Annotated in this window: 45 protein-coding genes and 1 tRNA gene (1 of these 46 running past the window's edge); 19 read left to right on the top strand and 27 right to left on the bottom strand. The window is 41.0% G+C overall.

All coding sequences use genetic code 11. The features are described 5' to 3' along the window. Positions 1–207: 207 nt before the first annotated feature. From NLF99_RS16825 to rplM, 6 genes are all read right to left on the bottom strand, one after another. Complete coding sequence (locus tag NLF99_RS16825) at positions 208–951, bottom strand: SDR family NAD(P)-dependent oxidoreductase (protein WP_185210696.1); 744 nt, start codon at positions 949–951, stop codon at positions 208–210. 170 nt (positions 952–1,121) lie between these two features. Further along, positions 1,122–2,186 (bottom strand): AI-2E family transporter, encoded by a 1,065-nt coding sequence (locus tag NLF99_RS16830; RefSeq protein ID WP_185210694.1) that lies wholly within the window; start codon positions 2,184–2,186, stop codon positions 1,122–1,124. Positions 2,187–2,502: 316 nt separating this feature from the next. Beyond that, positions 2,503–3,339, bottom strand: a complete 837-nt coding sequence (gene tsf, locus NLF99_RS16835) for a translation elongation factor Ts (protein WP_093098737.1) — start codon at positions 3,337–3,339, stop codon at positions 2,503–2,505. Between the two features lie 191 nt (positions 3,340–3,530). Continuing rightward, on the bottom strand, positions 3,531–4,337 hold the full coding sequence (gene rpsB, locus NLF99_RS16840; protein ID WP_254529673.1) for a 30S ribosomal protein S2: 807 nt from the start codon (positions 4,335–4,337) through the stop codon (positions 3,531–3,533). A gap of 18 nt (positions 4,338–4,355) precedes the next feature. Further along, positions 4,356–4,742 (bottom strand): 30S ribosomal protein S9, encoded by a 387-nt coding sequence (gene rpsI, locus NLF99_RS16845; RefSeq protein WP_094255221.1) that lies wholly within the window; start codon positions 4,740–4,742, stop codon positions 4,356–4,358. Between the two features lie 11 nt (positions 4,743–4,753). Beyond that, the gene (gene rplM, locus NLF99_RS16850) at positions 4,754–5,197 is read right to left on the bottom strand and encodes a 50S ribosomal protein L13 (protein WP_094255220.1); all 444 of its coding nucleotides are present in this window, start codon (positions 5,195–5,197) and stop codon (positions 4,754–4,756) included. Between the two features lie 859 nt (positions 5,198–6,056). On the opposite strand from rplM, the gene NLF99_RS16855 reads away from it, so the two are divergent. From NLF99_RS16855 to NLF99_RS16875, 5 genes are all read left to right on the top strand, one after another. Next, positions 6,057–7,763, top strand: coding sequence for a tetratricopeptide repeat protein (locus tag NLF99_RS16855; protein ID WP_254529675.1), 1,707 nt, complete (start codon positions 6,057–6,059; stop codon positions 7,761–7,763). Next, positions 7,741–8,523 (top strand): DUF4292 domain-containing protein, encoded by a 783-nt coding sequence (locus tag NLF99_RS16860; protein ID WP_254529677.1) that lies wholly within the window; start codon positions 7,741–7,743, stop codon positions 8,521–8,523. The genes NLF99_RS16855 and NLF99_RS16860 overlap by 23 nt, the downstream gene beginning before the upstream one ends. Before the next feature lie 109 nt (positions 8,524–8,632). Then, positions 8,633–9,910 (top strand): murein hydrolase activator EnvC, encoded by a 1,278-nt coding sequence (locus NLF99_RS16865; RefSeq protein ID WP_185216081.1) that lies wholly within the window; start codon positions 8,633–8,635, stop codon positions 9,908–9,910. Positions 9,911–9,985: 75 nt separating this feature from the next. Further along, the gene (locus NLF99_RS16870; protein ID WP_093098747.1) at positions 9,986–10,201 is read left to right on the top strand and encodes a twin-arginine translocase TatA/TatE family subunit; all 216 of its coding nucleotides are present in this window, start codon (positions 9,986–9,988) and stop codon (positions 10,199–10,201) included. Between the two features lie 150 nt (positions 10,202–10,351). Next, positions 10,352–11,803: a lytic transglycosylase domain-containing protein gene (locus tag NLF99_RS16875; protein ID WP_254529679.1), complete on the top strand. Its 1,452-nt coding sequence runs from the start codon at positions 10,352–10,354 to the stop codon at positions 11,801–11,803. A 45-nt stretch (positions 11,804–11,848) separates the two neighbouring features. Here the strand turns inward: NLF99_RS16875 and NLF99_RS16880 are convergent, their stop codons facing one another. Further along, a complete protein-coding gene (locus tag NLF99_RS16880) occupies positions 11,849–12,364 on the bottom strand; it encodes a phosphoribosyltransferase family protein (protein ID WP_185210686.1) in 516 nt (171 codons plus the stop codon). 103 nt (positions 12,365–12,467) lie between these two features. Beyond that, complete coding sequence (locus tag NLF99_RS16885) at positions 12,468–13,043, bottom strand: C40 family peptidase (protein ID WP_185210684.1); 576 nt, start codon at positions 13,041–13,043, stop codon at positions 12,468–12,470. A 481-nt stretch (positions 13,044–13,524) separates the two neighbouring features. Between NLF99_RS16885 and thrA the strand changes: the two genes are divergently transcribed. From thrA to thrC, 3 genes are read left to right on the top strand one after another with little or no spacing between them, the layout of a single operon-like run. Continuing rightward, positions 13,525–15,972, top strand: coding sequence for a bifunctional aspartate kinase/homoserine dehydrogenase I (gene thrA / locus NLF99_RS16890; RefSeq protein ID WP_185210682.1), 2,448 nt, complete (start codon positions 13,525–13,527; stop codon positions 15,970–15,972). Positions 15,973–15,991: 19 nt separating this feature from the next. Continuing rightward, positions 15,992–16,984, top strand: a complete 993-nt coding sequence (locus tag NLF99_RS16895) for a homoserine kinase (protein ID WP_254529681.1) — start codon at positions 15,992–15,994, stop codon at positions 16,982–16,984. A gap of 16 nt (positions 16,985–17,000) precedes the next feature. Continuing rightward, positions 17,001–18,308: a threonine synthase gene (gene thrC / locus NLF99_RS16900; RefSeq protein ID WP_254529683.1), complete on the top strand. Its 1,308-nt coding sequence runs from the start codon at positions 17,001–17,003 to the stop codon at positions 18,306–18,308. A gap of 73 nt (positions 18,309–18,381) precedes the next feature. Here the strand turns inward: thrC and NLF99_RS16905 are convergent, their stop codons facing one another. After that, entirely contained in the window at positions 18,382–19,527 is a 1,146-nt protein-coding gene (locus tag NLF99_RS16905) for a thioredoxin family protein (protein WP_254529685.1), read from the bottom strand. A gap of 172 nt (positions 19,528–19,699) precedes the next feature. Here NLF99_RS16905 and NLF99_RS16910 point away from each other — a divergent pair, with 172 nt between their 5' ends. Next, positions 19,700–20,884, top strand: coding sequence for a class I SAM-dependent rRNA methyltransferase (locus tag NLF99_RS16910; RefSeq protein WP_254529687.1), 1,185 nt, complete (start codon positions 19,700–19,702; stop codon positions 20,882–20,884). Positions 20,885–21,011: 127 nt separating this feature from the next. Here NLF99_RS16910 and NLF99_RS16915 read toward each other — a convergent pair whose 3' ends face one another. The 10 genes from NLF99_RS16915 to NLF99_RS16960 form a co-directional block, all read right to left on the bottom strand. Next, on the bottom strand, positions 21,012–21,767 hold the full coding sequence (locus NLF99_RS16915) for an SGNH/GDSL hydrolase family protein (RefSeq protein WP_254529689.1): 756 nt from the start codon (positions 21,765–21,767) through the stop codon (positions 21,012–21,014). Between the two features lie 45 nt (positions 21,768–21,812). After that, on the bottom strand, positions 21,813–23,000 hold the full coding sequence (locus NLF99_RS16920; RefSeq protein WP_254529909.1) for an aspartate aminotransferase family protein: 1,188 nt from the start codon (positions 22,998–23,000) through the stop codon (positions 21,813–21,815). Between the two features lie 121 nt (positions 23,001–23,121). Then, positions 23,122–23,553, bottom strand: a complete 432-nt coding sequence (locus tag NLF99_RS16925) for a hypothetical protein (protein ID WP_254529691.1) — start codon at positions 23,551–23,553, stop codon at positions 23,122–23,124. Next, positions 23,553–24,488 (bottom strand): hypothetical protein, encoded by a 936-nt coding sequence (locus NLF99_RS16930; RefSeq protein WP_185216091.1) that lies wholly within the window; start codon positions 24,486–24,488, stop codon positions 23,553–23,555. The genes NLF99_RS16925 and NLF99_RS16930 overlap by 1 nt, the downstream gene beginning before the upstream one ends. A gap of 34 nt (positions 24,489–24,522) precedes the next feature. Then, the gene (locus tag NLF99_RS16935; RefSeq protein ID WP_185210669.1) at positions 24,523–25,068 is read right to left on the bottom strand and encodes an RNA polymerase sigma factor; all 546 of its coding nucleotides are present in this window, start codon (positions 25,066–25,068) and stop codon (positions 24,523–24,525) included. A gap of 6 nt (positions 25,069–25,074) precedes the next feature. Beyond that, positions 25,075–26,028 carry a transketolase family protein gene (locus tag NLF99_RS16940; protein ID WP_185210668.1) on the bottom strand — a complete coding sequence of 318 codons (954 nt, stop codon included), beginning with the start codon at positions 26,026–26,028 and terminating at the stop codon, positions 25,075–25,077. Positions 26,029–26,052: 24 nt separating this feature from the next. Continuing rightward, positions 26,053–26,901, bottom strand: coding sequence for a transketolase (locus tag NLF99_RS16945; RefSeq protein WP_185210666.1), 849 nt, complete (start codon positions 26,899–26,901; stop codon positions 26,053–26,055). A 491-nt stretch (positions 26,902–27,392) separates the two neighbouring features. After that, the gene (locus NLF99_RS16950; protein ID WP_093098771.1) at positions 27,393–27,947 is read right to left on the bottom strand and encodes a NifU family protein; all 555 of its coding nucleotides are present in this window, start codon (positions 27,945–27,947) and stop codon (positions 27,393–27,395) included. Positions 27,948–28,021: 74 nt separating this feature from the next. Next, positions 28,022–29,371, bottom strand: a complete 1,350-nt coding sequence (gene purB / locus NLF99_RS16955; protein ID WP_254529693.1) for an adenylosuccinate lyase — start codon at positions 29,369–29,371, stop codon at positions 28,022–28,024. 436 nt (positions 29,372–29,807) lie between these two features. Further along, on the bottom strand, positions 29,808–30,026 hold the full coding sequence (locus NLF99_RS16960) for a hypothetical protein (RefSeq protein WP_185210662.1): 219 nt from the start codon (positions 30,024–30,026) through the stop codon (positions 29,808–29,810). Positions 30,027–30,262: 236 nt separating this feature from the next. Here NLF99_RS16960 and NLF99_RS16965 point away from each other — a divergent pair, with 236 nt between their 5' ends. After that, complete coding sequence (locus NLF99_RS16965) at positions 30,263–31,612, top strand: acyl-CoA dehydrogenase family protein (RefSeq protein WP_185210660.1); 1,350 nt, start codon at positions 30,263–30,265, stop codon at positions 31,610–31,612. A gap of 390 nt (positions 31,613–32,002) precedes the next feature. Here the strand turns inward: NLF99_RS16965 and yidC are convergent, their stop codons facing one another. Both yidC and NLF99_RS16975 read right to left on the bottom strand, forming a co-directional pair. Continuing rightward, positions 32,003–33,838, bottom strand: coding sequence for a membrane protein insertase YidC (gene yidC / locus NLF99_RS16970; protein ID WP_254529695.1), 1,836 nt, complete (start codon positions 33,836–33,838; stop codon positions 32,003–32,005). A gap of 38 nt (positions 33,839–33,876) precedes the next feature. Continuing rightward, the gene (locus tag NLF99_RS16975; RefSeq protein ID WP_185210656.1) at positions 33,877–35,487 is read right to left on the bottom strand and encodes a CTP synthase; all 1,611 of its coding nucleotides are present in this window, start codon (positions 35,485–35,487) and stop codon (positions 33,877–33,879) included. A gap of 240 nt (positions 35,488–35,727) precedes the next feature. Here NLF99_RS16975 and NLF99_RS16980 point away from each other — a divergent pair, with 240 nt between their 5' ends. Beyond that, positions 35,728–36,717, top strand: a complete 990-nt coding sequence (locus NLF99_RS16980; RefSeq protein WP_185210654.1) for an aldo/keto reductase — start codon at positions 35,728–35,730, stop codon at positions 36,715–36,717. Positions 36,718–36,795: 78 nt separating this feature from the next. Here the strand turns inward: NLF99_RS16980 and rplS are convergent, their stop codons facing one another. Then, on the bottom strand, positions 36,796–37,140 hold the full coding sequence (gene rplS, locus NLF99_RS16985) for a 50S ribosomal protein L19 (protein ID WP_093098782.1): 345 nt from the start codon (positions 37,138–37,140) through the stop codon (positions 36,796–36,798). Between the two features lie 387 nt (positions 37,141–37,527). On the opposite strand from rplS, the gene NLF99_RS16990 reads away from it, so the two are divergent. From NLF99_RS16990 to NLF99_RS17015, 6 genes are all read left to right on the top strand, one after another. After that, a complete protein-coding gene (locus tag NLF99_RS16990) occupies positions 37,528–40,767 on the top strand; it encodes a SusC/RagA family TonB-linked outer membrane protein (RefSeq protein WP_185210652.1) in 3,240 nt (1,079 codons plus the stop codon). Between the two features lie 13 nt (positions 40,768–40,780). Continuing rightward, positions 40,781–42,265, top strand: coding sequence for a SusD/RagB family nutrient-binding outer membrane lipoprotein (locus NLF99_RS16995; protein ID WP_237219441.1), 1,485 nt, complete (start codon positions 40,781–40,783; stop codon positions 42,263–42,265). A gap of 208 nt (positions 42,266–42,473) precedes the next feature. Then, a complete protein-coding gene (locus NLF99_RS17000) occupies positions 42,474–45,512 on the top strand; it encodes a beta-L-arabinofuranosidase domain-containing protein (RefSeq protein ID WP_254529697.1) in 3,039 nt (1,012 codons plus the stop codon). A 142-nt stretch (positions 45,513–45,654) separates the two neighbouring features. Continuing rightward, positions 45,655–45,728: transfer RNA gene (locus NLF99_RS17005), tRNA-Pro, on the top strand. 318 nt (positions 45,729–46,046) lie between these two features. Beyond that, the gene (locus NLF99_RS17010; protein WP_254529699.1) at positions 46,047–46,664 is read left to right on the top strand and encodes a hypothetical protein; all 618 of its coding nucleotides are present in this window, start codon (positions 46,047–46,049) and stop codon (positions 46,662–46,664) included. A 59-nt stretch (positions 46,665–46,723) separates the two neighbouring features. Then, entirely contained in the window at positions 46,724–47,839 is a 1,116-nt protein-coding gene (locus NLF99_RS17015; protein WP_254529701.1) for a DUF4861 family protein, read from the top strand. A gap of 44 nt (positions 47,840–47,883) precedes the next feature. On the opposite strand, the gene NLF99_RS17020 is transcribed toward NLF99_RS17015, so the two are convergent. Then, complete coding sequence (locus NLF99_RS17020; protein WP_254529703.1) at positions 47,884–48,678, bottom strand: hypothetical protein; 795 nt, start codon at positions 48,676–48,678, stop codon at positions 47,884–47,886. Positions 48,679–48,873: 195 nt separating this feature from the next. Here NLF99_RS17020 and NLF99_RS17025 point away from each other — a divergent pair, with 195 nt between their 5' ends. Next, complete coding sequence (locus NLF99_RS17025; RefSeq protein WP_254529705.1) at positions 48,874–50,793, top strand: 7TM-DISM domain-containing protein; 1,920 nt, start codon at positions 48,874–48,876, stop codon at positions 50,791–50,793. Here the strand turns inward: NLF99_RS17025 and NLF99_RS17030 are convergent. Further along, on the bottom strand, positions 50,790–51,467 hold the full coding sequence (locus NLF99_RS17030) for a response regulator transcription factor (protein WP_254529707.1): 678 nt from the start codon (positions 51,465–51,467) through the stop codon (positions 50,790–50,792). The two genes, NLF99_RS17025 and NLF99_RS17030, sit on opposite strands and share 4 nt — an antisense overlap. Before the next feature lie 171 nt (positions 51,468–51,638). Here NLF99_RS17030 and NLF99_RS17035 point away from each other — a divergent pair, with 171 nt between their 5' ends. Further along, on the top strand, positions 51,639–52,922 hold the full coding sequence (locus NLF99_RS17035; RefSeq protein WP_185218267.1) for a Gfo/Idh/MocA family protein: 1,284 nt from the start codon (positions 51,639–51,641) through the stop codon (positions 52,920–52,922). Positions 52,923–52,970: 48 nt separating this feature from the next. Here the strand turns inward: NLF99_RS17035 and NLF99_RS17040 are convergent, their stop codons facing one another. The 3 genes from NLF99_RS17040 to NLF99_RS17050 form a co-directional block, all read right to left on the bottom strand. Then, complete coding sequence (locus NLF99_RS17040; protein WP_254529709.1) at positions 52,971–55,376, bottom strand: ABC transporter permease; 2,406 nt, start codon at positions 55,374–55,376, stop codon at positions 52,971–52,973. 218 nt (positions 55,377–55,594) lie between these two features. After that, positions 55,595–57,217, bottom strand: a complete 1,623-nt coding sequence (locus NLF99_RS17045) for a SusD/RagB family nutrient-binding outer membrane lipoprotein (RefSeq protein ID WP_185210606.1) — start codon at positions 57,215–57,217, stop codon at positions 55,595–55,597. Between the two features lie 17 nt (positions 57,218–57,234). Further along, a protein-coding gene (locus NLF99_RS17050; protein ID WP_185218264.1) for a SusC/RagA family TonB-linked outer membrane protein crosses the window boundary here: on the bottom strand, positions 57,235–57,671 show its final stretch. Its footprint extends 2,617 nt past the window's final position; 437 of the gene's 3,054 nt are visible here — the last part of the coding sequence; its start codon lies beyond the right edge, outside the window; the stop codon is at positions 57,235–57,237.

Here is a 57,671-nt window from a genome sequence, read left to right on the forward strand (position 1 = left end):
CATATCGCAGCTGTTGGAAAAACCATCAGCTGGGCAACCTTTGGCCCAAAGCAAGGGAAAGGGAAAGGAAAAACAACCATAGAGGCAAATAATCAAGAAAAAATTTGGAATACAACATAGAAGGGGCGAATTGAATTCGCCTGCTTTCTTCATTCCCCATTCATTAAAAAAACGGAAGGCAATTTTTTTCAATTGCCTTCCGTTTTTTTATTTCGCTAAATAACCGCCATCCACTGGGTAATAGGATGCCGTAACGAATGAAGCTTTATCCGAAGCTAGCCATAAAGCCAGCTCTGCTACTTCTTCTGGCTTACCCAATCTTTGGAAAGCATGTTGTGTTTCTAGATATTTCAGGGAGTCTGCATCCAGGTTGGCTTCAACCAATGGAGTTGCAATAAATCCAGGACCGATTGCATTGATGCGAACGCCTTTGGTCGCATATTCCCATCCTGCAGCCTGGGTCAGTCCGACAACGCCATGTTTTGCTGCAACGTATGCCGATGATTTCGCAAATCCTACTGCCCCAAGGATAGATGCCATATTAATGATGCTTCCGCCCACTTTCTCAATCTCTGGTAACTGATAGTGCATTCCATAGAATACTCCATTGAGGTTGATGTCAATGACTTTCTTCCAGCCTTCGATAGATAGGTCCCCAACGTTGTTGGATTCGCCACCTATTCCTGCATTGTTCACTGCAATATGTAGTGCGCCGAAATTCTCAATGGCAGCCTCCACAATTTTTTTATTGTCTTCGGCAGAAGAGGCATCTGCTTTAATAAAGATAACATTCCCCTCACCAAGATTGTTGATCAATTCTTCTCCTAACTTTTCGTTCAGATCCGCTATAACAACTTTAGCACCTTCTTTTACAAAAAGTTCAACGATTGCCTTACCGATACCGGAAACTCCTCCGGTCACAATAGCCACTTTGTCATTTAGTTGTTTCATATTGTTCGCTTATTATTTTGACAATAAGATACAAAGAATACAAGAGCAGTTATGTGACTTTTGTCATCCAAAAAGCTGATTATGACTTTAATAGGAAAGTGCAAGTCAAAGCTTACAATCTTTTGATAATCGCCATTTTTGGTATTACCTAATTTGAATATTGTTTTACCTTATTCGGTTTTCTCAGGGTTATCTGTACTCAGGATAATTGAATCTCCCTTGCCATATTCATTGGAATAGACCTTGATCAAAACTCCTACAGAAGATAGGATCAAAGGACCGAAGATCAATCCCAACATGCCGAATAATTTTAGACCCAGCAATACCCCGAACACCGTGATCAGAGGTGGGACATTTCCCAATGTTTTTAAAATGGTAAAGCGTAAGATATTATCGATACTACCGATCAATAGAAATCCATAGAGGAGGATACCGATTCCATTGGCAGTTTCACCTCCGGCTAAGGTAATGATACCCAGTGGAACATAGATGGTCATGGTCCCTAATACCGGAACTATGGAAGCAATACCGGTCAGCATGCCCATCAGAATAAAATTATCTACCCCAAAGATCCAATAGCCCAACATGGCTACTAAACCTTGGAAGAATCCCAAGATAGGGATACCGATGGCATTGGAACGGACCATGGAATCAAACTCTTTCCATAGTTCTTGTTTGCTTTTTGGTGAGAAGGGTACACCACTGGAGATATAACTTTCCATTTGCCTACCATACACCAACATAAAATAAAGCACAAACAAAGCCACTATAATATTGATCATGACCTCGGCCACGGAGTTCAATATGCTTGGTACATATTTGGTAAATCGCTGCAGCATATTGAGCAAAGCTTCATCCGACATGTCAATATCCTTCAGGAATGGCTTGTCGGCCATATATTCCTTCAAGAGATTGAACTGGGAGACGATCTTATCCGTATTGTTCAAGAAACTGGTGATCTGTGGAACCAGATAATCCACCAAGGCCCAAATGGGCAATACAATAAAGACAATGGATATGAGAATAAATAGGAGACTGGTCAGGATCTTGTTCCATCTTTTTCGTTCCGTCAACTTAAAGTAGCTGTTGCGGAATAGCACATATAAAGTAATGGCACCTAGGAAGCCCGGCAAATAATAGTAAAGGTTCTTGAAAATTAGGATACATACCAAGATAATGATGATAATCAACATGATCTGGTTGATGGAATTGTTGTTAATCTGCTTCGTTCTCATATTCAGTAGCAATTTAGGTAAATATAGTGTTTTAGACAACAGACAATAGACATAAGACATAAGACCACTGTATAACCCTACATAGAGCTTACTGCTTTAATATTAACTTAATTTTTCCAACAATGTTTTTGACGTTTTCACAGAGCCTATCGCATAAAAACCAAACAGCTTTGCTTGAAAAACAATTCAGCCATCTGTGCTTGTCAAAACTTGCTTGGCAAGGATAGGTCTAATGTCTGATGTCTAATGTCTCTTAGTCTATAAAATAAGAAAAGCCCATCCTTTTTGGGGATGGGCTTTTCTTATTTTATAATGCTTACGCGCCTAATTGTACACGTTTGAAAGCAGTAACAGTCAATCCTTTAGCAACTGAATCCAAGAACTGAGCGATAGATTTAGAAGAATCTTTAACGAACTCTTGGTTCAATAAAGTGTTTTCTTTGTAGAATTTGTTCAATTTACCTTGAGCGATTTTTTCTACCATTTCTTCTGGTTTACCTTCAGCGCGGATTTGTTCTTTAGCGATTTCAAGTTCGCGTTCGATAGTTTTCGTATCAACACCATCTTTATCGATAGCCACTGGGTTCATCGCAGCGATTTGCATAGCTACGTCTTTACCAGCTTCTTCAACACCAGCAGCATCAGCAGAAAGACCTACCAATACACCTAGACGGTAGTTACCGTGGATATAAGCAACAACTTTATCAGCAGCAACAGTTTCGAATTTAGAAACGTCGATTTTCTCACCGATCTTACCCGTTTGTTCGATCAATAAGTCAGCGATTTTAGTTCCACCGATTTCCAATGCTTTTAGGTCCTCTAGAGTAGCAGGGCTGTTCGCTAATGCAGCGTCAGCTACTGATTCAGCAAATGCAACGAAATCAGCGTTCTTCGCTACGAAGTCAGTCTCACAGTTTACCTCAACTACGATACCTGATTTGCCATCAGCCGCAGCTTTAGCAATAATTACTCCTTCGTTTGAGTCGCGGTCTTGACGGCTAGCAGCAACTTTAGCACCTTTTTTACGAAGGTAGTCAACAGCAGCTTCGAAATCACCATTAGCTTCCACTAATGCTTTTTTACAGTCCATCATACCAGCGCCAGTTTGTTGACGCAATTTGTTTACATCTGATGCAGAAATTTGTACTGACATAGTATATTTTTTGTTAAAATTACAATTGATGTGTTAAGCATTCCTTGAATTAAAATCAACAGAATGTTAACTTTTAATGTTCAATAGGTTCTTGCCTTTCAGCAAAAAAACCGGAAAGACAGGGGCGGTAAAAGGAAGCAGATCTTCCAGAAACCAACACTTGTCTATCCGGCTTATATTATAGAATAAGATTATTCTACGTCTTTCGCTTTACGAGTGCGTTTTCCTGGAGTCGCTTCAGCAGCTTCACCATTGTCAACTGCAGCTTTAGCAGCAGCAGCTTCTTTTTCCGCGTCCTCTTCTTTATCGCGCTTGCGCTCTTCCAATCCTTCGATGATAGCTTTACCAATTACGCTTGCAATTAAGCTGATTGATTTAGTCGCGTCATCGTTCGCTGGAATAGGGAAGTCGATGTTTGTAGGGTCAGAGTTTGTATCAACCATTGCAAAAGTAGGGATGTTTAATTTCATCGCTTCTGCAACCGCAATATGCTCTTTCTTAACGTCGATAATGAATAATGCAGCAGGTAAACGGTTCAAGTCTGCGATACCTCCTAAAAGGTTCTCTAACTTGATACGCTCACGTTGGATCATCAATTTTTCTTTCTTAGACAATACATCGTAAGTGCCATCTTTCTGCATTTTATCGATGTTTGACATTTTCTTGATTGATTTGCGAACTGTTGCAAAGTTAGTAAGCATACCACCTAACCAACGTTCTGTCACGAAAGGCATGTTTACTGCTTTCGCTTGTTCTGCCACGATTTCTTTCGCTTGTTTCTTTGTAGCTACGAATAAAACTTTACGACCTGATTTTACGATCTGTTTGATCGCTGATGCTGCCTCTTCTAATTTTGTAAGAGTCTTGTTCAAGTCGATGATGTGGATACCATTGCGTTCCATGAAAATGTACTTAGCCATTTTCGGATCCCACTTACGAGTAAGGTGACCAAAGTGAACACCTGCATCCAATAATTCTTGATATGTTGTTCTTGCCATTTTTTGATCCTCCTTATATTAACGTTTACTGAATTGGAATCTTCTACGTGCCTTACGACGTCCTGGTTTCTTACGCTCAACCATACGGTCATCACGTGTCATCAAACCTTTAGAACGTAAAGCAGGTTTTACTTCTGGGTTAAGCTCTACCAAAGCTTTTGCAATCGCTAAACGAACTGCTTCTGCTTGGCCTTTTACCCCACCACCTTGAACGTTAACATTGATGTCAAAATTTGCAAGAGAATCTGCTACCAATAACGATTGAGTAACGATGTATTGCAAAGGTAATGTAGGAAAATATTCCTTGTAATCTTTACCGTTTACGGTAATGTTTCCATTGCCAGCTGTTAAGTAGATGCGGGCAACAGCAGTTTTTCTTCTTCCTGAAGTGTTAGTTGTTGACATAATCGTTCTCCTTAAAATTTAACTGGTTTTGGATTCTGAGCCTCATGCTTGTGCTCTGTTCCAGCATAAACATATAGGTTCTTAAATAACTGACGTCCTAAACGGTTCTTAGGCAACATCCCGCGAACAGCTTTCTCAATGATGCGCTCTGGGTGCTTTGCCATTAACTCTTTTGGAGAAACGAAACGCTGACCACCTGGGTAGCCTGTGTAGCGAACATATACCTTGTCGCCCAACTTGTTTCCAGTCAATCTAATCTTGTCTGCATTGATAACAATCACGTTATCTCCACAGTCTACGTGTGGGGTGAATGAAGGCTTGTGCTTTCCACGGATCACTTTCGCAATCTCGCTTGCCAAGCGCCCCAAAATCTCGCCTTCAGCGTCAACAACGATCCATTCTTTGTTAACGGTGTTCTTGTTAGCAGAGACAGTTTTGTAACTTAACGTATTCACTTGCTTTTATTTAATTAATTAATAATGTTTTAATTCCTATTGTAATCACTACAATTAGGTCTGCAAAGGTACAATAATTATATTTAATTCTCAAAGCCAATTTTACTTTTTGTTTCCAGCTGTTTTTCATGGCTTTAGCTACATGGCAGAAAAGCCACAACATGCCCTATTTTGTTTGAAACCATTCATCTAAAATAATGCAGCCCCCCATGTGGCTAGGTATCGCAAAATAAGTTTTTTTTGTGTCACGCTGAAGGTTCTCCGAAGTGTCTCGGAACAATTCAATCATAATTGTATTGGTGAACAGGTCCTACACCGCAGGTGTAGGAAGACAGCAGGTTATGAGATATTTACGTAGGGCACAGCGAAGAATCTATTTTTGTTTTTTTGAATTTGGGGTCTTTCAGAAATTGTCAGATGAAGAAACTATTTTTTATTAAGTTCACCCAATTAAAGAAGATCTTCAGAAAACATTTCTCCCACACAGTGGGTTCTTCATGAGGAATTCCTTGTGTCTACAAAAATGTCACCCCCTTCCAGTGTTTCCCAATTTATAAAAACATTTATCCCTCCGAAGGAAGCCCTAGCAGGAAATGCGGCAGAATCCTTCAGGAAATTAGGTCAGGTTGTTTAATCCAAATTATCTAACCAATGACCTTTTAGAAATAAACGGCTTTCAAGGAATAATCCCTCTTGTTAAGGCATATTTATAGGTGATTTTATCGTGATTTAACATTTCTTAAAGATATTCATTTAAACTTTTCTGCATTTTTGTACTCTTTAAAATTAATTTATTACCTTGAATAGCCTTAGACTGTGCGCTAAGCAAGATAAAAGGTGAATAATTAAAGAGATTTAGATGAGAAGATTACATTGGTGCAAACCCCTGGTTCTGGGAGTAATGTTGATGGCGGGACAAGTGTTGTTTGCGCAAGAATTGAAGGATGATAAGGGTTATAAGGAGCAATTGGCATCTATTGAGTCCAAGCTGAAAAGTGGGGATTTAGCAAATGCTCTGCAAAGTATTGAAGAGACCCTGGAGAAATACCCGAATGGAGCAGAGGTCTACTATGCGAAATCCTTGTTATATGCTCAAGCTAGAAACTTTGATGTTGCCTTGCCTGCTGCTGAGGAGGCCGTGAAGATTGCTCCTGAGAATATCATATACAACAACCATCTTCTGGAACTGTACAAGAGCAAAGGTGATTTCACCTCTGCGGTCGAGTTATTAGATGAGTTCATCAAGAAGCAACCCAACAATCCGCAGGTATATCGTGAAAAGATCATGATGCAGCATGCCGGTAAAAAATCGGAAGATGCATTGAAGACATATGAAGAAACGAAAGCTAAGTTCGGTGAAACGGATACCCTAGATGTCCTGAAGGCTGAAATTCTGATGGATATGGATCGCCCACGAGAAGCCAATGAGGTTCTTCAACAGTGGAGAAAGAAAAAATCTCCGATTCGCCAGGTGTACAGTAGCCTGAGCTATATCTTGCTGGACGAAAAGAAACCGAAGGAAGCCCTGACCGTTTTGGATGAAGGGCTGGCCACGACAAAAGATGATCTGCTTTACCTGGATATGGCAGATGCCAATATGGCGCTGAAAAAAGGCTCGCAGGCTTTTGAGAATATCAAAAAGGCCTTTCAATCAGACGCGGTAACCTTTATCGACAAGCATCGGGTCATGATGAACCTGGTGAACAACAATAAGGATTTTACGAAAGACCAATTGCAGGACTTGGCGAACACCTTGGTGTTAAAGCACCCAAGGATGCCCGATAGTCATATGTTTAAAGGAGATATCCTTTGGATGCGTGGTGACCTTGACCAGGCCAAGTCACTTTACTTGACAACGGTGAGCATGAACCCGCAGCATGTGGATGCATGGCGTAAGTTGATCAATGTGGAATTGGCGCAGAACAAATTAGATGGAGCCATCGTGGATGGAAAAGAGGCATTGAGCCATAATCCCAATAATGTGATCATCACTTATTTTGTTGGGGTTGCCTATATGATGAAAAAAGATACCGACAACGCCAGGTTGTTCCTTGAGCGTGCCCTGGATCAGAGCGGCAATGAGAATGACTTCGTGAAGTCCATGATTTACGGTGGTTTGGGTGACCTTTACCATGAGATCAAGATGGAGTCGGCATCTGAAGTGGCGTACGAGGAAGCAATCAAATTGGATAGCAACAATGTAACGGTGATGAACAATGCCGCCTATTATCTTTCGCTACAAAAGAAAGATCTGGATAAAGCTGCTGCATACGCCAAGAAGGCAAATGAGTTGGAGCCAAATTCTGGAACCTTCCAAGATACCTATGCCTGGGTGCTATTCCAACAAGGGAAATATCAGGAAGCCTTGGTATGGATCGAGAAAGCGATCAAAAATTCGGAACCATCGGGCGTATTATATGATCATTATGGTGATATCCTGATCAAATTAGGAAAGACCAAGGAAGCATTGAAGCAATGGGAGAAGGCGATGACCTATTCGGAAGGAAGTGCCTTGGATAAGGAAAAGTTAAAACAGAAAATCAGTGAGAAGAAATATATTGAGTAAAATCAGTTTGGTCTTGGCGGTATTGATGCTTGCATCAGCCTGTGCCAGTAAAAAGGCAACCGTTAAGAAGGGGGATGCCGCTGCTACAGCAAAGGGTAAGGACCTTTTGAGCACCTATGAATTGAACAATTTGAACTTTATCACCTTCTCAGGTCGGGCAAAGGCAAGGGTGCAGTTTGGTGAAGAGACCCAGAACGTAACCTTGAATGTGCGTATGGAACGGGATAAGGCCATTTGGATTTCGGTTACTGCACTCTTGGGGATTGAAGCTGCCCGGGTCTTGATTACTCCAGACAGTGTAAAGATCATCAATAGATTGCAGAGCGAGTATATCGCTAAACCATTTTCCTATATATATAGGTATACCAATCCTGGTATTTCCTTTAGGATGTTGCAGGATATCTTGGTAGGCAATATATCAACAGAGATGTTGCGTACCGATCAATTGCAGATCGCGACCAGTGAAGACGATGTGCAGGTTATCGGGGTGAAGGATGGATTGACCTTTCATTACGGTGTGAACAAAAGTAACAGACCGACCCTGTTCAACTTGATGGAGCTGGGCAAATCCAATAAATTGGAAGCTCAGTACAGTGAGTTTGCTGTAATTGACGGACATAATTTTCCACAGAGATTCACGTTAAACATTGAAGGTAGTGGTGCGAAAGTGTCTTCAGACTTGCTTTACAACAAGTCGGAATTCAATAAAGGCGTGGAACTTTACTTCAGTATTCCGTCCAGATATAAGGCAATCAATTAATTGCTAGGCTGATTGAATGTAAAGAAATTGTGTTTTTATTATTTTCGTATTAAGTATATCCTTATTTTTGGAAGTTCTGTAAAATAGAGACGAAAGAATTTAACATTTCATGGATTTTAAAAAGATTGTACTCAGTATATTTTCCTTATTGCTATTTGTTGGCTTGAGCTATGGACAAAGTAGTTTGGAATTAAAGAAACAAAGGGAAAGAATAGATAGAGAAATTGCTGAGCTCCAAAAAATATTAAGTGCCAAGACCCAGGAGAAGATCCTATCCCAACAGGAAGTTGCTGCGCTGAGCAAGCAGTTGGACCTGAGGGAGAATAAAATCAGTACCATCAATTCGGAGTTGCGCATTATCAACAAAAACATTTCATCAAATAATGCCATCGTAGATAAGCTTAAGGCGGAGTTGGAAAAAATGAGACAGGATTATGAAAAGATGATCCTATTTGCATTTAGGAACAAGAACTCCTACAATAAGATGATGTTTATCTTCGCTTCAAAGGACTTTAACCAAGCCTTTAAAAGGGTAAAATACCTGCAGCAATTTACTGATGCCCGAAAGGTCAAGGTTGCCGAGATCGAGGGAACCAAGAAACAGATCGAGCTGAAGATTGCGCAATTGGAAAGAGATAAAAAGACGCAACAGTCCCTGTTGAAAGAACAGGAAGCTGAGCGTAATACCATAGCCAAGGATAAAGCGGCCCACTCTCAGGAGTTGAACCAATTGGCTCGTGAGGAGCGTACGTTCCGCGGTCAGTTGACGAAAAAACAACAAGAAAAGAAACGCCTGGATGCAGCGATCAAGACTGCCATTGCCCGTGAGGTAGAAGCAGCACGTAGAGCTGAGGAAGAACGCAGAAGAAGATTGGCGGAAGCTGAGGCTAAGAAAACAGGTACCACTGTTACAGAAGCCGAGAAGAAAATTGAAAAGAAAACAGGTTCAGCTGTATTGAACAACTCACCGGAAGCAACCAAGTTGTCGGCTGGTTTCTCATCCAACAGAGGACGTTTGCCATGGCCGGTAGGACAGGGTAATATTGTACGTAACTACGGTAGTGTTACGGTAGAGCGTGGAGTTCGTGACTTCTATGATTATATCCGTATCCGTACATCGGATGGGGCACCTGTAAAAACGGTATTTGAAGGTACGGTATTGCAGGTTATCAATATCGGATCGTATGCCGTGGTGGTTCAACATGGTGAGTATCTGACGGCTTATTCAAACCTGAAATCGGTAAATGTAAGCAAGGGTCAGAAGATCTCTACAGGGACCGTAATCGGGGCTGCAGACTCCGATCCAGAGGTAGGTTATTCCTATATAGACTTGAGCGTTTATCGCGGTACAACTTCGATGAATCCTTCAATATGGATAGCAAGATAGTTACAGGGATTTAAATTATTTATCTATATATTTGTTAGATACACTAAAAGAAAAGAATCAGTAAATTAGTAGAATATGTATACATCAGGATTATTATTTATCGGTACCAATGAGATTATCATTATCGTGGTATTGGCGTTATTGTTATTTGGGGGAAAGAAAATTCCTGAATTGATGCGTGGGTTAGGACGTGGCGTGAAAGAATTCAAAGAAGGCCAAAAAGATGATCCAAATGCTGAAGGCAACACAAATACAACAGCTAATAATGATACAGTTAACAAACAAGGTTAATTATTTTCATTAAAAGATTTTATAAAGTTTCACTGGATACGTCATGTGTCTGGTGAAACTTTTTTTTATAGCTAACCAAAAAGAATTGGCACAAATTGCCAACGATAAGCGAAGAACTAACACAGATAGTTTTTACAGTAGCGATTACTTATGAACAAAAAAATTAGTTTCCTAGTTACAATAGGCTTGTGTGTCCTGAAGTTTGGGTACGCACAGGAACAGCAGGTGGATCCAACTGTCTTTGGGGAAACCTTTCAGGCCAATATTATTGACCAATTAGAGAAAGATAAGGAAAAGACTTTCCTGATGTTGGATTCTGTCAAGCAACTGGCAGGTGGCAGCGTTGTCTTCAGTGAAGAGGACGTCAATATCGCCCAGCGGATCCAAAGGATCCAGAAAACGGTCCCTTTGGAATATAATGTCCGCGTCAAGGCTTATCTGGATAAATATATTTCCAGGAATTACAAGCCTTATATGGAAAAGCTGCTAGGCTTGAGCGAATATTATTTCCCGATCTATGACCAGATCTTTGCCGAACAAGGCGTGCCCGATGAGGTAAAGTATCTGTCCGTTATTGAATCTTCCCTAAACCCGCATACCGTTTCCACTTCTGGAGCCGTTGGCCCATGGCAGTTTATCTATGGCACCGCTAAGGTCTATAACCTGACCATGGATTCTAATTTTGACGAGCGAAAGGATGTATACTCGACAACCTATGCGGTCTCCAGTTATTTAAAGGAGGCTTATGATGAATTCAATGATTGGTTGTTGGCCCTGGCTTCGTATAACTGCGGTAGAGGCTGTGTGCGTCGCGCCATTATCCGTTCTGGATTGAACAGCCCGAACTACTGGGAACTGTCGCCATTCCTTCCTAAAGAAACCCAAAACTATATACCGAAATTCATTGCGATGACCTATGTGCTGAACCATGCAGAGCTGTATGGCTTGGATTCGGAGGTGAATGATCTGCAGACAGACCATAAGGTCCTGATGCTGGATAAATCGGTCAATATTAAGCAACTTGCATCTGCCTTGACCTGTTCTCCTGAATTGTTGAAGCAATTGAACCCAGGTTATAAGCGCGAAGTGGTGGTTGCAAGTCCTGAGAAACAAAGACGTTTGGTGATCCCCATTAATGAATCGATGAGCGATTCGTTGATCTATGCTGCCCTGCATAATCCGCAGGACGAGGCTATTCAAAAAGCCATCGCAGCAGTGGATGTAAAAGAGGACAAGGACCATAAGGTAACAAAAGGGGAGACCTTGCAGACTATTTCTAGAAAATATGGCGTCAGCGTCCAAAACTTAATGGCTTGGAACAACCTGACTTCAAGAAGTTCGATTGCAGGAAGGACCTTGGTGGTTTCAAGAGCCATTGATGAGGAACTGTCCAAGAATGTGCTGGCAGCAACACGTGCAAAGACCGCCGTGAAAAGTAACCCTACTTATGTAACCTATGTGGTGCGTAAAGGGGATACCTTGTCAGAGATCGCTGGAAAGCACCGTGGGGCTACCGTAAATAAGATAAAATCAGATAATAACCTTCGTGGGTCTAACCTACGCATTGGTCAGAAGCTGAAGATTTATAAGGGTAAGAGTTAATAGAGGGATTACCTAAACAAATAGAATTTTAAAAGGAAGATGCGGCTATGATAAATATGCCGCATCTTCTTTTTTATCGAATTCCTCCAGGACCACCTCAACGTGTTCTTTGAGGATGGTTGAAAGCTTTAATCCATAATAATCACTGAACACCGGGAACTGATGGTGGCTACGGTCGATTAGAACGGCTGTACGCATGCGTTTTAATGGAACGTTAAGAAACACACCCAGGCCATAAGCCAAGGTCCTACCGCTGTTTAAAACGTCGTCTATCAAGATGATTACTTTATCCTTTGCTGTTTCAATCGGAACATCTGTTGTCGCTTCCAGTTTACGCTTGGTTTTTTGCACAGTTACTTTGATCAATTCAAAGGTTTTGTCAGGTGCTATTTCCATAAGTATCTTCTGTAAGCGTTCGGCAAATACATAACCGCGGTCAGCTAGACCAACAAGAACAATTGTAGACTCGTCAAAGTTATCTTCTACGATTTGATAGGCAATACGTTTGGACTTTTGAAGGATCTGCTCTTTATTGAGGATAAGTGTTTTCTTAGATGACATTGTTGCTTTTTTGATAGGGGTAAATTTAGCAAAAATTTAAAAAATAAAGTCCGAAAGCATGACTTTCGGACTTTATTTTAATATTTTATAACTCTAGTTTGTTCTAGTGAAGATTGCTTTTCTGATTTGGGTTGGCATCAGCAGTCATGATACGCTCGCCATCTTCCAATTTAGGACGGCCACCGTTATAGTAGTATCGCTTCCAGTAAGCTTCATTTAGGTTACTTACCATGACACCTTTACTAGATGACGCATGTGCAAATTTATCATCTCCTAAATAAACACCTACGTGGGTAATGCTTCTGCTTCTGATCTTAAAGAACACCAAGTCTCCAGGTTGTAAATCATTCTTACGAATAGGGGTTACATTGGAATATTGATTGCGGCTATTATAACCGATCGTGGTGTTGAACACATTCTCATAAACTGCCAACGAGAATTTAGAACAGTCGATCCCTCTTTTAGAATCACCTCCAAGGCGATAAGGAGTTCCTAACCATTCGTAAACAAACTGATAAAGTTTTGTGTTGGTAGTAGCGTTTGATGCAACGCCCATGATTTGAGAGAAGTATTCTTTTGCTAGGTTATCAGGGTCTGAGGATTTTTGGCTGGTTTGAGCCTGCGAGAATAGACATAAGCCTATGAATAGCATCACTGCCACTAGTTTCTTTGTTTTCATTAAATCGCTAATTTATACAACCATAAGCTCCCTGAAAGCCTTCATTTTTTTGTAATTTTTCAAACGAGCTGAAGCAAATCTAATACATACTGTATAGAATTCAAAACATTCTTAAAGAAATTTAACAAAGTTTTAACACTTTTAACATTTGGATTTTTTACCTGTTTAACCTTTCATTTGTCGATTTACATTTAAATATTGGCTTAATCTGATATAGGGCTACTTTTTATAATTTTTTTTAATTTTTTTAATAAAACTACATTGTTATATAAAATTTAATAATATATTTGGACATTCAAAAACAAAATTAATGTTAAACGCATCTATTATTATTACAATTATCATTACCACCGGGGGCAATACCAGGAGGAAGTGATTCTATTGTATAGTAATTAGTACAGATATTAGAAGCCTTCCTCTTTTGAGGAAGGCTTTTTTTATTTCCGATAAAACAAACAGTAAATAAACAGAGCAAGAAAGCATGAAAATTCTAAAATTTGGCGGGACATCCGTAGGTTCCGTAGAAAGTATCAAAGCAGTATTAGCCATCGTAAAGGAATCTTACGAAGCTGGAGAAAAGCCATTGGTCGTGTTGTCAGCGATGTCAGGAATCACCAACCTGTTGACAAAAATGGCTGAAGATGCAGCGGAAGGTAAGCCTTTTGCCGAGGATCTGAAACTCTTGGAAGAGAAACACTTTGAAGTGGTCAAAAAATTAATTGCCGTGAAGTTTCAAAATCCCGTGTTAACAAGATTGAAACTCTTGGTCAATGAATTGGAAGACCTGCTGCAAGGGGTTACCGCTTTAAAGGAACTTAGTAATCAGAGCAAAGATCTGATCATCTCTTATGGCGAACGCTGCAGTAATTATTTGGTCGCCAAGATCATGGAACAGGAAGTCCCCGAAGCAGAATACATCAACGCATCCCACTATATTAAAACAGATTCCAATTTTGGAAATGCCCACCTCAACGAACCGCTTACTGCACAATTAATCCAAGCACTTTCTCAAACACATGCCGATAAACTCCTATTTGTAACTGGATTCATCGGTTCTAATGATAAAGGCAGGATTACAACTTTAGGGCGTGGTGGTTCAGATTATACCGCTGCCATCTTCGGTTCGGTGCTGAATGCTTCTGCAATTGAGATCTGGACAGATGTGAACGGGATGTTGACCGCAGACCCTAGAATTGTTAAGAAAGCTTTTTCGTTGCCTGTCCTTTCCTATACTGAAGCTATGGAGCTTTCTTATTTTGGAGCGAAAGTCATCTATCCTCCAACGATGGTTCCGGCTTTTATGAAAAAGATTCCGATTGTAATCCGCAACACCTTTCAACCGAAATTCCCTGGAACGGTAATCCAGTTTGAGACTGGAAAGTCAGGTTTTCCGATCAAAGGTATCTCTTCGATTTCCGATGTGTCGGTAATTAACCTTACGGGTAGTGGAATGGTTGGTAAGTCCGGATTCAGTGGTCGTCTGTTTACCTTATTGGCTAGGGAGCAGATTAACGTCATCTTGATTACGCAATCTTCTTCCGAGCACAGTATCACTTTTGCTGTAAATCCAAGTGATTCGCAAAAGGCCGTTGAGCTTATCCAGAATGAATTCGAACTAGAGCTTTTGGCCAATAAGTTATCCCTGCCAGTTGTGGAAAGTGACCTATCCATCTTGGCAATCGTAGGGGAGAACATGAAACGTACGCCTGGCATGTCGGGTAAGTTATTCCATGCGCTTGGACGTAATGGTATCAATGTGCGTGCAATTGCTCAAGGCTCTTCAGAATTCAATATTTCAGTCATCATCAATAAGGAAGACCTTTCTAAGGCGCTGAACGCAGTACATGATGCCTTTTTCGCCGAGTTAAAGAAAACGCTTCATGTGTTCAATATTGGAACAGGCAATATTGGTTCTACTTTGTTCAGCCAATTACATAAACAGCACGCTTTCTTGGAAGAGCAAAATGATATAGAAGTCAAAGTAGTTGGTATTTCTAATTCCAGAAGGATGTATTTCAATGCCGATGGAATAGATCTTGGCAATTGGAAAGAAGAAATGGATGCTAACGGTGAAGTGGCGGATTTAGCAACCTTTATCGCAAAGATGCAGGAGATGAACCTACCAAACTGTGTGTTTATCGACAATACGGCGAGTAAATTGCCCGCAACCTATTATGAAAATATCTTTAAGGCGAATATCTCAATTGTAACCTGTAATAAGATCGCAAACTCTGGAGATTATGCTCAATATAAACTATTGCATGAGACGGCTAGAAAGCATGGTGTAGATTTCTTCTATGAAACCAATGTTGGTGCTGGCCTGCCGATTGTTAGGGTTCTTAAGGACTTGATGATGAGTGGCGACCGCTTGTTGAAGATAGAGGCTATCCTATCTGGAACCATCTCCTATATCTTTAATAATTTCAAGGGAGATGCTTCATTCTACGATGTAGTTAAGAAAGCGCAGGAGTTAGGATTTACAGAGCCTGATCCCCGTGATGATTTAGGAGGGATCGATTTTATGCGTAAGATGTTGATCTTGGGTAGGGATGCTGGATATCCGATTGAGTCTACAGATGTTCAATTGGGTAATATTCTTCCAGAAAGCTGTTTGAAGGCCGATTCGGTGGATGAATTCTATGCAGAGCTGTTAAAAGCTGATGATTACTTCAATAATTTGAAAGAAGAAGCAGAAAAGCAAGGTAAGGTAATTCGATACATCGGTACATTAGAGAATGGTAAAGTTGCAATCAGTTTGCAAATGGTCGATGAGAGCCATCCATTCTATGCCTTATCAGGAAGCGATAATATTATTTCATTTACGACGGAAAGATATAAAGAACGTCCATTGGTGGTAAAAGGTCCTGGTGCTGGGGCGGAAGTTACCGCTGGAGGGGTGTTCGCAGATTTAGTAAACGTCGGAGCTTAATTCTAAAACAATAGAAATCATGTCAAATCCTGAACAATTAGTAAATAAGGGAAATATATTGAATCCAGATAAATGGTTAAAAGAAGTACGGGTGTTTGCTCCAGCAACGGTAGCAAATATGATCTGTGGCTTTGATATATTGGGTTTTGCCGTAGATAAACCTGGAGATGAGGTTTATATGCAACGGGTGAAAGAGTCTGGAGTTCGGATTCGCTCCATCCAAGGAGACGATGGCCGTTTGCCATTAGACCCTGATAAGAATACCGTGAGCGCCTGTGTCAAGATGTTGTTGAGCCATTTAGGGCTTGAAGATGAAGTCGGCGTAGAAATCGACCTGATCAAGCACATGCCTATTGGAAGTGGATTAGGTTCTAGTTCGGCGAGTACGGTGGCAGGTTTGTTTGCCATAAACGCCCTTTTGGGGAATCCTTTGACCAAGAATGAGCTGATGCCTTTCTGTGTAGAGGGTGAACGATTGGCCTGTGGTCATGGCCATGCCGATAATGTTGCTCCTGCACTGATGGGTGGTATTACCTTGATCAGAGGTTATGAACCCCTAGATATCATCAATCTGCCTGTACCAGAAGATTTAGTAGCTGGTATTGTGTTTCCACAAGTGGATGTTCCGACAAGGGACGCAAGGCAATTGATCAAGGAAAAAGTATCCTTAAAAGATGCGGTTAATCAATGGGGCAATATAGCAGGTCTTGTGGCAGGATTATACCGTAGTGATTATGACTTGATCGGCAGAAGTATGCACGATGTACTGATCGAACCTACGCGGGCGATCTTGATACCTGAATTCTATGAAATGAAACGCATAGCGATGGAAGCTGGCGTGCTAAGCTTTGGGATCTCGGGTTCCGGACCTTCCGTGGTTGCTATCAGCAAGGGTGCTGAGGCTGCTCAATTGGCAGTAGATCGTATTCAAGAGCATTTAACCGCCAATGGTATCGATAGCTTACAGTTTGTCTCTGCAGTCAATGCGGAAGGACCCAAAATTCTTTCTTAAACCTAAACTTATTACAATGCAATTCTATAGTACTAACAATAAAGATCTACGCGTATCCTTTCAAGAGGCAGTTTTTAATTCCCTTCCTCAAGATAAGGGACTTTATATGCCGGAGAATATCCCAAGCCTAGATCCTTATTTCATTAAAAATATCCAGCAATACTCCTTTCAGGAGATTGCCTTTCAGATAGCCAATGCGATTATCGGGAATGACATCCCTGAAAAGGACCTCAAGGCCATCATCAATGATGCCATCAATTTTGATGCACCATTGCGTTTCCTTAGCGCTGAAACAGCGGTGTTGGAGCTTTTCCATGGACCATCTTATGCTTTTAAGGACTTTGGAGCCCGATTTATGAGCCGTGTTATGGGATACTTCTCAAAACAAGGCGAACAACTGTTAGACGTATTGGTAGCCACCTCTGGTGACACCGGTGGGGCTGTGGCCTTAGGCTTCCTTGACGTTGAAGGTACTCGAGTGACCATCCTTTACCCAAAGGGCAAGGTCTCTAAGGTTCAGGAAGAACAATTAACGACCAATGGACAAAACATCCGGGCATTGGAAGTGGAAGGCACCTTTGATGATTGCCAAGCCTTGGTTAAGCAGGCTTTCAATGATCCTGAGCTGAACCAAAAACTAAGGCTTACTTCCGCGAATTCTATCAATATTGCCAGATTGATTCCGCAGACCTTCTATTATTTCTGGGCCTATGCGCAGTTGAAAGCTCAGGGTATGCAAGAAGTGGTCTTCACCGTACCTAGTGGAAACTTTGGGAATATTGGAGCGGGCTTATTGGCCTATAAGATGGGATTACCGGTTTCGCATTTCGTGGCAGGTACGAATGTCAATGATACGGTGCCGCGTTTCTTGCAATCTGGAAAGTACGAACCAAAAGCCTCCGTTCAGACCTTGGCAAATGCGATGGACGTTGGAAACCCAAGTAACTGGGTCCGTATCCAAGACCTATTCCATAATAATCTTTCGGAACTGCAGGGAATAATCAGTTCATACACCTACAATGACGAAGAAACCAAAAAAGGAATGGATGAGCTGTATGAGAAGTTCAAATATGTGGCCTGTCCGCATACAGCGATTGCTTACCTAGCGTCCGAAGCCTACAGGAAAGATCATCCTGGCGAATATGCTTCGGTGTTCCTATCCACGGCACATCCTTGTAAGTTCCCCGAAGCGATTTCAGAGGAGGTTTATAAAGAAGTTAAACTACCAGAGGGTGCTGAGAAGCTGCAAGGCAAACCAAAGCTGGCAGAAGAGTTGAAAGTAGATTACGACGCCTTCAAGGCTTACTTGATAGAGAACAATTAATATCTTCTATACATGCAAAAAGGATCAATCCAAGAATATCGGATTGATCCTTTTTTTATTCTAATAAAGCAAGTTATTCCAGGGTTGCCAATAGTTCTTCCAGCCTATCTAAAGGGAACCTGATTTTCGCCAATTTCCCAGTCTTTGTATTGATGATCATATAGGTAGGGTAGCTTTGTACGGACAAAGAATCTTCCAAAACCTTTACTTCTGACTTATCCAACCAAAAATTATCATATTTCTTTGGTTCTTTGGCTAGGTGGCTTTTCCAAACATCTTCTTTTTGATCAATGGATAACCCAATAAATTTGATGTTCTTTTTACTTATACCTGCAATCCTTTCATATTCAGGATGCTGTTGAAGGCAAGGAACGCACCATGTTGCCCAAACATCAATGACGATATAGTCTGCTTCCTTGTATAAATCTTTGATATTGAGTTTTTCATTCTTGAGGTTACTTAATTTTAGTGAAGGAAAATCTATATTAGTCATCAATTTATTCTTATGGTCTACCATATCATATTGATTCTGCAGCTCATTGATTTTGTTCAGAGAGAGGTCTTGCTCCTTAACTTTGGCTATTAGTTCCTCGATTTGCTCCAAATGCTTCGGCGATAATTCTGGAAAGCCTGTAGACATAAACGGATTCGTTAAGAAATTTCCCAAGTATTCAACCGTCAATAAGGAATTTGGGTATTTATTTAGTGCATTGATCTTTTCATTAAATCCCCATTCTGTAATCTCTTCTAATGAGGCCTCCTTCTCCTTATATTTCACCCTTTGTTGTTCTCGGAGAGCATTCATTTCAGCTAGTTGCTTATTCAATTCACTATCCTCTACAGATGCTTTTTTCTCTTTTGCATCTAAGGTTATTATCATGTTATTATTATCCACGATTATAGGCAATGCATCTCTTTCATAGGTAATTTCCTTTCTATTTAACAATTCATCATGTAACTCATCGAATGTTGGATATTCATTTTTGCTCAGTACAAAGAAAGAATGGTTTACCTGTTCCTTAGGCAATTCACCAGGGATCTTAAATTCAAAAGTATTGTTACTCAATTTATGCACTTGAAAACCATTAAAACTGGATAGGTGAACATACTTTATGCTGTCGCCAAAGTTGCTGATGGTGCCTTTGATGGTTACCTCTTGTGCAGAAAGGGATTGAAAGAAAATCGAAATAAATAGGAAGATAGTGATGAAAAGTCTCATAAGATGTTTATTAGTGGTTGTTATGAATATAATGAAAATAAATGTTGAAAGAGAATAAAGGTTCCAACGGTAAGAAAAGAAGAGGATAAAAATCATGAAAGGGAGTCTGTTATTCAAAGTTTTTTATTCCATGATGAATTAATTTCTTTCAATTCTATTTATTTTTGCATTCATGAATAAAATAATCCTGAACAAAGGAAAGGATAAAGCCGCTTGGCAATTACATCCATGGGTCTTTTCCGGTGCAATCTCAGCTGCCCTGGGCAAACCGCAAAATGGAGATATCGTTTCTGTCTACAACATAGAAGATGAATTTATTGCCTACGGTATATACAATGGTAACTCGAGGGTTGCGGTCCGCTTATTGGAATGGGACCCTAGTCAGGAGATCACTGAACAATGGTGGCGCAATCGGGTAAGCAAAGCGGTCAATAACCGTTTGAGCTTATTGCACGATAGCAACAATACCGTTCGATTGATCTTCGCAGAGGCCGACTTCCTACCAGGATTGATAGCCGATAAATATGCCGACTTTATTTCCGTACAGGTTCATTCCGCAGGAATTGAAAAAGTAAAGGATATTATCGTCGATCAGCTCGTTCAGTTATTACAACCCAAAGGGATCTATGAGCGCAGTGACCTGAAATCTAGAGAATATGAAGGGCTCCCTGATACCAATGGTCTTCTTTTTGGAACCGTACCTCCTGAATTCGTTGATGTCATTGAAAATGGTATACATTATCAAGTCAATATCGTAGAAGGGCAGAAGTCTGGCTTTTATTGCGATCAACGCGAAAATAGAGCCATTACGGCGAGTTATGCAAAGGATAAGAAGATGTTAGATTGCTTTAGTTACTCTGGCGGGTTTACCCTGAATGCCTTTCGCGAAGGTGCGAGCTCCATTACTTCTGTTGACAGCTCAGGACTGGCTATCGAAACCTTAAAGAACAATATCAAGCTCAATGGATTTGATAGCAACAAACATACCGCTGTACAGTCTGATGTCAATAAATACCTGAGGGAATTGGGGGAGCAGGGGGAGAAGTTTGATGTCATCGTTTTAGATCCACCAAAATATGCACCAACAAGGTCTGCATTAGAAAAAGCTTCCCGAGCGTACAAAGACCTGAATAGACGCGGGCTTATGCTTCTTAATAGCGGAGGCCTTCTGGCTACGTTTTCCTGCTCAGGAGCCATGGACATCGATACCTTCAAACAGGTCATCGCTTGGGCCGCTCTAGACGCCGGTAAAGAAATCCAATTTATCTATCAATATTGCCAACCCGAAGACCATCCTGTCCGTGCTTCCTTCCCAGAAAGTGAGTATCTGAAAGGTTTGTTGGTTAGGGTCCTTTAGATGTGAGATATGAGATGTTAGATGTGAGATAGAAAGGCTAACAAATTTAATATCTCAATACTCATATCTCAATACTCATATCTAAAATAAAAAAATCTCGCCTCAGTTTATCTGAGGCGAGATTTTTTTATTTTATCAATTTAAGCCAAGATTCGGCCATCAGGTTGGCACCGGCCATCGTGGTATGTACACCGTCGGTGGTCCAGTAGCCGCCGTTGCTGTTTCTTTTCAGGCCTTGGTCAAAGATGCTTTGGTAGGGCAAAAAGATAGCGCCATATTCTTGAGCGATTTCTTTGGCTGCGTTCAGGTATTTTGGAAACTCAGGAAACCAAGCATCCGTAACATGCTTTACGTTCTTGACACCAAAAGGTTCGATGATAATCAATTTTACATCAGGAAGGGCTGCTTTGGTTTTGTCCAGCAACTCTTTATACTGCGCTTTATATTGCTCAGGCGAATTTTTTGCGCCACTATCCATGGTTCTCCAGAAGTCGTTTACACCGATCATAATGCTCAGGATATTGGGTTTTAGGTCCAATGCATCCTTTTGCCAGCGATTGATTAGGTCAGGAACACGGTTTCCACTGATTCCGCGATTATAGACCTTGATATCTTTGTCTGCATATTTATTAAGAAGGGTACTTGCTGCCATAAAAGCATAGCCGTTTCCAAAAGCATTGCCATCGTTAGGGTTCAGGTTTTCCTTATTTCTGCCTGCATCGGTAATCGAGTCACCTTGAAAGAGGATGACATCCCCTTGGTTGATGCTCAGTTTAGCCTTAGCACCCGTAGAAAAATCTATGGCGTTTGCGAATGATGTTCCTAAGCCGGCTGCTCCCAATGTCAACAAGCTTTTCTTTAAAAAGTCTCTTCTGTTCTCCATTTTTATGATTAAATAGGTTGATAGTGTTACAGCAATTTAGCTATTCTAACAGAATTTTTCAATCCCTTCCTTAATTATTTTGCAGGATTGGATGATTTCTTCCTCACTGATCGTCAATGGAGGGGCAATGCGCAATGCCGTTTCACAATGTAGGTACCAGTCAATGATCAAGCCTTTGGATGCACAATAGTTGCTCACTTGGTAGACTTGGTCAAAGTTGTCCAATTGCAGGCACATCATCAGTCCCAAGCCACGGATTTCCTTGATTTGCGGAATTTTGAGCTCCGCCCTAAACAGATTGGCCTTACGCTCTACCGATTCAACAAGCTTTTCATCTTGTATCACCTTCAGGGATGCCCTTGCTGCAGCACAGCTCACCGGATGGCCGCCAAAGGTGGTGATATGACCCAGCATTGGGTTTGATTTGATCACGTCCATCATTTCCTTTGGGGCTACAAAAGCACCCAAAGGCATTCCGCCACCAATACCTTTAGCCAACATCAGGATATCCGGTACGATACCAAAATTTTCAAAGGCAAATAATTTCCCTGTCCTACCGAATCCAGTCTGTATTTCATCGAATATCAGGAGCGCTCCAGATTCCGTGCATTTCTTGCGCAGGGCTTGCATATATTCTTTGCTAGGCACCCGAACACCGGCTTCCCCTTGAATGGCTTCCACGATGACCGCTGCTGTCTTATCGCTGATCTTATCCAGGTCAGGCAGGTTATTGTATTCAATAAAGGAAATCTCAGGAAGGAGTGGGGCATAGGCTACGCGATATTCATCATTGCCGATAAGGCTCAAGGCGCCTTGCGTACTGCCATGGTAGGCCTGTTTGGCAGCGATGATTTCCCTGCGACCGGTGAATTTCTTGGCCACTTTCATCGAACCTTCTACAGCCTCCGCTCCCGAATTGGTAAAGTAAACCGATTGGAAGGAGTCAGGCAAGACTTCTAATAGTTCCGTAGCTAACAGCACCTGTGGGGCTTGAACGAATTCGCCATACACGGTTACATGCATGAAACGGTCCAGCTGTTCCTGGATTGCTTTTAAGACTTGAGGATGTCTATGGCCAATGTTGCTGACATTGAAGCCAGAGACCAAATCCATATATTTCTCTCCGTTTGGCCCATATAGATATATACCTTCAGCACGGTCGATTTCTAATAATCTTGGTGAATCTGAGGTTTGGGCAGTGTTTTTTAGGAAGAGTTCTCTATTACTTATCATGATGTGGCAAAGATAGGCATAAACAGAAACTTTCATAAAACTTTAAGGTTGGAAGGTTCATGAATTTACAGGCTTATTATAAAATAGGGCATAAAAAAAGAAGCGCTAGCGCTTCTTTTTATTAATGTCTTCTGCTGTTTAGTTCCTTATACAGCAACTCTATAAACTCTTGTTCTACGGCAAAGAACTGAGATGCTCGGGATTGCCCCAGGACATCGGAGAACTTGGACCGGTATTTTTTCTTGATATCCACTTCTTGCGCATCGTATTCTATTACATCATTGCCGGGTCTGAAGGAATTGCCGCGGTTGCCACTGTTTTGGTGGCCTTGCGATTTCTTTGACTTGACACCTCTGATTTCTTTCGAGTACTGATTGTACAGTGGAAAGAATTGCTGTGCTTCGGTTGGAGTTAATCTCAGTTGTTTGGTAATATAAGCCGCCTTCTGCTTCTCAATTGCTTCAAATCTTTCTTGGCGTGACTGTCCATTCGCAACAAAACAAGCTATCCAAATCAAACAGAGCGTTGAAATAATATGTTTTAAACGAATCATTATAAATTATAATTTAAGTAATCTTCTAAAACTTCCTTATCGATTCCCTCCCCCACATTTAGTGCTTCCTCTGGCTGATAGATGTACTCTGCATAGTACTCTAGGTCAGAAGCATCACTGTAATTGGAAAGGTAGTTGATAATTTCATCTTCTGGAATTTCATTCAACGACACCTTTTCCGCTTGCATGGGTTGGTTGTATTCTGCATTGTAAACAGACACCCCGATCACTGCGGCTACACAGGCTGCAGCGGCTGAGCTCAACCAAGCATACACTTTTCTTTTCTTCCCAGAAACTGAAGTTTCAGACTCATTACGTGAAGGCAATTGAATGACCTTCTTGTCCTGAACTTTGTCAAGGATAGCGGTTGACAGCTGATCGAAATAACCCGCAGGTACTTCAAACCCATCTGCCTGAACTTTAGATTTCAATTCTTCGGTATAGATTGAAGCCATGATTTGATCATCAGCTTCTTCAAAATAACCCTCAGGAACGGTAAATCCTGGTTCAGCTATCTCTAGCGTTAACTCTTCTTCTTCAATTCTGTCTAGAATACGAGCAGTCAAGTTATCAAAGTAACCAGCAGGAACTTCTGTTTCTTCCATTTCTCTGACCCCGTCTATGTGGACTTGGCCAAGGATCTGCTCACTCAATTGATCAAAATACTGCTCAGGCACACTGAAGTTTTCAGCATCTCTGTACTGGTCGATCTTGATCTGACCTAACAGTTGGGACTCTTGTTGTTCAAAGAATCCATTTGGAGTGCTCAATCCTACTTTTCCTGTGTCTGAAATTTGATCAAGTTTAGCGAAGAACAGACTTCTTTCGGTTAGCTTTTCAAAGTAATTTTCAGGTACAATGAAAGGGTTGACACGCAACGAGTTAGGTAGTTGGTTGCCTCCTAAGTTTTCGTAATATGTGTTATTTTCTTTCATAGTACCATAATAGATAGTTTTTGCGGCAAAAGGTTTAATCGTTTGAGGCAAAAAAGTTCTCTATTTTTTTAACTGCTAAGTGGTACGAAGCTTTTAAGGCTCCGACACTGGTTCCTAACACCTCGGATATCTCTTCGTACTTCATGTCCTCGAAATATTTCATGTTAAAGACCAGCCTTTGTTTGTCCGGCAAGATCAAAAGAGCTTGCTGTAATTTCATTTGTGCCTTGTCACCATTGAAATAGGCACCGTCTGCCAAGGAGTCTGCAAGATAAGCAGAGCTATCATCATCCAATGAAACACTCTGCTTTTGCTTTTTCTTGTTCAAAAAGGTGATACACTCATTGGTAGCAATGCGGTATAACCAAGTATACAATTGCGAATCTTCCCTGAATTTCTCAAGATTGCGCCATACTTTGATAAAGATATCTTGTACAACATCATCGGCGTCGTCGTGGTCAATGACCATACGTCTGACATGCCAATAAATCTTTTGCTGATATTTTTTAAGCAATAAGCGGAATGCCTCTTCACGAGTTTTTTCATCCGCAAACTTTGCTATTATCAGGGAATCTTCCATAGATTGTTATTTTCTTGTAATGACTTTACGTACTGCATTAACAATATTTGCAGCATTTAAACCGTATTTTTCCATCAATTGAGCTGGAGTTCCCGACTCGCCGAAGCTATCGTTCACTGCAACATACTCCTGTGGAGTAGGTAATTTCTGTGCCAATAATTGCGCCACGCTATCGCCAAGACCGCCAAGACGGTTGTGCTCTTCAGCGGTAACCACACAGCCTGTTTTGGTCACTGATTTTAGGATCGCTTCTTCATCCAATGGTTTAATGGTGTGAATATTGATGATTTCAGCATTGATGCCTAATTTCTCCAATTCTTCACCCGCTTGGATCGCTTCCCAAACCAAATGACCTGTTGCTACGATCGTAACATCGGTACCTTCATTTAACATTACCGCTTTGCCGATCTCAAATTTTTGGTCAGCAGGAGTGAAGTTAGGAACTACTGGACGTCCGAAACGAAGGTAAACAGGACCTTCATGGTCTACTAACGCAACAGTAGCCGCTTTTGTTTGGTTGTAGTCACATGGATTGATCACCGTCATACCAGGCAACATTTTCATCAGACCGATATCTTCCAAGATCTGGTGAGTAGCACCATCTTCTCCTAAAGTCAAACCAGCGTGTGAAGCACAGATCTTAACGTTCTTGCCTGAGTACGCAATTGATTGACGGATTTGGTCATAAACACGACCAGTTGAGAAGTTGGCAAAAGTTCCAGTAAAAGGAATCTTACCTCCAATGGTAAGACCCGCAGCGATACCCATCATGTTCGCTTCCGCAATACCAATTTGGAAGAAACGCTCTGGATAAGCTTTTATAAAGTCGTTCATTTTCAATGAACCGATCAAGTCAGCACATAAGGCTACTACGTTCTCATTTTTCTGGCCAGCTTCCAATAAACCAGCACCGAAACCTGAACGTGTATCTTTTGATTCTGTGTATGTATATTTTTTCATTACAAATACTATCGTAAACAGTGATTAATAATCGCCTATGGTTCTAGGGATTTGATTTAAAGCAGATTCTAATTGCTCGTCGTTTGGAGCAACTCCATGCCATTTGTGTGAGCCCATCATGAAATCAACACCTGAACCCATTTCAGTGTGCAATAAAATGATCACTGGTTTGCCTTTTCCAGTACGAGATTTAGCCTCGTCCAATCCAGCAATTACAGATGCCATGTCATTACCTTTGTTCACTTCCAATACGTCCCATCCAAAAGCTTCCCATTTAGCACGTAGGTTTCCTAATGACAATACATCATCCGTTGAACCATCGATCTGCGCACGGTTGTAATCCACTGCTGCGATCAAATTGTCTACTTTATTGTGAGGCGCGTACATAGCAGCTTCCCAAACCTGACCTTCTTGCAATTCACCGTCGCCCATCAATACATAAACCAAATTGTTGTCTTTGTTCAACTTTTTAGCTTGTGCTGCACCGATAGCCACTGAAAGACCTTGGCCTAAAGAACCTGAAGCGATACGGATTCCTGGAAGGTGCTCATGTGTAGTCGGATGACCTTGAAGACGAGAGTTGATTTTTCTGAAAGTAGCTAATTCGCTCACTGGAAAATAACCAGCTCTAGCCAATGTACTGTAGAAAACTGGAGAGATGTGACCGTTAGACAAGAAGAAAATATCTTCACCAATGCCATCCATGTTGAAAGATGGGTCATTTTTCATCGCGTGAAAGTACAAGGCCACAAAGTAGTCAGTACAACCCAAAGATCCCCCTGGGTGTCCTGATTGGCATGCATGCACCATACGAACAATGTCTCTTCTTACTTGCGAAGCGATCTGTTCTAATTTGTTTATATCTGCACTCATTTTAAAGTATAAAATTTCGATTATTTTGCCGATAAAGTTAGTGATTTTTAATGGAGTGCCCTTGAAAAAGCTGAATTATTTAGACCGTAACCAACGGTTCCAAAGGAATTTTGTCCACAATTCACATTTATCTGAAAATTTAAAGTCTAGGCTGTCAATTGACCTGCTCTGAATATACACATATTTTTGGAATGGTTTAGAATAACTAAAACCTAAAATTCCGATTGTCATCTACCAAAGCATCCGAGCCTTAATTTGCTCTTATTCGAGACATGTTTTGAATTTTCCGAATATGTCTCGAATATGGGTAAAAGTATTCCCGAAGCCCATGCCACATTTTTTGTCCATTTTGGAACCAAATGCCACAAAAAAAGAGTCGCCCTTTCAGGCAACTCTTCCCTATAAATTTTGATTCAGTTTATTAATACTTAAAATCTAAATCCCTTCAAACAAGGTCTAAATACTAACTACTAAATACTTTCTGTTCTATATTACATTGCATTTGCTACCACTTCCTCCACTTCAGGGACCATGCGCTTCAATAAACCTTCGATTCCGGCTTTTAAGGTAATGGTTGAAGATGGGCAACCTGAACACGATCCGCGGAGTTCCACGGTAACTGTTCCATTGTCAAAGGATTTGTAGGCAATAGCACCACCGTCCTGTTCTACCGCTGGGCGAACATAGTCGTGCAATACCTGTTGGATTTTTATTTCTACATCATTTCCTTCAAAGACTACGTCTTCTGAATGTTCAACAGGTTTCACTGCCAATTCAGATTCTACAGCGCCCTTAACGAATTCTTTCAATAAGGCTTCGATATCATCCCATTCTGCATCTTCAGTCTTGGTAATGGTAACGAAATTGCTGGCGAAGAAAACGCCATTTACAAAGTTGAACTTGAACAGTTCCTTTGCAAAAGCAGATTCCTGCGCTTTTTCTCTATCTGGATAATCCAAGCTTCCGTTGATCAACAGTTTGTTGACCAAGAACTTCATTGTTGCTGGATTTGGGGTGCTTTCTGTATATACGTTAATCGTTGCCATGAATTCTAATTGTAAAATAAAAACACAAATATACTGTTAATACCTATTGCTAAGCGTCATTACTTCGTAAAAGCTTACAGCTTTACGCCCGTGTAATTACTTGGAGAGATGGCTTTGATCTCTTCTTTCACCTCTTCTGTAACATTCAACTGATCCACAAATGCCGCAATCGTGTCCTTGGTCACGTGGGTATTGGTACGGGTCAGGTCCTTCAATACCTCGTAAGGTTTTGGATAGCCTTCGCGTCTCAATATGGTTTGGATCGCTTCTGCTACCACGGCCCAGTTGTTTTCAAGGTCGGCTTGGAAGGCTGCTTCGTTCAAGATCAATTTCCTCAATCCTCTCAAAGTAGATTTGATTGCGATCAAGGTATAGGAGAATGGAACGCCGATGTTTCTGAGAACAGTGGAGTCGGTCAGGTCTCTCTGTAATCTGGAGATTGGAAGTTTTGCTGCTAGGTGTTCCAATACCGCATTTGCCAAGCCTAGGTTTCCTTCAGCATTTTCAAAATCGATAGGGTTTACCTTATGTGGCATCGCTGAGGAACCAATCTGTCCTGCAGTAATCTTTTGTTTGAAGTAATCCATGGAGATATAGGTCCATATATCACGACAAAGGTCGATAATGATATTGTTGATTCGCTTTAAGCCATCGCAGCTGGCAGCGAAGTTATCATAGTGTTCAATTTGGGTAGTGGTTTGCGATCGATCAAGGCCCAATGTTTCGTTAACGAATTTATTGCCGAAGGCCACCCAATCATGATTCGGGTAGGCAACATGGTGCGCGTTTAAGTTTCCAGTTGCTCCGCCGAACTTAGCTGAGAATGGAACTTGGTTCAACAGGTGCAACTGTTTTTCGATACGTTCTACAAATACTTTGATTTCTTTTCCTAAACGGGTAGGAGAGGCAGGTTGTCCATGTGTACGGGCCAACATGGAAATATTCTCCCATTCTGCACTCAGTTTTTTCAATTCCTCCAGCAATTCGCTGATGGCAGGTTGGTAAACCTCTTTCAGGGCATCCTTCCAGGAATGCGGGATTGCGGTATTATTGATGTCCTGGGATGTCAAGCCAAAGTGGATGAATTCAAGGGAGTCATGCAGACCTAATTTCTCAAATTCATTTTTCAGGAAGTACTCCACGGCTTTCACATCATGGTTCGTTACCTTTTCTGTATCCTTAATCCATTGCGCATCTTCCAAACTGAAGTTTTTGTAGATATCACGTAACTTATCATTTAAGCTACCATCAAAATGGCTCAATTGCGGAATACCTGATTCACTGAGCGCGATAAAGTATTCTACTTCAACTAAGACACGGTATTTTATTAATGCGAACTCTGAGAAGTAATTCGATAGATCTTTGGTGGTATTGTAATATCTGCCATCAATGGGTGTGATTGCAGTCAATGGGGATAAAGTCATTTTATTTTCTTTAGTACGGATGCAAAAATAAGAAATAGATGTGAGATATGGGAAATGGGAAATGGGATTTGAGATGTGAGATATGAGATGTGTGACAGTGAGTGGGTAATTTAATGGGGATAGATTTGTGATTTGAGATGTGAGATATGAGACAGTGGGGGTGTAGGTTATTGGGGATGGATTTGAGATGTGAGATATGAGATGTGTGACAGTGAGTGGGTAATTTAATGGGGATAGATTTGTGATTTGAGATGTGAGATATGAGACAGTGGGGGTGTAGGTTATTGGGGATGGATTTGAGATGTGAGATTTGATACAGTAGAGATGTAGGTTAATATCTCAATACTCATATCTCAATACTCATATCTCCCTCCCATAAACAACAAAAGCTCGTTTCTTAAACGAGCTCTTGATGTATTTTTAAAATCTGTTCGGATTATTGAACGTTTTTCAAAGAATCAGCGATAGAATCACCAGTTGCACGAACTGAATCAGCAACATTTTCTAATGAATCAGCTACGTTTTCAGTAGTTGAATCTACAACGTTTGACAAAGAGTCAGCAGTAGCTTCAGTTTTAGTTTCTGCGTTGTTACAAGAAGCAACACCGATAGTTAATGCTAAACCTAAGAATCCGAATTTGAATAAATTTTTCATTTTTAATTTTCTATTTAGTTGAAACAAATTTGTTTATTTAATTCTTAATACCCAATACCTAAAAAGGTAACCCAAGAAAAGATATTTTTTTAAAATTTTTATTGAACCTTTTGATTTTCAGTCGTTTGATTTTAAATATTTTCCTTAAGGCAGCGCAAATATACTACTGTTTTGCTGATTTGCAACAAGAAAAAACAAAAATTGTTATATTTCTGTTAAATTTTTAAAAGAATACTATGCTAGAAAGACTACAGAACATCCTAAAACTCATGAAATCAGTGGATTTGGAGCAATTGGAGAAGATATCGAAGAAAGTGGATTTGGCGGAAGTTTTGGGTGCTGTTTCGAAAATGGACGAAAATCAGCTCAAAATGGCCATGAAAATGTTGACTGGAAGTAAAAAGAAAAAAGATCCACCTCCAATCAATGCTGACTTTTATGATATATCGGCAAAACTTTCGGAAGAGGATAGAGCCCTGCAGATGAAAGTCAGGACCTTCCTGGAAACTGAAATACAGCCCATCGTCAATAAATATTGGTTACATGATGAATTTCCTTTCGAGATCATTCCCAAGTTGAGGGAGCTCAATGTCTGTGGTTATGTTTATGATGGTTATGGCTGTGCAGGTGGTACTTCCCTTATGGATGGTATTATTGCCGCTGAATTCGGCCGCGTCGATCCTTCCATTGCTACCTTCCTGGGTGTACAGAGCGGTTTGGCCATGGGGTCTATCTATATGTGCGGTTCGGATGAGCAGAAAAATGAATGGTTGCCGGCCATGCAACAGCTGAACAAAATTGGTGCTTTCGGCTTGACGGAACCTTTGGTGGGTTCTGCGACAGCTGGTGGTTTGACCACGACCTGTAAACGTGATGGAGATAATTGGATATTGAACGGTCAAAAGAAATGGATAGGTAACTCTACCTTTTCGGATATTACCATAATCTGGGCAAGGGACCTGGATGACCAACAGGTGAAAGGCTTTATTGTCCGCAAGGAGAATCCTGGCTTTGCCGTAGAGAAGATCAAGGATAAGATGGCCTTGCGCATTGTGCAGAATGGCCTGATCACCTTGACAGATTGTGTTGTTCCGGAATCAGATCGTATGCCTTATGCCAATTCCTTCAAGGATACGGCCAAGGTGCTTCAGATGACGAGGGCAGGAGTGGCGTGGATGGCTGTTGGATGTGCTCGTGGAGCCTATGAAAATGCATTGGACTATACCATCAAGCGAGAACAATTTGGTAAACCCATCGCTTCCTTCCAGTTGATCCAAAACCACCTGGTTGAAATGTTGTCCAATCTGACCGCCATGCAAACGCTGGTTTTCCGTCTTTCGGAATTACAGGACGACGAAAAACTTAGAGATGAACATGCTTCCTTGGCCAAGGTCTTCTGTACCCTTCGCATGCGCGATATCGTATCCAAGGCCCGCGAGGTAATGGGCGGAAACGGTATCCTATTGGAATATAACGTAGCTCGCTTCCTTGCAGACGCCGAAGCTATCTACTCTTACGAAGGAACCAAAGAAATCAATTCCTTGATCGTTGGAAGAAGTATTACGGGATTTAGTGCTTTTGTGTAAAGGGAGATGTGAGATATGAGATAGGAGATTTGAGATAGAAAGGGTACATATTATCGATTCTAAAATCCATAAAATTTATCAAGATTGATATCTCATATCTCAATACTCACATCTCAATACTAATAAAATAGTTATTACGGTTGATATCTCATATCTCAATACTCACATCTCAATACTAATAAAATAGTTATTACGGTTGATATCTCATATCTCAGTACTCACATCTCAGTACTAATAAAATAGTTATTACGGTTGATATCTCATATCTCAATACTCACATCTCAATACTAATAAAATAGTTATTACGGTTGATATCTCATATCTCAATACTCCCATCTCAATACTAATAAAACAACAATCCCCGGTTTTTTCTGACCGGGGATTGTTGTTTTATTTTTTGTCCTTATTCTGTTGAGCGGCTTGTTGAGCTCTCATCATTTCTTCCATTTTCTTTTGGAAGGAGGATTGTTTCTTTTCAGATGCTGGTTTCTTTTTGTTTGCTTCGATACCTGCAAGGATCTTGTCGTCGTTTACGAATTGACGGATGATCACTTGGGTTAAGAAGGTAAGAACCGCAGACAGGAAGTAGTAATAGTTCAGACCTGCTGGGAAGCTATTCAATACAAAGAAGAATACCAATGGCATGATGTACCCGATGTATTTCATTTGGTTGTTTACAGCTCCTGATGTGGAGTTGTTGTACCAAGTGGTCAACAAGGTTGTCAAGGTCATCAAGATACACATGAACGAGATGTGGTCTACACCTAATAAAGGAAGAGGTGCAAAGGTGATCGGCGCATCGTATGTTGATAGGTCTTTGATCCACATGAAGCTTTCTCCACGTAATTCGAACAAGTTCGGGAAGAAGAAGAAGAATGCTAAGGTGAAAGGCATCTGAAGCAATAGAGGGAGACATCCACCAAGTGGGTTTACTCCAGCTTGTTTGTAAAGCTTCATCTGTTCCTGTTGCAATAACATTGGATTGTCATCACCAACTTTTGCTTTGATCTCGTCCAGCTGAGGTTTTAACACACGCATTTTACCCATAGATTGGTAAGACTTGTAGGTTAATGGGAACATCAGGAGTTTAAGGAACAAGGTAAGGATCAAGATTACGATACCATAGTTCATGTTGAAACCATCTAAGAAATCGAAGATAGGAACGGTGATGAATTTATTGATCCAGCCCATTGGTCCCCAGCCCATATTAATGATTTTGTCGAAACCATTCCCTTCAGCCTTTAACGTTTTGTATTGGTTAGGACCGAAGAAGAAGCTGAAGCCATGAAGGCTTTCATTTTGTTTGTTTAATGCCAGTTCAGTGGAAGCACGGTAATGTTTTACCACACTGTCTTGAGTGATCAAGGTTGATTTAAGGTCTGCATTTACGAAACCTTCTTTGCTGGTCAGGATGCTAGAGAAGAAGTGTTGTTTGAAAGCAATCCAAGATACTTTCTTTTCTAATTTCTCTTCATCATCGCTAGTTTCTGAAAGATGGTCTACAGAACCGTCTACTTCTTTATAGAAGATTCCCGACTTCTCACGTTCAGACTTTACGTTACGCTCTTTTTGCAATAAAGTGGTTTCCCAGTTCAATAACATTTTATTCGAGCTTACATCCACCAAGCTTCCGATTCCAACGGTTTTGATGTCAAACTGAACGTTGTAATCATTGCCTTTTAAGGTATAGATATAATCAATGTATTTGTCTGCAGCGTATGAAAGGCGCATGGTCAATGATTTGGCGTCCTGTCCAGCGACCGAGAAGCTAGCTCCTTGGGCTTGGAAGAACAGGTCATTCGTTTTTACAGCCTTTCCAGGGATATTGAATTCAAGGCCAAAACGGTTGTCATCGCCTTCGAATAAGATAAGTTTAGATCCGTCAAAATTGGTCTCACCCTTAAGTTCAACTGATTTTACACGACCACCTTTGGTGCTTACGTTTACTTTAAGGAGTTCGTTTTCCAACGTAACGATCTGCTCCGAACCTACGGAAGCAGAACCAAAAGGTTGGCTCAACAGCACAGAATCTGCAACGGCAGGAGTGGTAGTGGTAGCAGCTTTTAAGGAGTCGCTGATCGGAGCCAAACCTTCTTTTGCTCTTTTGATTGAATCTTGATGTTGTTGTTCCTTTTTGATCTCGGCATCGGATGGCTTCAGGAAGTAGAAGGATCCAGCCAAGATGGCAAAGATGAAGATGAAACCTAGAATGTTATTTCTATCCATTGTTTATTAATTACTATTAATATATAGAGGTCTAAACTCTACTTTGATTTTTTATGTGTTAATGCAGCGGCTACAAAGCTAACAAAAAGTGGGTGAGGATTTACCACTGTTGACTTTAATTCTGGATGAAATTGTCCAGCAACAAAGAAAGGATGGTCCCTTAGTTCCACGATTTCCACTAAACCAGTGCTTGGATTGATACCTGAGGCAATCATTCCGGCCTTTTCGTAATCTTTTAGATACGCATTGTTAAATTCGTAACGATGGCGGTGTCTTTCAGTAATTTTTGACTTGCCATAAACGCCATATGCCTTTGTTCCTTTTTTGATTTCACAATCATAAGCACCCAAACGCATGGTTCCACCCATGTTTTTGATGTTCTTTTGTTCTTCCATCAAGTTGATTACTGGATGTGGCGTATTTTCATCCATTTCGAAGCTGTTTGCACCTTTTAGGCCCAATACGTTTCTTCCAAATTCAATAACCGAACATTGCATGCCTAAACAGATTCCGAAGAAAGGAATTTTGTTTTCACGAACGTAACGGATCGTTTCTAGCTTTCCGTCAAGTCCGCGCTCTCCAAATCCTGGAGCTACCAATACACCGTCCAAACCTTTCAGTTTTTCAGCAACGTTTTCTTGGTTGACACTTTCTGCGGCGATATATTTTACTTTTACGCGGGTTTCATTGGTAGCACCTGCATGGATAAAGGCTTCCGCGATAGATTTGTAGGCATCTGGAAGCTCCACATATTTTCCTACAAGACCGATGTTCACCTCGTCTGTTGGGTTCTTCAATTTGCCTAGGAATGATTTCCAGTTTTCTAGATCTGGTTCATTTTTGGTTGAAAGTTTCAATTTCGCCAAAACAGTTTTGTCCAATTGCTCTTTCAACATATTCAATGGCACATCATAAATCGTAGGAGCATCGATAGATTCCACTACGGCATTGATGTTTACATTGCAGAACAAAGCTAACTTTTTACGGATGTCATTGTTCAGTTTGTGTTCAGTCCGACATACTAAGATGTCTGGTTGAACACCATATTCCAATAATGTTTTTACGGAGTGTTGAGTAGGTTTGGTCTTTAGCTCACCAGCAGCAGCGAGGTAAGGGACCAAGGTCAAGTGAATTACCAAAGAGTCGTTATTGCCCAACTCCCAACGTAATTGACGTACTGCCTCAATGAAAGGTAGGGATTCGATATCACCAACGGTACCACCCAATTCAGTGATGACGATATCATATTCACCAGATTGACCCAATAGCAACATGCGGCGTTTGATCTCATCAGTAATGTGAGGAACGACCTGAACGGTTTTGCCAAGGTAGGCACCAGCGCGTTCTTGTTCAATCACATGGCTGTAGATACGGCCTGTTGTAACGTTGTTTGCTTGGGAAGTAGGGACATTCAGGAAACGTTCGTAGTGACCTAGGTCAAGGTCCGTTTCTGCACCGTCCTCTGTAACATAACATTCTCCATGTTCATAAGGGTTCAATGTTCCTGGATCAATATTGATGTACGGGTCAAATTTCTGGATGGTTACTTTTAAACCACGTGCTTGGAGAAGCTTGGCAAGGGAAGCTGCAATAATTCCTTTCCCTAACGACGAAGTTACGCCGCCCGTAACAAAGATATATTTAGTCATAACAATAATGGATTTCTAACTTAGATGCCTAGATAAAAAGCATCGTTCATCTGCTCTATGTACGGGATACAAAGGTACGAATTTTTATTAAATAAGGTCTAAAAAAAATCGTTCGAAACCAATTGTGAGGTTAACGAAACGAAAGTCAATCAGTTGGAACGGTATTTAGTCGTTTTTTTACTTTCCACAGATGGTTGTGGAATTGGAATTCTGCTAACTTTAGGGTAAAAATCAAATAATATGGAATACAGAAGAATGGGAAAGAGTGGCCTTCAGCTGAGTGCGCTGTCATTTGGCTCATGGGTCACTTTCGCCAGACAAACTGATGATAACACCAATGAGCGCCTGATGGCACAGGCTTATGAGGCCGGCGTAAATTTCTTTGACAATGCTGAAGTGTATTCTGCTGGGCTTTCTGAGGAAATGATGGGCAGGGTTTTGAAAAAGCTGAACTGGGATAGGTCGTCCTATGTCCTGTCTAGCAAAGCTTACTTTGGCTGGAAAGGCGTAGACAAGAAGCCGAACCAACATGGATTGAGCAGAAAGCATTTGATGGAAGCCTGTCATGAAGCCTTGGAAAGGATGCAGGTTGAATATCTGGACCTTTATTATTGTCATCGGCCTGATCAAAATGTCCCCATTGAAGAGGTGGTCAGAACGATGAACACCTTGATCCAACAAGGAAAGATATTCTATTGGGGGACCTCGGAATGGTCAGCAGCTGAAATCATGGAGGCACACATGATTGCCAGGGATCTAGGATTGGAAGGTCCATCAGTAGAACAGCCTGAATATAACCTGTTCAACAGAAGAAAGATTGAAGTAGATTATGATCCAATCTTTAGAAATGTTGGCATGGGCACTACCATCTGGAGTCCTTTGGCTTCTGGGCTTTTGACTGGTAAATATAATGATGGCATTCCAGAAGGTTCAAGAATGTCCCTGGAAGGCTATGAATGGTTGCGGGATAAGGCTGTTGTTAATGATAAATTGAATCGGGTGAAGGCGCTAGGAGTTTTCGCCAATGAGCTTGGAGTTTCACTGCCAACTTTATGCATAGCATGGTGCATCAGCAATCCGAATGTAACAACGGCAATCTTGGGAGCGACCAAAGAAAGTCAGTTGACCGAAAACCTAAAAGCATTGGATGTACTTCCCCTGATTACAGCAGAAGTGAAAGAAAAGATTGATGAGATTATGGGAACCAAGCCTGTTGTCATACAGAATTAAGCGCGCTTGGTTTAAGGACAAATAAATAAGGGCTTTGCAAATGCGAAGCCCTTAAATATAATTTTTAAAGTCTCTCGATTATCTTTTTGATTTGATACGAGCAGCTTTTCCGGTAAGACCACGTAAATAAAATAATTTAGCGCGACGTACTTTACCAATGCTGTTAACTTCTATTTTCTCAATGTTAGGAGAGTTTACAGGAAAAATACGCTCTACACCAATACCGTTAGAGATTTTACGAACGGTAAAAGTAGCATTAGCTCCTTCGCTGTTTAATTGAATTACCACACCTTGGTACACCTGTACACGCTCTTTATTTCCTTCGCGAATTTTATAATGAACGCTGATGGTATCTCCGGCTTTGAAAGCGGGATTTTCATTTTTTACTACCGCTTGTTCTTCTACAAATTTTACTAAATCCATGATTCTGAGTAATTAATAACGATATTTAACCTGTAAAAATCGGAATGCAATATTACAGCTTTATTTTGATATTTGAAAATTCTTTTTTAAAAATATTCCACATTTCGTCGAATGCCTGCAAAAGTAAAAAAAATATAAACCAATTCCATATTTATTCCTGAATATCCACCTGTTTTTTAAAGTATTATTTTTTGATCTGGCTAAAGCGCAATAAATGAACCTTTTAGGTTTTGTTTTTCTTGATTACACTAATGTTTACCGAAAGGTTAAAATCTAAATGTTAAGGTTAAAATACGGTTGTAATAGGGTATAATACGGTCACTATGCTGTCTTAAATCTTTGGAAATTAGGAGGTCAGAAATTGAATAACCAATAAACACTAACTAGATGAACAAAAGATTTATTACCTCTTTGGCAGCTAGTCTATTCTTCTCGACCGTTTTGTTTGCTCAAACACAACTTAAAGGCCGAGTAGTCGACGAAAGCGGGGCACCAATCCCAGGAGTTACACTAGCATTGAAAAATGGTACTGCGACTCAAACCGGTGCCAATGGTGAATTTACTCTCTCTTATGATCAAGCTGGACAGTTGAATGTCTCAGCCTTGGGATACAGCAGAAAAGTTATCAACTTATCAAATCAGACCACTCTAGAAATCATACTGGATCCCAGTACAGAAGGGCTTGACGAAGTCGTTGTCACTGCATTAGGTATTTCCAGGGAAAAGAAATCCTTGGGATATACGGTGCAGGAAGTAGGGGCGAAAGAGCTGACCCAAGCTGGTCAGTTGAATGTGACCAGTGCACTATCTGGAAAGGTAGCAGGTGTCCAGGTCAATCAATTTGGAGGAACAGTAGGAGCGTCATCCCGGATCAGTTTAAGGGGGAACTCCTCTGTAAAGGCTGATCAGCAACCCCTGATCGTAGTCGATGGGGTGCCTATTTCCAATGATACTCAGCGTTCCGGAGATAATACCTATTCAGGTGTCGATTACGGATCAGGAATAAACGATATCAATCCTGAAGATATCGAAACAATAACCGTCCTTAAAGGAGGTTCAGCTGCCTTATATGGTATGCGTGCGGGTAATGGTGTAATCTTGATTACAACCAAATCAGGTAAGCGAGGTGACAAAGGCATACAGTTATCCTATGATGGTAACTTCTCTGTGGACCAAGCGGCCTACTTGCCAAAAGTCCAAAACCTATACGGTCAAGGATATAATGGTGATGAAAAACACTATAATGACTTTCAGGCAACGAATGGCAAGATCTCTTATCAAGATTATGCGCAGACTAAAGGTTTCGCCTATGTGGATGGAACAGGGCAAACAGGGGTATGGGATGGATTCGATGAATCATGGGGACCGCGTTTGGATGTTGGGCTGAAACTGCCGCAATTTGATAGTCCGGTGAATAATGGGGTTCGGACTCCTACGCCTTGGGTTTCTCAAAAAGATAATATCCGAGACTTTTTCCAACCTGGATTCTCGATGAACCATAACCTTTCCATTTTAGCCCAAAGTGATAAATCGAGCACTCGTGCTTCCCTGTCATTTAGGGACCAAAATGGTACAGTTCCGAATACCGACCAAAAAAGGTACAGTCTGCAGTTGAACAACAATACCAGCATCTCAGAAAAAGTTTCATTCGATGTGAGCACCAATTATACCCGTACAGAGAGCGATAATATCTTGAACCAAGGTTATGATGGCAACAACCCGATGAACGGATTTATTTGGTCAGGTAGGCAAATCAATATGCAAAGCCTAAAAGACAATTGGGATCAAAGGGATGAACAAGGAAACTATACCTATTACAACTGGAATACCAATTATCATGTGAACCCTTATTTCAATATCTATGAGAATACGAACTCCTACAAAAGGGATCGTTTTTTCGGAAAGAGTTCCTTGTATTACCAACCTTTTGAATTCTTGAAATTCGAAGGACGTGCCGGTCTGGATTATTACAATTTAAAGGCCTTTGAGCAAAATTATTATAACAGTGCCTTTCCTTATGGTGGATTCCGCGACCGCAAGACAGACAATACAGAATTAAACCTCGATTTCATTGCAACCTTCAACAAGCAATTCGGCGATTTCAACGTTTTGGCATCTGCTGGAGCGAATTACAGGAACCTGATGTGGGAAACCAATGTAATGGGAGCGGATGCTTTGACGGTTCTGGGAGTATATACCATTGCCAATAGGGTCGGTGATGCGGTTACCACAATGGACCATAGCCATGTCCGTTCGAATTCTGTTTTTGCGACTGCCAACCTAGGCTGGAAAGACCAGATCTATATGGACTTGAGTGCCAGAAATGATTGGAGTTCCACAATTAAGGATGATTTCTTTTATCCTTCCATCAGTATGAGCTGGTTGCCTACGAGTAGTTTCCCGAGTCTGAAAAATAGTGTGTTGAACTTTTGGAAAATCCGAGGTGGCTGGGCAGAGATTGGTGCGGGTACTACAGCATACCAGAATAGAGCATATTACTACCCGCAGAACAACGCATTTGGGGGGGTAGCACAGATGTTCCGCTCGATGGTGTTCCCGAATGAAAACCTAAGACCAGAGCAAATCAGGACTTGGGAGATCGGTACCGAGATCGGTTTCTTGGATGATAGAATCCATGCCGATGTCGTATACTACTATAAATCAACAAAAGATCAGATCTTGGCGGTAACGACTTCCAATGTGGTTGGATTTAGTTCCATGCTGCTAAACGCTGGAGAAATTGAGAATAAAGGTATTGAGGTGCAATTAAGAGGAGATGTGATTAGAAAAGAAGAGGGCTTTAATTGGACGACCTATATCAATTATGCCAAAGATAACAGTAAGGTTATCGAACTCTATCCAGAGCTGGACTTAAATGTTTATCAGATTGGATGGACTTGGGGTATAGCCAATGTTGCCCGTAAAGGCGAACGTTGGGGCTCGTTGATTGGCGGGGGATATGACCGCGTTGAAGACGGACCGATGAAAGGTGCGATCAAGGTGAATAACCGAGGTTTGGTAGTGAATAAGAATGCCCAGATTATTGGAAATACTACGCCTAAATTTTTAGCCAGTTGGCGAAATGATTTCAGGTACAAGGACTTCTCCATGGGCTTTATGTTTGACCTACGCGTTGGAGGTGATATCTGGTCACAAACCATGAGCCACTCCTATACAGCTGGGGTTGCATCCATCACTGCAGAGAACGGAATTCGTGAAAAGGCGATCGTGGCAGGTAGAGATGTGATGACCGATGAGAAATTCGTTATGCAGGATGCAAACGGAAACTGGGTTGAAAATACAATCGAAACTGACGCGCAGACTTGGTTTGAAAGCGGTGGTATTGCTCAGACCTATGTTTTTGATGGTTCATTCCTGAAACTAAGGGAAGCATATCTTTCATACAATGTTCCTTCTAGATACCTACAGAATATGCGTGGTATCAAACGAGTAAATCTGTCTTTGATTGGTTCCAATCTAGCACTGCTTTGGACACATAAATCCAATACTATGCGGATAGATCCTGAAACAGGAGGTGTATCGAGTGATAGCCGTGGGGTAGGTTTTGAACAAGCTTCAGTGCCTTCATCTCGCAGTATCGGTCTTAAGTTGGGGGTTACATTTTAAGAAAACAGAAATCATGAGAATTAAATTTAATAGATATACAATTGCTTGCTTTTTGATGATAGGGCTGGCAACATCAAGTTGTACCAAATCTTTTGAAGAAGTCAACACTGATCCTGATGCGCTGACCGAGGTGCCGCCAACCAATATCTTGGCCAATGTATTGCGCAATACCGGTGAATCTTTTGGGGGTGATGTGGATGGCTACGGTACTTTTGCAGGTTATATCGTGAAGATCCAGTATATGGACTATATGGGGGGATTGGTCCCTACCAATAATACCTTCGGAAATAGATGGGCGGCATGTTATTATAACAACACGCAGTTGCAGGAACTGATGAAATTAACCGATGCAAGTCCGGATGGTTTTAAAAACATCCGTTTTGTGTCCCGTATTTGGCAAAATTATATGTGGTCCTATTTGACCGATGGATGGCGTAATGTTCCCTATTCAGAGGCCTTGAAAGGGGCGGAAGATAAGGGCAATATCCTAAAGGCTGCCTATGATAAGCAAGAGGATATTTATCCTAAGATTTTGCAGGACTTAAAAACCATTGCTGATGAAATGGCGGCAGGATTAGGGACAGATGAGCTGGGTGCCGGCGATTTCATCTATGAAGGTGATATGGAAAAATGGCAGAAGTTCTGTAATTCCCTTCGTCTTCGCCTTGCCATGCGTATTTCGGGGGTTGCTCCAGCATTAGCCAAATCGACCATTGAAGAGATTGCAGGCAATTCAACCAAATACCCTGTTTTGGAAACCAATGCCGAGAACTGTTACCTTAAATATCCTGGAGCAGCTCCATATTACGAGCCTTGGTATAACAACGGTATCGTAGGCAAGCGTATAGACAATTTTGGGATGGCTGATATTTTTATCGATCATTTATTGGAAACAGAAGATCCAAGGATTGCCAAAGTAGCAAACAAAACCTCCGATGGAGTTTATCGTGGCTATCAAAATGGAGCGAAAAGCGGACCTACTCCCTTAACTTCCATTTCATTCATTGGTGATAAATACATGAACGATCCTGTTGGATTTACGCCATTCTATAAATCTTCTGAGACTTTTTATATCCTAGCTGAAGCTGCGATGCTTGGTTATAATGTTAAAATGACCGCTCAACAGGCTTATGAAAAAGCAGTCAGGATTTCTATGGAAGACAACCAGATTGCAGAAGCTGATATCGTGAAATATTTGGCTGGCAAAGGAAAATGGAATAATACGAAAGACCGTATCTATTGGGATATGTGGGTAGCCTTGTTCAAGAATAATTTCGAAGCATGGACCCTGTACCGTCGTACCGGTATTCCGTCTACCAATTACCCTTCATTGAACTCTATTTATGGCAAAGCGCATAACGATCAGCCATTCCGATTACCATATCCAAACAATGAATACCTTTATAATGCAGCCAATGTAAATAAAGAAGCAGAAAAACTGAAAGATTTTGTTTGGGGTGAACAGATGTGGTGGGATAAAAGAACTGGAAAATTTTAATTATTGTTAAACAAAAACCTAAACCTAGAAAGAGCCATCAGCGGATGGCTCTTTTGTTTTTTACGGAAGTTAAAATCCTGTAAATACTGGCTAAAAAGGGATTGAAGATATAGGAAGTTTTTTTCCAACTTTAAAATCTGAGAAATCTAGATCAGGAAAACATTATTTATTTAAGTATTCAAGAATTTTTATGGGTCTTACAAATAGCATGGCAAAGATATTTGGGTTGTTGATCGTTTGGATTGGCGGAGTTAACCTGTTGGTAGCTCAAGAGTCGGGGGATCAGATATTGGATGGAATCGGTGAAACTGGCATGATCGCACGGTATGTGTTTGATGGTAGTCTCAAGGATTGGTCAAGGAATGGCTTGCATGCCAATTCGAAAAACAACCAGCCCAAATTCATTAAAGATGAAAAGTTCGGCAATGTGCTTTCACTTTCTGGAGGAAAGGATGATTATCTGACCTTGCCTGCTGGGACCTTAAACGGCTTGGAGTCCTTAAGTATTTCGGTTTGGCTTTCCTTGAAATCGGACGGAACAGGACAGTATATCTTTGACTTTGGAAAGGATAATAACCAACATTTCTTTGCTGCACCTTTTGGAACTTCCTCTCAAAAGGGTTTTCAGGCATTGATCACCGAGCAAGGAGAAAATAAAGGCGGAGCCATTGCAGCAGTGCCTGCATTGAATAAGTGGCTACATGTTGCAATTGTAGTCGATGTATTTTCGAAAAACATCATTACTTATGTAGATGGAAAACAGGTCGCCGAAGGCAATGAAATCCCTAAAGAGATTGCCAAGTTGTTTGAACCCTCTGGAAAGTTCAATATCGGGAAATCCTTGTCAGCTGATGGGTCTACTTTAAATGCGTTAGTTCATGATTTCCGAATCTATAGAGTTGCCCTGACCAAAAAACAGGTTTCGGGAATCTATTTTAACGGTCAGAATGCCGTTCGTGAGGACAAGAAAACAATGGGAAAGGCAGAAGATAATCTTCCGACCTATGAATTGACAAAAGCACAGCTTTATAACCAGTATTTGCTTAAAGTTTCGGACGTTAACGTAGAGACTGCATTGGGTGAGCTTCCTCGATTGCCTTCTTTCGTGGAGGGTGAGTATAAAGAAGGTTTTCAAGGACCGAAGGTTCGTGTTCTATGGCCAGCAGATATTGATAACGATGCGGTATTGAAAGCCGGAGAATATGTGGTAACTGGGCGGATCCCAGGAACAGACTTACAACCGAAAGCTTTTGTAACGGTGAAGGGCTTTGCTGACAGCAAGACCCCATCCGAGAAACTATTGCCTTTTGAACTGAGCCAGGTATCCTTGAATGCGGATAGCCATAATGAAGAAACTAAATTTATCGAAAACCGTGATAAGTTCGTCAATACTTTAGCCAAGACCGACCCAAACTCTTTCTTGTACATGTTTCGCCATGCCTTTGGCCAGAAACAGCCTGCTGGAGCCATTCCTTTAGGGGTGTGGGACAGTCAGGATACCAAACTCCGCGGACATGCCACCGGACACTATTTGACTGCTATTGCTCAGGCCTATGCGAGTACGGCCTATGATAAGACTCTACAGGATAACTTTGCCCAAAAAATGGACTACATGGTGAATACTTTGTATGATTTAGCACAGTTGTCTGGAAAAGCTAAAAGCAATGGAGGTGAACATGTTTCAGACCCCACTGCCATACCTGTTGGTCCTGGCAAAACCGCTTTTGATTCTGATTTAACAGAAGCTGGTATCCGTACCGATTATTGGAACTGGGGCGAAGGATTTATCAGTGCCTATCCACCGGATCAATTCATCATGCTGGAGAATGGAGCTACTTATGGCACCAAGGTTACCCAGGTTTGGGCACCCTATTATACCCTGCACAAGATATTGGCTGGACTTATTGATATCCATCAGGTTTCTGGAAATAAAAAAGCGCTTCAGGTAGCCGAAGGAATGGGCGAGTGGGTTTATAAACGCTTGAATAAGATTCCGAAGGATAACCTGATCAAAATGTGGAACACCTATATCGCAGGTGAGTTTGGAGGGATGAATGAATCCATGGCGAGGTTGTATGAGATCACTAAGAACCCTCATTTCCTTGCTACGGCTCAGTTATTCGATAATATCAAGATGTTCTATGGTGATCCTGAACATTCACATGGCTTGGCAAAGAACGTGGATACCTTTCGTGGTTTGCATGCCAACCAGCATATTCCTCAGATTGTAGGAAGTATTGAAATGTACAAAGCTTCCAATGATCCGAATTATTTCAAGATTGCGGATAACTTTTGGTACAAGGCCGTCAATGACTATATGTACAGCATTGGTGGTGTGGCAGGAGCAAGAAACCCTGCAAATGCAGAGTGCTTTATCAGCCAGCCAGCTACACTATATGAGAATGGTTTTTCAGCTGGTGGGCAGAATGAAACCTGTGCTACCTACAACATGTTGAAATTAACCAGTGATCTGTTCCGCTTCGATCAGCGCGCAGAACTCATGGATTATTATGAAAGAGGGCTCTATAACCATATCTTGGCTTCAGTAGCTGAAAACAGCCCTGCAAATACCTATCACGTATCCTTGAGACCGGGAGCAAACAAGCAATTTGGTAACCCCGACATGAAAGGATTTACCTGTTGTAATGGTACCGCAATCGAAAGCAGTACAAAATTGCAGAATACGATCTATTTTAGAAGTAAGGACAATAATGCACTTTATGTGAATCTGTTTATTCCATCTACCCTGAACTGGGAGGAGAAAGGGATCACTATAACGCAGACTACCAGCTATCCTAAACAAAATAGCACCCGCTTGGACATCAAGGGAAATGGCAAGTTTGCAGTAAAAGTTCGTGTACCTAATTGGGCAACAAAAGGATTCTTTGTGAAGATTAACGGTCAAGATCAAAAAGTGGAAGCTAAGCCAGGTACTTATCTTGCAATTGAAAGGGACTGGAAAAATGGCGATAACATAGAATTGACCATGCCATTTGACTTCCATTTGGATCCGGTCATGGATCAACCCAATATTGCGAGTTTATTCTATGGTCCAATTCTATTGGCGGCACAAGAAACCGAACCTCAAAAGGAGTGGAGGAAGGTAACCTTAGACGCAAAGGATTTAGGGAAATCCATCAGTGGCAATCCTGAGAAATTGGAATTCCAGATTGACGGCGTGGTTTATAAACCGTTCTATGATACGTATGGCCGTCATTCAGTGTATTTGGATGTGACCTTAAAATAGTCTTTTTATCTGCTTTTTACGATGGATTTTAAAAATATCCATCAAATAGTCAATGGGTTACACAGAAAAATTATTTAAGGTATTGGATTTAAAAAATATCCCCTTATATTTGTGCCACACAAAATCAAAGGTGATACCTTTTCGGGGTGTAGCGTAGCCCGGTATCGCGCCACATTTGGGATGTGGAGGTCGTAGGTTCGAATCCTGCCACCCCGACACAAAAAAGCTCGACTTAGGTCGGGCTTTTTTTGTGTTCGGGTGTGGCAGATTCGAACCGTGGTTCGATCCGAAGGAGCTTCAGGGTTAGAGTTTGGGGCCTGTGGGGCTGAAGCAATCCTGCCACCCTTGCGTAGTATTTAGTAGAGAGTATTTCCGTCCCAATAGAATGTGATTCAATTTACTTCTTCCCCTAATAAAAATCCAGAAATCAAAAGACCTCAACTTGGGGTAGTTTTTTTGATTCCCTGTGGCAAAATCTATCGGTCTTTCGTTTTAGTTTAAAACTAATGTTTATACACCTAAAAATTTAAAGTTATGCGAATTAAATCAATTATTATTTCCTTGCTGATTCCTTTTTTATTTTTATCCTGTGAGAAGTCAGATCTTAAATATGAATCTGAATTTAAGGACAGTTATGATGTTTTTCAGAAGTTTAAAGCGAACAGCAACAACAGCTACTTTTACATTGTTACGGGGAATTCATATTTTGGATATTCTTGGGAGACAAAGCTGACGATTAAGTCTGGAAAGGTTGTAAAACGCGAGTTTTATTTTACTGCGTTTGAATCTGTGCAATTGCCGGCAAATGGCTGGACATCGAATGAGCTAGATGAGATCCTTAAGAAAAAGGGGAAAGAATTTGAGAAACAATTAAAAAAGGAGGGTATAACACTTCTTGAATTCTTACAGTGGACCGAAAACGAAAATAATCTTGGGAAATTAGGTGCTAAAGTAGGGTATGCATCCCAAATCAGGACCCTAGATGAAATTTATAAATTAGCAGAAACGGATTGGATAATCAAGCGTAAAAATGCAAAGCTGTATTTTGAAACTAAAAACAACGGTATGATTTCCTTAGCTGGTTATGTTGAGGGCAATTGTCAAGATGGGTGCTTCAATGGCGTAAATATCAAAAGCATTCAGGCGATTTGAGGAGGGTTGGGGTAAAATATCTCTTTTTTCGATAGATTCATTTTCTGAAATTAGTAGCTATGAAGAGATTCCTATTGACTTGCCTAATCATAATACACTGTTTGGCAATTAGCCATGCCCAATATATTGAGGTGAAAAATCCAAGTAAGCATCCTAGAAAAGAACTGATTTCCATTCCATTTCAAAAATTTAAGGAACATTTTAAGGTCGATACGGTCTTTAGTATTCTCGATGAAAGAAATCAGCATGTTCCCTTTCAATTAGAAAGGTTGGGTGCTGACATTCCTGTGAATGTACTGATCCAAGTGGAGCTTCCTGCCCTGACTACCATAAAATATAAGCTAGACAAACAAGCAGGAACTGGGATAGAACCAAAAACCTTTGCTCGCTATGTGCCTGAACGTTTTGATGATTTTGCTTGGGAAAATGATGTCGTGGCTTTCCGCTTATATGGAAAGGCATTGGAAGGCAGAAAAGATGATGGTCAAGGGATGGACTATTGGGCGAAGAGAACCGATAAATTGATCATAAATAAATGGTATAAGGTAGAAAACTACCATCAGGATAACGGGGAAGGAATGGATTATTATACCGTTGGGCAAACGCTTGGTGCAGGAGATGTAGCTTTACTTTCCCATAAAGGTTTGAAATTTACAAAGCATTATCGTCGATACCAGATCTTGGATAACGGACCCTTAAGGACCACCTTTAAATTGGAGTATGATCCGGAGGAGTTGGACGGGCAGGAAGTGAAATTGAATAAGATAATAAGCTTGGATGCGGGCAGTAATTTCAATAAAATAGTGTTGCAGGTTCAAAATAGTAAAGCCAGTAACACTGCAATTGCGATCGGGGTTGCTAAACGGAAAGAAGATCAGCCAAAAATTGCAGTTGGGCAAAAAAATGAAACATTGGCCTATTGGGAGCCGGAAATTGCAAATAATGGACAGATCGGAATAGCGGTCATCATCCCAAAGCAAAAGGTCATTTTAGATTCCGGAAGGCCTGAGCAATTCTTGCTATCAAGCAAGGCTAGGAACGATGAAGATTTTGTGTATTATAATGGTGCGGTTTGGAATCGAGCTGGAAAGGTAACTTCTGCTGAAGAATGGAATAAGGCTGTTGAAGCGGAGTATGAAAAGATAAAGAAATCCTTAAAGTGGGTGCTTAAATAAAAATAACGGAGCAAACATTTGCTCCGTTATTTTTGGATGATTCACTATCTATCTTTTGCAAATTTTATAGCATCCATCAAGGAGAAATGGATCCCGAAGGTGACAACCGTTCCTTTGCTTTCCCAATCAATCTCACTCATTGGGGTACTTCCCACGACCTGCAATTCTGCCTTGACAAATTTATATCCTGCCCTTAAGGTAAATGCCGGTTCAAAGAAATAATGTCTTTTATCTGTGATATTGTCCAATTTATGTTCGGTGATATATTCAGGGGTCATGCCATTGGCGTCAAAATTACTATATTTGATACCTGAAATCCTAGTCGCTAGACCTACATCAAAATATGGAAAAGTAAGGTTTATACCTGGTTGGATAAAGGTCCGGTTAAAATTCATGTTCACATCACTGCTCAGTTTACCTCCGCCGTATCCAACATAAGTATCGGCAATCAGACCAAATCCGTTTTCACGGGCAATAATGGGATAATAACCACCGATGCCTCCTTCAAATAGCCCCGCATGGGCATCCACATTTCCTATTGATGGATCTTCCTCATTAAAGTTGTAATTGTAATTGGAGTAATTGACCATCACACCTAAATGTTTGATGGGTGAGTAGGCTGTTTGCAGATTGATAATGGATGAACTGGTATTGGTACCGTTCAGATCCTCAGAGCTTGTGGTTCCTGATATCCCAATTTTTAAATCTCCTTTTTCTTTCATCATTGGAGCATTCACTGCATTGGGCTGATAGTAATAGCGGCTACAAGAACTTTGAAGATAATTTAAGCCAATCAAAGCAAGGCCGAATAAGAGCGATTTTATTTTTAAGGTTTTCATATTTTTCTCCTTTCTGATTTGTTAACTCAAAGTGACGACAAATTTCGACCGCATAAAACATCCAAAAAGAGGATTTTAACCAAATCCCTTTTTTGGTGTATTTCACTAACCTGAAAAGGTGATATTCGGTCGGATAGCCTTATTTTATAGTGCTTTAGCTAGGTTTTCTACAGGATTAAACTGTAAATTAGGATAATGAAGCTGCATGGTTTGATATTGACACTGGCAGTTAGTCTGCTCCTCAGTTTGTTTTCCAGTCGATTGGAAGCGCAGACCATTTTGTTACCTGATACGACCGAGCACCTCAATATTTCCACTTCTACAGCCTACTACTATGATAACACTGCAAGCGATAGCCTTCCTGCTGAGAATCAATTTCAACCCTTTCAGGAGCCCATCTATAATTTTGGAAAAGTAGATGGTAACCTATGGGTACGGGTAAATCTGGCTAATCAGGATTCTGTTGCCAGAAACCTATATTTAGAGTTTACCAATCCCAATCTCAATTCGCTGACCTTGTATAAAAAAATTGGAGATCGCTTTGTACTAGTCAAGATCCTTGGTTCCAGTTATCCCTTTGCCAATCGTACGGTTAAGCATCAAAACCTGATATTCTCCATAGAATTGCAACCATTGGAAATTGGAAATTACTTTGTGAAGGTTCATTCCGACTATTCGGCCATCAATTTCAATTTATTGCTGTGGGATAAACATGAACGGGAGGCCTATTACCTAAAAGAAACGACAACCATTTCCTACTTCTTTTTCATTACCACAGCGTTCCTTTTTATCTTGGGCATCACCTTGGTATTGACCAAAGAAAGAAAGCAATGGGCTTTTTTCTTTTATATATTTTTTGGAGCCAGCTATATCTATTCCGATTTAGGACTCTCCTATAAGTATTTGTGGGGAGATTATCCATCGGTTCAAAATATCTCCAGTTATATCTTCACCAACCTGTATTTGATTTTTGGGGTCAGTTTTTTTCGGGAATATTTTGTCACCCGTCGTTTTGTTAAGAGATTGGATAAGGTACTCTGGGTTTTTGTTTTATGTTCTTTGCTGCTGACCATTATTGCGATGTTCTATCAATGGATCCCACACTCCATATTCTCTCTGATCCAAAAGTTGAATACGGTTATGTTCTCCATTACCTGTGGGATTATTTTGTACATATTGGTAATATTGTTGACCAGGCAAAGGAACAAGACCGAAACGATTTGGTTTATGATTGCCTTTGCACCTCATGCCTATACGATCCTGACTACAAGTATCAGGCAACTTGGGCAGTATTATTTCAATTTGGAGCTCGATGTGATCTCCAAGGTGCCATTTTTTCTATGGACCATTCACGTTCAGAACATGATGCTTTGGTCTATGGTCTGGGAGGTCCTGATTGTATTTACCCTGATGATGCTGCGGTTGAAGAAGATGTATGAGCAGCATAATGCCATGTTGATGGAACTGGGTAAGAAGCAGGAAGAAGACACCAAGCTCTTGATGGCGACGGTGGAACAGGAGCGGAAGCGGATAGCCCAAGAACTGCACGACAGCTCTGGAGTCCAGTTGTCAGCCATCCGAATGAAACTGACCCATCTTGAGGATCATCTGGATAGTCCAAAGGCTGCTGAGGATATCCAAAGATTGATGCAGGATGTCGATCGGGTCAATGCTGATATCCGGACCATTTCGCATAATTTGATGCCTATTTCGCTCAGTAAACTGGGCTTGAAATCCGCCATTCAGGAACTGGTCAACCATATCAAATCGAGCTACCCGAATATCAAGTTCAACCTTTACCAGCAATATGATTCCAAAAATCTATCGGCCAGCATGGAAGTCCATATCTATAGGATCATCCAAGAGTTGCTAAACAACATGGTAAAGCATGCCCAGCCATCGGAAATCAATATTCAGTTGATCGATAATGAATCGGAGTTGATCATCAGTCTGGAGGATAATGGGAAAGGATTTATTTATGAACCTGAAAATACGTTAGGGTTAGGTCTAAAGAGTATATTGACCCGATCCCAGTTAATTGGAGGAAAGTTTGAAGTAGACAGCAAATTGGATGCAGGTTCGTTTTTTTCAATTACCCTGCCTCTCAAAAGCTAAAGAAGTTGATTCTTATTGGCAAAGGTGATCAGTTCTGTTATTTTCTTGACCCCACATTTTGCCATGATGTTTTTTCGGTGGGTATCTACGGTATTGGCACTGATAAAGAGTTGATCGGCTATCTTGCTGCTCGGTTTACCCTCAGCGATCAATTTCAAGATTTCAATTTCACGATTCGATAGATTGAAAGCATCTTTATTGGTGGTTTGTTCGACTTTGTTATGCTCCTCATTCATTAAAAATGCTTCAACGACCTTGTTCTGTACCTGTTGGTCCAGATGTCTCTTCCTTTCATTTACGGCAACAATAGCTTTGATCAATTCATCTTTTGCTATGTTTTTCAGAACATAGCCTAAAGCTCCTTTTCGTAACGCTTCACGAATAAGTTCGGTGTCATCATAACCAGTCAGCATCAGTATTTTCTGGTCTGGATTGCTTTCCAGTACCACTTCAATACATTGCATACCATCCATATGGGGCATGTTGAAGTCCATTAAAATGACATCGGGTTTGTAGGTGTCGATGGCATGCAAAAGCTCCTTTGTATCTGTGCAAGCATTGATTTCGCCAAATTTCGGGTGTCCGCTGAGGATCATGATCAAGCCATCCACGATAATCTGTTGGTCCTCGACAATAAGCAAGTTTATCGGCTTAAAAGGGATACTTTCTTCCATAGGGTACATTTTTTTGCTTATAACAATATACTAAAATATCCTTAACTACTAACAGTCAATTCTTTGAAATCAAATAGCCTTAAATTTTTCAGATTTTTTGTATCTTGATGAAATGTAAATAATACTTTTATTACACACCTAATTTTTTAAAACCTAAAACAACAACAATAAATGAAAAGAAAAGATTTTCTCAAGAGTGCCGGCGTGCTCGCCGCCTCGACTTTGCTTTTTAGAACGGAAGCTTTCGCTAATCAGAATACCCCTTTGCGTATAGGTTTAATCGGTACAAACGGCATGGGTTGGTCCAATCTGAATGCGATATTAAAAATAGATAATGTTACCTGTACTGCTTTATGTGATGTCGATGAAAATGTGCTGAACAAAAGATCCTCGGAACTGGAACAAAAAAACATCAAGGTCAAAAAATATATTGAATATAAGGATCTATTGAAAGATCCTAATGTAGACGCTGTCATCGTTGGAACGCCCGATCATTGGCATTGCATGATGATGGTCGATGCAGTAAAGGCAGGTAAGCATGTGTACGTGGAGAAGCCTTTGGGGAATTCCATCAAAGAGTGTGAAGTGATGTTGGCAGCGGACAAAAAGTACGATAAGATTGTACAGGTAGGACAATGGCAACGTAGTCAGCAGCACTTTAGAGATGCGATGGACTTTGTGCACAGTGGCAAATTAGGGAAAATTAGGTCTGTCAAGGCTTGGGCTTATCAGGGTTGGATGAAGAGTATCCCTGTAAAGCCAGATTCTGCTCCTCCAGCTGGAGTGCACTATGATAAATGGTTAGGACCGGCAACAAAGCGGCCTTTCAATCCTAATCGCTTCCATTTTGATTTCAGGTGGTTCTGGGATTATGCAGGTGGCCTGATGACTGATTGGGGGGTGCATATGTTGGACTTTGCCTTGATCGGCATGAAAGTGTCTAACCCTAACTCCATCATGGCAACAGGCGGTAAGTTTGCTTATCCAGATGATGCCGCTGAAACACCGGACTCCCTAACTACTGTATTCGCATTTGACGACTTTTACCTGCAATGGGAACAAGCGACAGGTATTGATTTAGGTCCTTATGGAAAAGATCATGGCGTTTCGTTTATCGGGAACAATGGTACCTTGGTGGTGAATAGAGGTGGCTGGGAAGTCATTCCGGAGAAAGGTAGGATGGAAGCTGTTCCACATCAACCTTCAAAAGATAATGGTTTGGAGAAACATATGGAGAACTTTGTGACCGCAATCCGCACAAAAGACAAGAGCATCTTACATGCTCCTGTGGAAGCTGGAGCTCATATTGCTATCTTGTCCCAAATGGGGAATATTGCCTACAGAACTGGTAAGAAGCTCTATTGGGATAAGGATAAGGCGAAATTTACGGATGAAGAAGCGAATGGCTATCTAGCAGCGAAATACAATAACGGGTATCAAATCCCGAAGGTATAGAAATATGAAAAAAGCCGGTTCAAGCCGGCTTTTTTATTGATCTATTAATTAATCTTCCTTCAACCTATGGATAGGATTACCTCTTCCGTTTCTATATAAGATGAAGAGGATTAATCCAGCCAATAATGCCAAAAGCAGAAGGATTGGTAATAGGTAGTTCCAGGCAGAAATCTGAATTCTAAATTCGTAATTGGTTAACCATTTCTTCATCATAAAGAAACTGATAGGAACTGCCGTCAGGACAGATGCTATAAACAACAGGTAATATTCTTTTGAAAATAAGACCAGCAGATCTGATAGTTTTGCGCCCAATATTTTTCGCATGCCTACTTCCTTACTTCTCGCACTGATTGATAAGGAGACCAAACCGATAATGCCTAAGCAAACGATAATTAAAGTAATAACTGTAGCTGAAATTGAAGCTCTGTACAACTGCAGTTCGGTTTCATACATTTTCCGGATATTTTCTTCCATGAAATGGTATTCAAATGGAGCATCGGGCATTAGGAAATGCCAATTCTTCTCAATGTTTTGAATAGAATTTGAAATGGAACCTGGTTTCATTCGGATATTGAAATAGCGATAAAAATTATTCTGGGCCACATTCAGCCAGATAATTGCAGTATTTGGATTGTGCATGGAGTTGGGAATGAAGTTTTCAGTAATCCCAACGACTTTTATCGGGTCATTTGATCCATTGATTCTTAAATTCCGGCCGATTATATCATCAGCATGCTCATACCCTAAAACATTCATCGCTTTTCGATTGATTACCACCTCTTGAGGGGCCATGGAATCTACCAGGTTGGAGCTAAAGAATTGACCTGCCAGCATCGGGATTTGATAGGTGTCAGCAAATTTGGAATCTGAAATAATCATTTGAGAATTGATTGGTTCATCAGACTTGTCCATCAATGCAATTTCTGCCTTCCCAACTATATTATTTGGGGTTTCATAGGATAAGCTGATATCTTCAATTTCATTCAGCTTTTCCAATTCCTGCTGGATAGTTTGGGTTTTCCGAACACCTTCAGGGCTCCAATCTCGAGTCGTCTGGACCGTGAGGATATATTCTTTATTATATCCCAAATCGCTATTGACAAATAAGTGGATCTGTCTGGCAATGATTATAGTGGAAGTCAAAATGACTATTGCTGTAGTAAATTGAAGGAACAGCAAAGCTTTTCGAATGCTGTGTTTGTTTTTTACTTTGTCAAACTGAAGCTTTACTGAATTTAACAAGCTGTTTCTTGAAAGTTTGATAGCAGGGAATAGGCCTGAAATTAACCCGATCAATATCGAAAACAACAAAATACCCAAATAGAAATAATAGGGCAATTCTGTTAATTGCGGTAGCCTGCGCATGAATATATTTTCAAAAAGTGGTTTGGCTAGGATATACAATGGTAGGCAGATCAATAAAATCAAACACAGGAGAATTACATTTTCCGTTAGCAATAAAGAAGCTATCTGATTGGATTGGGCTCCCATTATTTTCCTGATCCCAATTTCTTTTAAACGACCTATATTTTGACCGAGATTAAAATTGATGAAATTAATGATTGCCATCAACAGGATGAACCCAGCAATGTAAAGCAGGATATCAATCATTTTTTGAATAGCTCCATCATTGCTTTCCAGGTAATAGGACTTCAGCGGTTTTAGATCCGGACTATAATTGTCTGCAAAAGTCTTGTCAGTATGTTTGCTGACTAAGGTTTTTATCGCTGTAGTGAGCTGCCCTGGAGATACGTTTTGCTGTAATTCCAAGAAACCAATGATGTATGGATTTTCCCAATTATCAATGTCCCTTCCAAAGTATTTCTCAGAAGCGATAGGAAGAAAGAAATCACTGCGTAGGGCAGGGGTTAATTCAAGGACTGAGTTTTGATAACTTGGTTTGATTATCCCAGTTACCATAAAATCATGCTTTTCCCCATTGAAGTTTCTAATGGATAATTGTTCACCAAGGGCATCGGTTCGGCCGAAGTATTTCATGGCGGCTGCTTCCGTTATGACCAATGAAAAAGGGTCTTTTAATGCTGTATTGATATCTCCTGCATGGAGCTCAAATCCAAACATGGCTAATAAGCTTGGGTCGCCCAAACTTGCCCCTTCTTCAAACTTATCTGTACCATTGGACACAATACAAGTCAGCCCGTCGAGTCTGTAGTAATTCTTAACAAGTTGAGGATACTCCTCAGCCAGTGCTTTCGGAAGTGCACCCAAAGTGGTGATGTCTAATCCTAAACCCTCCTTTTTATATGAACTCTGCAATAGATATTGTTGATCCTTGTTTTTTAGATGTGCATTCACCTGCTTTGCATCCCAGATATAGGCACCGACGATCATGATAAAAGTAATGCCACAGATCAATCCGATTAAATTGATGATGTTCTGAAGTTTTTTCTTACTGATATTTCGCCAAGCAATTTTTATATAGCTCCAATTCATTGTTAAGATTTTAGCAGATGCAGTTGTGTTCTATAGATATGGAATACAGCTTGCAATTTTATTGCCATTGCATCAATTGGGTTATAATCAATTAATTGTGATTTGATTAGTCCTTAAGTTGTTCATTTTCGGACATTATTTGTTCGATAATGAACGGAAATAAAAGAGCGGAGAAGGAATAATCCTCTCCGCTCCTGAAATTACCACTGAATCATTTACTATAATTTCTTGTTTTCTACATCCCACCATAACCGAGTTCCGCCATTGTCTGGCCCTCCCAACATTTTCACGGCCTCATTTACTGCTGCACTATTGCTGTTGTATTCTCTTTCCGGATACGGCATCCTTCTTATTCCTGGGACTGTTGGGATCGTGTTGTTACTGTAGTTGACCACCACTGGGAACAAGATCGGATATCCCGAACGGCGGTACTCTGCCCAAGCTTCATCTCCGTCAGGGAACATGGAAATCCATTTCTGTGTAATGATCCTTTCCAATTTCCTGTCCTTGCTATCGCCTTCATTCCAAGCAATGCTGATGGTGCTCAAATATGGAGAGCCAGCCTTGATATCGTTCTGTCCGGCCTTGATTGCTTTTGGATCGATGTAAGGCATAGGTTTGTCGGTAGCATTGTTTTTGTAAGCTGTTGCCTGTGCGCTCAAACCGTACATTTCAAATGATCTTTCAATCCCAGTTTCATAGTTGGTTTTGGCATTGCCTGCATTGCTCCAGCCTCTCAATGCCGCTTCTGCCTTTAAGAACCAACTCTCAGAGGATACCATTAGTTGCATCTTATTTGGTAATGGCTGTAATTTTGAATAGTTATCATATCGGCTCTTTGCATCTATGTCAATTCCGGTACGGATCCCTTTAAATTGTCCTTTGACCGCTGGGTCCGTAGCAGGTTGGAACAATTTTCCTAGACGCGGGTCTTTATAACCGCCCAGAAATGTTTCTATGCTGGCATGCATCCGTGTATCACTCCATGTCGTAGTAATGATGTTCAATGGATGGTCCGTACTTAATTTGATAAAGCAGTTATCTGCTGTGGCTTCCAATAAACCTCCGTTTTCAGGGTTCAAGGCTTTTTCACCTTCAGTTTTAGCCAATGCAGCATCCTTGAATGCGATACGAAGCGCAAGTCTTAATCGTAGGGTGTTGGCAATTCGCAACCAGCGATCGTAATTATTATCTGTGTAAGCCAAGTCAGACTTTTTCATGGCCGCAGACACCTCTTTGCCTTTGTAAGTTTTTAGTATTGTCGTAGCGGTATCCAGATCTTTAAAAAAGTTTTTATAGGCATCCTGCTGATTGTCATAATGGATCTGATCATTCTCATCTGGCGCATTGTATTTACTGTAGATGATAGGTCCAACCTTATCGGAGGTACGATGCATGGCAGACACTTTCAATATTTTGGCAAAGGCAAAAATGTCTTTCATTTTTTCGTCGTTCCTGGTCAGTAACTCTACTCTCGATAAGGGATTCATCGCTCGGATATACCGGTCAACCCATAAGGAAGAATACCAACCTGGCACTAAACTATAGGTCAGGTTGTTGGCATTCCCAACAAAGGGCGCCTCAGCCCCAAAATAGCCGCCATAGGCATCGCTGGTCAAGTTGTTTGAAACTTGATACTCACCTACATTTTCAGAAAGAATAGCTCGTTGTCCTTGTGCAAGGAATGAAGCGACCAAGGCAAAGTCTCCCATGGCTTCTTCATCCGTTACCCCAGCAGGGTTCGTGTTTAATTCCGTAAAGTCTTTGGTGCAGCTCATCGTCAGGAAAAGGCTGCTCAATAATATTCCTGACAGTTTATAATATGATTTTAATGTCTTCATTTCTTTTCTCTTGCTGATTAAAAGGATACTTTAAGGTTCAATCCATAACTGCGGGTAGCAGGTAAGGCAAAACTATCATAGCCCTGTCCTCCAACACCGGTTGTGGTGTTGAGCTCGGGATCGTATGGTGCGTCATTACGGAAGAAAAACAAGTTTCGGCCTGTCAATGATATGGACGCGCTCTTTACACCTTTCCATTTGATAGGAAGACCATAACTCAATGAAATCTCACGCATCCGGATATTTGTTGCATCATACACCTGGCCTTCGATAATCCCATCTCTGTTTCCTACCGCGCTATAGTAGGCCTGTGCTGGGATTTTACCTGACCAAGGGGTACCGTCCAGTTTAACGGCAGGGATATCCAACCCTCCTGCGTCCCTTGCTGCAGCACTAACCTCACTGACACCGAAGGAGTTCAAATAACCGTCGGTCACTGAGATGACCTGACCTC

It is taken from the genome of Sphingobacterium sp. LZ11T8 (genome assembly GCF_024261425.1).
In the GTDB taxonomy this organism is placed as follows: domain Bacteria; phylum Bacteroidota; class Bacteroidia; order Sphingobacteriales; family Sphingobacteriaceae; genus Sphingobacterium.

What these genes read in the sequence shown, in the direction of transcription:
- NLF99_RS16825 (WP_185210696.1), bottom strand. Translation starts at nt 951, where the DNA reads ATGAAACAACTAAATGACAAAGTGGCTATTGTGACCGGAGGAGTTTCC.
- NLF99_RS16830 (WP_185210694.1), bottom strand. Translation starts at nt 2,186, where the DNA reads ATGAGAACGAAGCAGATTAACAACAATTCCATCAACCAGATCATGTTG.
- tsf (WP_093098737.1), bottom strand. Translation starts at nt 3,339, where the DNA reads ATGTCAGTACAAATTTCTGCATCAGATGTAAACAAATTGCGTCAACAA.
- rpsB (WP_254529673.1), bottom strand. Translation starts at nt 4,337, where the DNA reads ATGGCAAGAACAACATATCAAGAATTATTGGATGCAGGTGTTCACTTT.
- rpsI (WP_094255221.1), bottom strand. Translation starts at nt 4,742, where the DNA reads ATGTCAACAACTAACACTTCAGGAAGAAGAAAAACTGCTGTTGCCCGC.
- NLF99_RS16855 (WP_254529675.1), top strand. Translation starts at nt 6,057, where the DNA reads ATGAGAAGATTACATTGGTGCAAACCCCTGGTTCTGGGAGTAATGTTG.
- NLF99_RS16865 (WP_185216081.1), top strand. Translation starts at nt 8,633, where the DNA reads ATGGATTTTAAAAAGATTGTACTCAGTATATTTTCCTTATTGCTATTT.
- NLF99_RS16870 (WP_093098747.1), top strand. Translation starts at nt 9,986, where the DNA reads ATGTATACATCAGGATTATTATTTATCGGTACCAATGAGATTATCATT.
- NLF99_RS16875 (WP_254529679.1), top strand. Translation starts at nt 10,352, where the DNA reads ATGAACAAAAAAATTAGTTTCCTAGTTACAATAGGCTTGTGTGTCCTG.
- NLF99_RS16880 (WP_185210686.1), bottom strand. Translation starts at nt 12,364, where the DNA reads ATGTCATCTAAGAAAACACTTATCCTCAATAAAGAGCAGATCCTTCAA.
- NLF99_RS16885 (WP_185210684.1), bottom strand. Translation starts at nt 13,043, where the DNA reads ATGAAAACAAAGAAACTAGTGGCAGTGATGCTATTCATAGGCTTATGT.
- thrA (WP_185210682.1), top strand. Translation starts at nt 13,525, where the DNA reads ATGAAAATTCTAAAATTTGGCGGGACATCCGTAGGTTCCGTAGAAAGT.
- NLF99_RS16895 (WP_254529681.1), top strand. Translation starts at nt 15,992, where the DNA reads ATGTCAAATCCTGAACAATTAGTAAATAAGGGAAATATATTGAATCCA.
- thrC (WP_254529683.1), top strand. Translation starts at nt 17,001, where the DNA reads ATGCAATTCTATAGTACTAACAATAAAGATCTACGCGTATCCTTTCAA.
- NLF99_RS16905 (WP_254529685.1), bottom strand. Translation starts at nt 19,527, where the DNA reads ATGAGACTTTTCATCACTATCTTCCTATTTATTTCGATTTTCTTTCAA.
- NLF99_RS16910 (WP_254529687.1), top strand. Translation starts at nt 19,700, where the DNA reads ATGAATAAAATAATCCTGAACAAAGGAAAGGATAAAGCCGCTTGGCAA.
- NLF99_RS16915 (WP_254529689.1), bottom strand. Translation starts at nt 21,767, where the DNA reads ATGGAGAACAGAAGAGACTTTTTAAAGAAAAGCTTGTTGACATTGGGA.
- NLF99_RS16920 (WP_254529909.1), bottom strand. Translation starts at nt 23,000, where the DNA reads ATGATAAGTAATAGAGAACTCTTCCTAAAAAACACTGCCCAAACCTCA.
- NLF99_RS16925 (WP_254529691.1), bottom strand. Translation starts at nt 23,553, where the DNA reads ATGATTCGTTTAAAACATATTATTTCAACGCTCTGTTTGATTTGGATA.
- NLF99_RS16930 (WP_185216091.1), bottom strand. Translation starts at nt 24,488, where the DNA reads ATGAAAGAAAATAACACATATTACGAAAACTTAGGAGGCAACCAACTA.
- NLF99_RS16935 (WP_185210669.1), bottom strand. Translation starts at nt 25,068, where the DNA reads ATGGAAGATTCCCTGATAATAGCAAAGTTTGCGGATGAAAAAACTCGT.
- NLF99_RS16940 (WP_185210668.1), bottom strand. Translation starts at nt 26,028, where the DNA reads ATGAAAAAATATACATACACAGAATCAAAAGATACACGTTCAGGTTTC.
- NLF99_RS16945 (WP_185210666.1), bottom strand. Translation starts at nt 26,901, where the DNA reads ATGAGTGCAGATATAAACAAATTAGAACAGATCGCTTCGCAAGTAAGA.
- NLF99_RS16950 (WP_093098771.1), bottom strand. Translation starts at nt 27,947, where the DNA reads ATGGCAACGATTAACGTATATACAGAAAGCACCCCAAATCCAGCAACA.
- purB (WP_254529693.1), bottom strand. Translation starts at nt 29,371, where the DNA reads ATGACTTTATCCCCATTGACTGCAATCACACCCATTGATGGCAGATAT.
- NLF99_RS16960 (WP_185210662.1), bottom strand. Translation starts at nt 30,026, where the DNA reads ATGAAAAATTTATTCAAATTCGGATTCTTAGGTTTAGCATTAACTATC.
- NLF99_RS16965 (WP_185210660.1), top strand. Translation starts at nt 30,263, where the DNA reads ATGCTAGAAAGACTACAGAACATCCTAAAACTCATGAAATCAGTGGAT.
- yidC (WP_254529695.1), bottom strand. Translation starts at nt 33,838, where the DNA reads ATGGATAGAAATAACATTCTAGGTTTCATCTTCATCTTTGCCATCTTG.
- NLF99_RS16975 (WP_185210656.1), bottom strand. Translation starts at nt 35,487, where the DNA reads ATGACTAAATATATCTTTGTTACGGGCGGCGTAACTTCGTCGTTAGGG.
- NLF99_RS16980 (WP_185210654.1), top strand. Translation starts at nt 35,728, where the DNA reads ATGGAATACAGAAGAATGGGAAAGAGTGGCCTTCAGCTGAGTGCGCTG.
- rplS (WP_093098782.1), bottom strand. Translation starts at nt 37,140, where the DNA reads ATGGATTTAGTAAAATTTGTAGAAGAACAAGCGGTAGTAAAAAATGAA.
- NLF99_RS16990 (WP_185210652.1), top strand. Translation starts at nt 37,528, where the DNA reads ATGAACAAAAGATTTATTACCTCTTTGGCAGCTAGTCTATTCTTCTCG.
- NLF99_RS16995 (WP_237219441.1), top strand. Translation starts at nt 40,781, where the DNA reads ATGAGAATTAAATTTAATAGATATACAATTGCTTGCTTTTTGATGATA.
- NLF99_RS17000 (WP_254529697.1), top strand. Translation starts at nt 42,474, where the DNA reads ATGGCAAAGATATTTGGGTTGTTGATCGTTTGGATTGGCGGAGTTAAC.
- NLF99_RS17010 (WP_254529699.1), top strand. Translation starts at nt 46,047, where the DNA reads ATGCGAATTAAATCAATTATTATTTCCTTGCTGATTCCTTTTTTATTT.
- NLF99_RS17015 (WP_254529701.1), top strand. Translation starts at nt 46,724, where the DNA reads ATGAAGAGATTCCTATTGACTTGCCTAATCATAATACACTGTTTGGCA.
- NLF99_RS17020 (WP_254529703.1), bottom strand. Translation starts at nt 48,678, where the DNA reads ATGAAAACCTTAAAAATAAAATCGCTCTTATTCGGCCTTGCTTTGATT.
- NLF99_RS17025 (WP_254529705.1), top strand. Translation starts at nt 48,874, where the DNA reads ATGAAGCTGCATGGTTTGATATTGACACTGGCAGTTAGTCTGCTCCTC.
- NLF99_RS17030 (WP_254529707.1), bottom strand. Translation starts at nt 51,467, where the DNA reads ATGGAAGAAAGTATCCCTTTTAAGCCGATAAACTTGCTTATTGTCGAG.
- NLF99_RS17035 (WP_185218267.1), top strand. Translation starts at nt 51,639, where the DNA reads ATGAAAAGAAAAGATTTTCTCAAGAGTGCCGGCGTGCTCGCCGCCTCG.
- NLF99_RS17040 (WP_254529709.1), bottom strand. Translation starts at nt 55,376, where the DNA reads ATGAATTGGAGCTATATAAAAATTGCTTGGCGAAATATCAGTAAGAAA.
- NLF99_RS17045 (WP_185210606.1), bottom strand. Translation starts at nt 57,217, where the DNA reads ATGAAGACATTAAAATCATATTATAAACTGTCAGGAATATTATTGAGC.